General features: G+C 68.1%; 48 protein-coding genes (1 of these 48 only partly in view). 18 read left to right on the forward strand and 30 right to left on the reverse strand.

Annotated features, from left to right (window positions below):
* Positions 1-148: 148 nt before the first annotated feature.
* A complete protein-coding gene (locus tag EV641_RS19020; RefSeq protein WP_132473770.1) occupies positions 149-883 on the reverse strand; it encodes an alpha/beta hydrolase in 735 nt (244 codons plus the stop codon).
* A 258-nt stretch (positions 884-1141) separates the two neighbouring features.
* Here EV641_RS19020 and EV641_RS19025 point away from each other — a divergent pair, with 258 nt between their 5' ends.
* Positions 1142-1492, forward strand: coding sequence for a hypothetical protein (locus tag EV641_RS19025; RefSeq protein ID WP_199233313.1), 351 nt, complete (start codon positions 1142-1144; stop codon positions 1490-1492).
* Positions 1493-1523: 31 nt separating this feature from the next.
* Positions 1524-2135, forward strand: coding sequence for a hypothetical protein (locus tag EV641_RS19030; protein WP_054719780.1), 612 nt, complete (start codon positions 1524-1526; stop codon positions 2133-2135).
* 64 nt (positions 2136-2199) lie between these two features.
* Here EV641_RS19030 and EV641_RS19035 read toward each other — a convergent pair whose 3' ends face one another.
* From EV641_RS19035 to EV641_RS19045, 3 genes are read right to left on the reverse strand one after another with little or no spacing between them, the layout of a single operon-like run.
* Positions 2200-3327, reverse strand: coding sequence for a flotillin family protein (locus tag EV641_RS19035; protein WP_132473772.1), 1128 nt, complete (start codon positions 3325-3327; stop codon positions 2200-2202).
* A 45-nt stretch (positions 3328-3372) separates the two neighbouring features.
* On the reverse strand, positions 3373-3627 hold the full coding sequence (locus EV641_RS19040) for a hypothetical protein (RefSeq protein ID WP_054719772.1): 255 nt from the start codon (positions 3625-3627) through the stop codon (positions 3373-3375).
* Positions 3628-3633: 6 nt separating this feature from the next.
* On the reverse strand, positions 3634-4608 hold the full coding sequence (locus tag EV641_RS19045) for a 5'-3' exonuclease (protein WP_241997350.1): 975 nt from the start codon (positions 4606-4608) through the stop codon (positions 3634-3636).
* Between the two features lie 44 nt (positions 4609-4652).
* On the opposite strand from EV641_RS19045, the gene EV641_RS19050 reads away from it, so the two are divergent.
* Complete coding sequence (locus EV641_RS19050) at positions 4653-5783, forward strand: Xaa-Pro peptidase family protein (RefSeq protein WP_132473776.1); 1131 nt, start codon at positions 4653-4655, stop codon at positions 5781-5783.
* Here the strand turns inward: EV641_RS19050 and EV641_RS19055 are convergent.
* Genes EV641_RS19055 through EV641_RS19075 form a run of 5 tightly spaced genes read right to left on the reverse strand, consistent with a single transcriptional unit; the run spans position 5743 to position 10994 of the window.
* Complete coding sequence (locus EV641_RS19055; RefSeq protein ID WP_132473950.1) at positions 5743-6660, reverse strand: STM4011 family radical SAM protein; 918 nt, start codon at positions 6658-6660, stop codon at positions 5743-5745. The genes EV641_RS19050 and EV641_RS19055 overlap by 41 nt on opposite strands.
* Positions 6657-8012, reverse strand: a complete 1356-nt coding sequence (locus EV641_RS19060; RefSeq protein WP_132473778.1) for an STM4012 family radical SAM protein — start codon at positions 8010-8012, stop codon at positions 6657-6659. The genes EV641_RS19055 and EV641_RS19060 overlap by 4 nt, the downstream gene beginning before the upstream one ends.
* Complete coding sequence (locus EV641_RS19065; RefSeq protein ID WP_132473780.1) at positions 8009-8863, reverse strand: STM4013/SEN3800 family hydrolase; 855 nt, start codon at positions 8861-8863, stop codon at positions 8009-8011. Before EV641_RS19065 ends, EV641_RS19060 begins: the two co-directional genes overlap by 4 nt.
* Positions 8860-10053 carry an STM4014 family protein gene (locus EV641_RS19070; RefSeq protein WP_132473782.1) on the reverse strand — a complete coding sequence of 398 codons (1194 nt, stop codon included), beginning with the start codon at positions 10051-10053 and terminating at the stop codon, positions 8860-8862. The genes EV641_RS19065 and EV641_RS19070 overlap by 4 nt, the downstream gene beginning before the upstream one ends.
* Positions 10050-10994 carry a leucine-rich repeat domain-containing protein gene (locus tag EV641_RS19075; RefSeq protein ID WP_132473784.1) on the reverse strand — a complete coding sequence of 315 codons (945 nt, stop codon included), beginning with the start codon at positions 10992-10994 and terminating at the stop codon, positions 10050-10052. Before EV641_RS19075 ends, EV641_RS19070 begins: the two co-directional genes overlap by 4 nt.
* Positions 10995-11107: 113 nt before the next feature.
* On the opposite strand from EV641_RS19075, the gene EV641_RS19080 reads away from it, so the two are divergent.
* From EV641_RS19080 to EV641_RS19090, 3 genes are all read left to right on the forward strand, one after another.
* Complete coding sequence (locus EV641_RS19080) at positions 11108-11857, forward strand: SDR family NAD(P)-dependent oxidoreductase (protein ID WP_132473786.1); 750 nt, start codon at positions 11108-11110, stop codon at positions 11855-11857.
* A gap of 281 nt (positions 11858-12138) precedes the next feature.
* A complete protein-coding gene (locus EV641_RS29290) occupies positions 12139-12660 on the forward strand; it encodes an NUDIX domain-containing protein (RefSeq protein ID WP_158289192.1) in 522 nt (173 codons plus the stop codon).
* 152 nt (positions 12661-12812) lie between these two features.
* The gene (locus tag EV641_RS19090) at positions 12813-13202 is read left to right on the forward strand and encodes a hypothetical protein (RefSeq protein ID WP_132473790.1); all 390 of its coding nucleotides are present in this window, start codon (positions 12813-12815) and stop codon (positions 13200-13202) included.
* Between the two features lie 270 nt (positions 13203-13472).
* On the opposite strand, the gene EV641_RS19095 is transcribed toward EV641_RS19090, so the two are convergent.
* A complete protein-coding gene (locus EV641_RS19095; RefSeq protein ID WP_132473792.1) occupies positions 13473-14306 on the reverse strand; it encodes a class I SAM-dependent methyltransferase in 834 nt (277 codons plus the stop codon).
* A gap of 202 nt (positions 14307-14508) precedes the next feature.
* Here EV641_RS19095 and EV641_RS19100 point away from each other — a divergent pair, with 202 nt between their 5' ends.
* Positions 14509-15327, forward strand: a complete 819-nt coding sequence (locus tag EV641_RS19100) for an aminoglycoside phosphotransferase family protein (protein WP_054714720.1) — start codon at positions 14509-14511, stop codon at positions 15325-15327.
* Between the two features lie 101 nt (positions 15328-15428).
* Here EV641_RS19100 and EV641_RS19105 read toward each other — a convergent pair whose 3' ends face one another.
* Positions 15429-16271, reverse strand: coding sequence for a zeta toxin family protein (locus EV641_RS19105; protein ID WP_158289193.1), 843 nt, complete (start codon positions 16269-16271; stop codon positions 15429-15431).
* Positions 16268-16741 (reverse strand): winged helix-turn-helix domain-containing protein, encoded by a 474-nt coding sequence (locus tag EV641_RS19110; protein ID WP_132473796.1) that lies wholly within the window; start codon positions 16739-16741, stop codon positions 16268-16270. Before EV641_RS19110 ends, EV641_RS19105 begins: the two co-directional genes overlap by 4 nt.
* A gap of 202 nt (positions 16742-16943) precedes the next feature.
* Here EV641_RS19110 and EV641_RS19115 point away from each other — a divergent pair, with 202 nt between their 5' ends.
* Together EV641_RS19115 and EV641_RS19120 are read left to right on the forward strand one after the other, a co-directional pair.
* The gene (locus tag EV641_RS19115; RefSeq protein ID WP_054714727.1) at positions 16944-17285 is read left to right on the forward strand and encodes an inorganic pyrophosphatase; all 342 of its coding nucleotides are present in this window, start codon (positions 16944-16946) and stop codon (positions 17283-17285) included.
* A gap of 27 nt (positions 17286-17312) precedes the next feature.
* Positions 17313-17927, forward strand: coding sequence for a hypothetical protein (locus EV641_RS19120; RefSeq protein WP_132473798.1), 615 nt, complete (start codon positions 17313-17315; stop codon positions 17925-17927).
* A gap of 52 nt (positions 17928-17979) precedes the next feature.
* On the opposite strand, the gene soxR is transcribed toward EV641_RS19120, so the two are convergent.
* Positions 17980-18429: a redox-sensitive transcriptional activator SoxR gene (gene soxR / locus EV641_RS19125; RefSeq protein ID WP_054714733.1), complete on the reverse strand. Its 450-nt coding sequence runs from the start codon at positions 18427-18429 to the stop codon at positions 17980-17982.
* A gap of 240 nt (positions 18430-18669) precedes the next feature.
* On the opposite strand from soxR, the gene EV641_RS19130 reads away from it, so the two are divergent.
* Positions 18670-19563: an alpha/beta hydrolase gene (locus tag EV641_RS19130; RefSeq protein WP_241997351.1), complete on the forward strand. Its 894-nt coding sequence runs from the start codon at positions 18670-18672 to the stop codon at positions 19561-19563.
* A 117-nt stretch (positions 19564-19680) separates the two neighbouring features.
* Here the strand turns inward: EV641_RS19130 and EV641_RS19135 are convergent, their stop codons facing one another.
* Positions 19681-20325, reverse strand: coding sequence for a TetR/AcrR family transcriptional regulator (locus tag EV641_RS19135; RefSeq protein WP_241997352.1), 645 nt, complete (start codon positions 20323-20325; stop codon positions 19681-19683).
* 129 nt (positions 20326-20454) lie between these two features.
* Here EV641_RS19135 and EV641_RS19140 point away from each other — a divergent pair, with 129 nt between their 5' ends.
* The 3 genes from EV641_RS19140 to EV641_RS19150 are packed head-to-tail and all read left to right on the forward strand — an operon-like array spanning position 20455 to position 24079.
* Positions 20455-22080 carry a bifunctional 3-(3-hydroxy-phenyl)propionate/3-hydroxycinnamic acid hydroxylase gene (locus EV641_RS19140; RefSeq protein WP_132473802.1) on the forward strand — a complete coding sequence of 542 codons (1626 nt, stop codon included), beginning with the start codon at positions 20455-20457 and terminating at the stop codon, positions 22078-22080.
* Positions 22081-22094: 14 nt separating this feature from the next.
* Complete coding sequence (locus tag EV641_RS19145) at positions 22095-23177, forward strand: maleylacetate reductase (protein WP_132473804.1); 1083 nt, start codon at positions 22095-22097, stop codon at positions 23175-23177.
* On the forward strand, positions 23174-24079 hold the full coding sequence (locus EV641_RS19150) for a dioxygenase (RefSeq protein ID WP_054717983.1): 906 nt from the start codon (positions 23174-23176) through the stop codon (positions 24077-24079). The genes EV641_RS19145 and EV641_RS19150 overlap by 4 nt, the downstream gene beginning before the upstream one ends.
* Before the next feature lie 29 nt (positions 24080-24108).
* On the opposite strand, the gene EV641_RS19155 is transcribed toward EV641_RS19150, so the two are convergent.
* On the reverse strand, positions 24109-24621 hold the full coding sequence (locus tag EV641_RS19155) for a hypothetical protein (protein ID WP_054717986.1): 513 nt from the start codon (positions 24619-24621) through the stop codon (positions 24109-24111).
* Positions 24622-25997: 1376 nt separating this feature from the next.
* Positions 25998-27071, reverse strand: a complete 1074-nt coding sequence (locus EV641_RS19160; protein WP_199233314.1) for a methyltransferase domain-containing protein — start codon at positions 27069-27071, stop codon at positions 25998-26000.
* A 197-nt stretch (positions 27072-27268) separates the two neighbouring features.
* Between EV641_RS19160 and EV641_RS19165 the strand changes: the two genes are divergently transcribed.
* The 3 genes from EV641_RS19165 to EV641_RS19175 all read left to right on the forward strand — a co-directional run bounded on the left by EV641_RS19165 (position 27269) and on the right by EV641_RS19175 (position 28679).
* Positions 27269-27622, forward strand: a complete 354-nt coding sequence (locus EV641_RS19165) for a VOC family protein (RefSeq protein WP_132473954.1) — start codon at positions 27269-27271, stop codon at positions 27620-27622.
* A gap of 104 nt (positions 27623-27726) precedes the next feature.
* Positions 27727-28113: a hypothetical protein gene (locus EV641_RS19170; protein WP_132473805.1), complete on the forward strand. Its 387-nt coding sequence runs from the start codon at positions 27727-27729 to the stop codon at positions 28111-28113.
* Complete coding sequence (locus EV641_RS19175) at positions 28110-28679, forward strand: AAA family ATPase (protein WP_132473807.1); 570 nt, start codon at positions 28110-28112, stop codon at positions 28677-28679. The genes EV641_RS19170 and EV641_RS19175 overlap by 4 nt, the downstream gene beginning before the upstream one ends.
* A gap of 41 nt (positions 28680-28720) precedes the next feature.
* On the opposite strand, the gene EV641_RS19180 is transcribed toward EV641_RS19175, so the two are convergent.
* From EV641_RS19180 to EV641_RS19205, 6 genes are read right to left on the reverse strand one after another with little or no spacing between them, the layout of a single operon-like run.
* Positions 28721-30472, reverse strand: coding sequence for a CocE/NonD family hydrolase (locus EV641_RS19180; protein ID WP_054810783.1), 1752 nt, complete (start codon positions 30470-30472; stop codon positions 28721-28723).
* Positions 30469-31446, reverse strand: a complete 978-nt coding sequence (locus EV641_RS19185) for an MBL fold metallo-hydrolase (RefSeq protein ID WP_132473809.1) — start codon at positions 31444-31446, stop codon at positions 30469-30471. The genes EV641_RS19180 and EV641_RS19185 overlap by 4 nt, the downstream gene beginning before the upstream one ends.
* Positions 31443-32369 carry an alpha/beta hydrolase gene (locus EV641_RS19190; RefSeq protein ID WP_132473811.1) on the reverse strand — a complete coding sequence of 309 codons (927 nt, stop codon included), beginning with the start codon at positions 32367-32369 and terminating at the stop codon, positions 31443-31445. The genes EV641_RS19185 and EV641_RS19190 overlap by 4 nt, the downstream gene beginning before the upstream one ends.
* A gap of 3 nt (positions 32370-32372) precedes the next feature.
* Positions 32373-33488, reverse strand: coding sequence for an NAD(P)/FAD-dependent oxidoreductase (locus tag EV641_RS19195; RefSeq protein ID WP_132473813.1), 1116 nt, complete (start codon positions 33486-33488; stop codon positions 32373-32375).
* Positions 33489-33501: 13 nt separating this feature from the next.
* A complete protein-coding gene (locus tag EV641_RS19200) occupies positions 33502-34482 on the reverse strand; it encodes a phosphotriesterase (protein WP_132473815.1) in 981 nt (326 codons plus the stop codon).
* A 43-nt stretch (positions 34483-34525) separates the two neighbouring features.
* Positions 34526-35539, reverse strand: coding sequence for a phosphotriesterase (locus tag EV641_RS19205; protein ID WP_132473817.1), 1014 nt, complete (start codon positions 35537-35539; stop codon positions 34526-34528).
* Positions 35540-35723: 184 nt separating this feature from the next.
* On the opposite strand from EV641_RS19205, the gene EV641_RS19210 reads away from it, so the two are divergent.
* Entirely contained in the window at positions 35724-36311 is a 588-nt protein-coding gene (locus EV641_RS19210; protein ID WP_054720729.1) for a TetR/AcrR family transcriptional regulator, read from the forward strand.
* A 3-nt stretch (positions 36312-36314) separates the two neighbouring features.
* On the opposite strand, the gene EV641_RS19215 is transcribed toward EV641_RS19210, so the two are convergent.
* The 5 genes from EV641_RS19215 to EV641_RS19235 form a co-directional block, all read right to left on the reverse strand.
* Entirely contained in the window at positions 36315-37247 is a 933-nt protein-coding gene (locus EV641_RS19215) for a LysR family transcriptional regulator (RefSeq protein WP_054810940.1), read from the reverse strand.
* Between the two features lie 11 nt (positions 37248-37258).
* On the reverse strand, positions 37259-38416 hold the full coding sequence (locus tag EV641_RS19220) for an FAD-dependent oxidoreductase (protein WP_199233315.1): 1158 nt from the start codon (positions 38414-38416) through the stop codon (positions 37259-37261).
* Positions 38413-38610 carry a ferredoxin gene (locus EV641_RS19225; RefSeq protein ID WP_054807860.1) on the reverse strand — a complete coding sequence of 66 codons (198 nt, stop codon included), beginning with the start codon at positions 38608-38610 and terminating at the stop codon, positions 38413-38415. Before EV641_RS19225 ends, EV641_RS19220 begins: the two co-directional genes overlap by 4 nt.
* Positions 38607-39785 carry a cytochrome P450 gene (locus tag EV641_RS19230; protein ID WP_132473819.1) on the reverse strand — a complete coding sequence of 393 codons (1179 nt, stop codon included), beginning with the start codon at positions 39783-39785 and terminating at the stop codon, positions 38607-38609. Before EV641_RS19230 ends, EV641_RS19225 begins: the two co-directional genes overlap by 4 nt.
* Positions 39786-39872: 87 nt before the next feature.
* Positions 39873-40250, reverse strand: coding sequence for a VOC family protein (locus EV641_RS19235; protein ID WP_054720588.1), 378 nt, complete (start codon positions 40248-40250; stop codon positions 39873-39875).
* Positions 40251-40349: 99 nt separating this feature from the next.
* Between EV641_RS19235 and EV641_RS19240 the strand changes: the two genes are divergently transcribed.
* Positions 40350-41075: a TetR/AcrR family transcriptional regulator gene (locus EV641_RS19240; RefSeq protein WP_132473821.1), complete on the forward strand. Its 726-nt coding sequence runs from the start codon at positions 40350-40352 to the stop codon at positions 41073-41075.
* Between the two features lie 130 nt (positions 41076-41205).
* On the opposite strand, the gene EV641_RS19245 is transcribed toward EV641_RS19240, so the two are convergent.
* From EV641_RS19245 to EV641_RS19255, 3 genes are all read right to left on the reverse strand, one after another.
* Positions 41206-41733, reverse strand: a complete 528-nt coding sequence (locus tag EV641_RS19245; protein WP_132473822.1) for a maleylpyruvate isomerase family mycothiol-dependent enzyme — start codon at positions 41731-41733, stop codon at positions 41206-41208.
* Positions 41730-42533 (reverse strand): metalloregulator ArsR/SmtB family transcription factor, encoded by an 804-nt coding sequence (locus tag EV641_RS19250; protein WP_132473824.1) that lies wholly within the window; start codon positions 42531-42533, stop codon positions 41730-41732. Before EV641_RS19250 ends, EV641_RS19245 begins: the two co-directional genes overlap by 4 nt.
* Positions 42534-42662: 129 nt before the next feature.
* Positions 42663-57671, reverse strand: partial view of a non-ribosomal peptide synthetase gene (locus tag EV641_RS19255; RefSeq protein WP_132473826.1) — the 3' portion only. It continues 7101 nt past the right edge of the window; only the last 15009 of its 22110 coding nucleotides appear in the window; the start codon falls outside the window, past its right edge; the stop codon is at positions 42663-42665.

The following is a 57671-nucleotide window of genomic DNA, read 5'->3' on the forward strand; positions in this document are numbered from 1 at the left end:
TGAAAAACTGTGCACCCCTCGGGGGAGGGCATCGGCGGGCCGCGACCCCCGTCGCCCGCTCATCGAGGAGTGCCGGGCGGGGACTGTCCTCGATGCGGCGCTCTGTTCGACAGCACCTAGGGTGTGCCGTCGGTCCGAGGGCGTGCCCTCACCTCAGGTGCCGGGCGAAGAACCGGTTCGCCTCATCGCCGGCGTGCTGGGGGACGCCGGCGTGCCCGCCCATGTTGGCGTGAAGTGCCTTCTCCCGGGAGCCGAACGCATCGAACAGATCCAACGCCTGGTGCCGGCCGTTTCCTTCGTCGTCCCATTGCAACAGGACATGCAGCGGAATGGTGACCTGCCGGGCCTCCTCGACGATGGTGCGGGGCACGAAACTGCCCGCGAACAGCACCGCGGCAGAGATACGTGGCTCGACCACCGCCAGCCGGACGCCGAGGGCGATCACCCCGCCCGAATACCCCACCGGGCCATTGATCGCGGGCACCGAAAGCAGAGCGTCCAGTGTCGCCCGCCATTCCGGCACAGCCTGATCGACCAGCGGGAGTATCAGCCGGTCGACGAGCTCGGCGCTGACCGGCTCGCCGGCCTGCAGCGCCCGGCGCAGATCTGCTCGGGCCTGATCGGCATCGGCCGAACGGGGCCGGTCACCGCTCCAGGGGTTTTCGATGGTGGCCGCGGCGTATCCCTCTGTTACGGCAGCACGGGCCCTGGCCAGCAGACGCGGGTACATCGTGTGCAGTCCGAGTGGTGGATGGCCGAGCAGGATCAGCGGCACGGGAGCGGATGCGGATGTGGGTGTCCACAGGATGCCGGGAATCTCACCGAGAGTGAATTGGCGTTCGAGGACACTGTCGCCGAGTCGATTTTCGGAAATGAAGTGCATGGTCGTGCCTTTCGGGAGTTGCTCATGAATGGCGCTCCCGGACGACCTATCGTCCGACCGTGGCCCCGGAAGGGAGCACCCATGTCGATACTGCGTTCACGGGTACCACCTCCTTGTTCTCTCGCACGGCCTCCGGAAAGTAGCAGTGGCCGCGGCGGCGGGCAACAGGTTTTCGGCGCACTCCTTTCCCATGAGGGCTGTCGCTGTCCACGTTGCTTCGTAGTGTGGCGTTCCCACCACAGAGAGACGAGAACAGCAATGACTTCCGTGCAGAAAGAAATCATTATCGACGCCGACCCCGCGGACGTCTGGGCGGTGGTCGGCGACTTCACCGACGGGCCCGCGCGAGAACGGCTCATCGGGATCGATGACCGGACTCACCGCCTCGCGTACTCCGTCATCGGCGACACGATGCAGCCGACGCACGATAACGCGTCGATGCAGGTCTTCTCGCACAGGAACGGGCGCAGCCGGTTCGTGTGGATCCATGACGTCCAACCGGACGACCTCGCCGACGCGGATGGGCGCGGCAATGGATCACGGGCTCGATGTCTTCAAGCAGACGATGGAATCACATCGGTAGCAACTCGCGGAGTCCGCCTGTCCTGAGATGGAAGCCTGCCGCCGCTATGCTCACGGCGTGGCACTCCTGTATGCAGCCCAACTATCGCCCACCAAGCCGGAAGTGATCGCCGCCTGGCTGCCGTCCGCCGACTACTACTCGGGAACGACCCCTGTGCTCGAGCAGGTCGGTGCGTACCGCTTCGACGATCCCGACGGTGAAGTCGGGATCGAAATCCATCTGGTGCGCGACGCGGACGGGTCCGTCTACCAGGTGCCGCTGACCTACCGCGGGGCGCCGCTGCCGGCTGCGCGACCGGTGGGGGAGATGGAGCATTCGGTGCTCGGCCACCGCTACATCTACGACGCCACGACCGACCCCGTCTACGTCGGGCAGTTGCTTGCCACCATCGACGGTGCCGGACGTGAAGCCGAGCAGTTCGTGCACGTCGACGGCACGGAACCACGGAAAGTCGAGAACACTGTGCGAGTCCGGGGCACCGGGTCCGGATCGGGGGCTGTTCCGACGGTCACCGAGCTACGGACAACCGCTGCCGGAACCGACACCGTGATCGAGGCGGGAGACACGACGGTGGTGGTGCACCACCGCCCCGTCGACACAGAACCGACCCGCCCCGCGCTACTCGGTGAATGGGACACCCGCCGAGCGCTTCTCGCGCACATCCGATAGGCGAGACGCCGGAACACGGGCGGCAGGAGCCGCGCCGCGTGTCCGAGCGCCGGGGATTACCGGGTCAGCCCGCGATCTCGTGCAGACCCGACTGCTCGTCGTCGTTGTCCCCGCTCAGGATGCCCTTCTGCAGCGCCCCGAACACGGCCAGGCCCTGACCGACCATGCCGGAGATGGTGTCGTTGACACCTTCCTGACCGTTGAGGATGGTCAGGTTGGAGTTGGCCAGGCCCTTCGCTGCGGCCTCCACGATGAGCGGCAACTGCTCGATCAGCGTTTGATCCAGCGCGACACGACCGTTGGAGGCGGCGGCCTCGGCCAGGATCCGGATTTCCTCGGCCTTCGCCTTGGCCAGGATCTCGGTCTCGCGGGCCTTCGCCTCGGCCGGCTTGATGACCTCGCTCTGCAGTTGCTTCTCCCGCAGTTCCGCCTGTTTGATGGCCAGTTCCGACTGCGCCTCGAGGACCTCGCGCTGCGCGGTGGCCTGCGCGAGGGGTCCGGCCTGCGCGGACTCCGCTTTGGCGCGGTCGGTCTCGGCCTGGATCTCCGATTCTTTGATTGCGGTCTCGCGTGTGTACTCGGCCTGCCGGCGACGGGATTCCTGCTGCGCTTCGGCGGAGGCCCGATCTGCTTCTGCCTGCGCGATCTTCGCTTCCCGCTCGACTTGCGCGAGGTGCGGTGCGCGCAACGAGTCGATGTAGCCCGAGCCGCAGTCGTCGATGGACCGGATCTGCATCGAATCCACGATCAGACCCATACGGCCCATCTCCACATTGGAGCTGTCGAGCACCTGTGAGGCGAGGACTTCACGCTGACGGATGATCTGTTCGACCGTCATCGAACCGATGATGGACCGCAGGTGACCGGCGAAGATCTCCCCGACGGTGCCGGCCATCGCGCCTTTCTGCGAGGACAGGAAACGCTGCGCGGCGTTGACGATCGATTCGTTGTCGTTGCCCACCTTGAATGCGACCACCGCACTGACCGACAGTTCCACCCCTTGGGTGGTCACGCAGGTTTCCTTGATGAGGGCCTCGTGCAGGTCCAGCGACAGGATGTCTGCTTTACGCAGGACCGGGATCACGAACGCACCCTGACCGGTGACCACACGGAACGGTGCCCCGTCGCCCCCTCGACTCCCACCGGAAATGAGCAGGGCCTCGTTGGGGGCGGGCACTCGATAGCCGAACATTCGGACTCCTCTGTGTTGGGTACTGCTGTGTTGAGTACTGCTCTGTTATGAACTGCCTCGTTGGGTCTTGCCTGTCTCTCTGTCGAAATTCAGGTCCAGCCACGGCTCGACGTCCAAAGCGCGGCCACCTCGGTCGGCGACCACCAGGACGGTGGACATTGTGGGCAGCGGCTGCGCGGACCACGCGGTGTAGGTCTCGCGGCCACCACGGATCGTCAATTCCACCTGTCCGGGTCCGTCGGCCCCGCGTGTGGCCAGGGTGAGCCGTCCGATCTTCCCGATCGGATTCTGGTCGGTCATGCGGGGTTACTGTCCGGCGAGGGCCGTGGTGAGCGACCCCACGGCCCGGTCGACACCCCACCGCTGCGCGAGCGCGGTCAACGCATCCGGATCCGCCGGCGACGACGGCAACTCGTCGGACTTCGAGCATCGCACCGGCGCGTCGGTGGCCACCCGCACCACCGGCATCGCCACATCGAGATAGTCGGACGCAGCGACGAGCTTGCTGCGCATGCCCTTCGCGAGCGACGTCGACTCGTCGAGCGCCGCCGCGCGCACCGCCGCGAGCGACCCGTACTGCATCAGCAGCCCGGACGCGGTCTTGTCCCCGATGCCTTTGACACCGGGTAACCCGTCCGACGGGTCGCCGCGCAGCACCGCGAGTTCGGCGTAGGCGGCGCCGGCACGGTCCAGGGGCACCCCGTATTTGTCCGCGACCAGCGCCGGGTCGTACAACTCGGCTTTCGCCAGGCCTCGACCCACATACAGCACCCGCACGGGTACGGGGGTGTCGGTGACGACCTGCAGCAGATCACGGTCGCCGCTGACCACCACCACCGGATCGGTACGTTCGGTCGCGGCGAGAGTGCCCATCACGTCGTCGGCTTCGAAACCGTCGGCGCCGCCGGTAGCGATGCCTGCAGCGGCGAGGATGTCGAGGATCACCGGGATCTGCGGACTCAGCGCCGGCGGGACGTCTTCGACGGTGCCGTCGAGAGAGTCGGCAGCGACACGGTGCGCCTTGTAGCTGGGCACCGCCGCGACCCGGAATGCGGGCCTCCAGTCCAGATCCAGGCAGGCGACCATCCGGGTGGGGCGATGGCGGCGAATCAACGTCGCAACCATGTCGACGAACCCGCGGATCGCGTTGACAGGGGTGCCGTCGGGGCCGGTGATGGAATCGGGCACGCCGTAGAACGCGCGGAACCACAGACCAGCGCTGTCGAGCAGCAACAACGACGACGTCCGGGTGTCGAGTGCGGAAATGTCGGGTTCGGTCACGGACCTCATCCTGCCATCTGTGCTCGGGCATTAGGCTCGACGACATGAGCACCGCTGAGTCCCGCTTCCCCGCCGTCCGCTACGGAGCCCGACTGCGCCGCGCCGCCGAACTCGGTGCCGCCGCCGGACTCGATGCGCTCCTGATCACCCCCGGCCCGGACCTGCGCTATCTGATCGGGTCCCGCGCCGAATCGTTCGAACGCCTCACCTGCCTGGTGATACCCACCGACGGGTCGACCGCCGCGGTGGTCGTGCCGCGCCTGGAACTGGCGTCGCTGAACGAGTCCGCCGTCACCGAACTCGCACTGCCGGTACGCGACTGGGTGGACGGGCAGAACCCGTATGCGATCGTCGCGGAATTCGTCCCCGTCGGGGGGAAGGTCGCGGTGGCCGACGCGATGCCGGCTCTGCATCTGGTGCCGCTCGCCGCGACATTCGATCACGTCCCGGTGCTCGCGACGCCGGTGATCCGGGATCTGCGCATGATCAAGGACAGCGACGAGATCGAGGCGCTGCGCCGCGCCGGCGCCGCCATCGACCGCGTGCACGCCCGGATGGGGGAATGGCTGCGCCCGGGCCGCACCGAAGCGCAGGTCGCCGCGGACATCTCCGCCGCGATCATCGCCGAAGGCCACACCGAGGCCGCCTTCGTGATCGTCGGGTCGGGTCCGCACGGCGCCGACCCACACCACGAGGTCTCCGACCGGGTCATCAGCACCGGGGACATCGTGGTCATCGACATCGGCGGTCCGGTCGAACCGGGCTACAACTCCGATTCGACCCGCACCTACAGCATCGGCGAACCGGATTCCGCGGCCGCCGAGAAGATCGCGTTGCTCGAGGCTGCGCAGCAGGCCGCGGTCGATGCCGTGAAGCCGGGGGCGCGCGCCGAGGACATCGACGCCGCAGCCCGCGATCTGCTCGCCGCCGAGGGCCTCGCGGAGGTGTTCGTGCACCGCACCGGGCACGGCATCGGCCTGTCGGTGCACGAAGAGCCGTACATCGTCGGCGGCAACACCGAACCGCTGCGGGCGGGCATGGCGTTCAGCATCGAACCGGGCATCTACTTCCGCGGCGAATGGGGTGCCCGCATCGAGGACATCGTCATCGTCACCGATGACGGCTGCGAGCCGGTCAATCGGCGTCCGCACGGGCTGACGGTATTACCGGGCTGAGCGGCAACCGCAGGCCGGCGGGGATGCGTTCGACGATACCGCCGGCGAACACCTCGTAGAGCGGCAGCGTCTCGAGATGCACATATCCGATGTGGCAGTCACACACCGCATTCGGGCAGGGACGTGGCCGAAGTGCGCGCAGGTACGTGCCGTCGTAGAGGTTGCCGAGCGGCGCCGCGACGAAATGACAGCGTCGTGCCAGCCCGTCACCGTCGACACTGATCACGCTGTCCCCGGTGCGGCACGGCAGACCCGCCGCCGGGTGCGGGTGCGCCGAGTACCCGAACAGTGGATCGAGCGCGGTCCACACCGCTTCCTCGGCCGGGTCGTAACTGCGGCCTTCTTCGGCGTTGACCCACAGATAAGTGTGCTGAGGTAGTGCCGCGCGCAGCGCGCGTGCGGCGTCGAGGTTGTCGGCGAGTCCGACGATCCCCACCGAATGCCGGATCCCGATCGCGTCGAGTTCGGCGGTGCGCGTCACGAATTTCTCGAGGGTGGTTTCACCGGGATGGTAGGTGCACCACAGGGCGAGCCGGGTGGGGTCGGCGGCGGCGAGCCAGCCGGTGCGGCACGACAGGTTGGTCTGCACCGCGACGGTCCCGACGTGCGGGAGGTGCGACAGCGTCACCAGCGCGTCGCGGTACCACGAGCGGGTCAGCGCTTCGCCCCACGGGGTGAACAGGATCGAGAGCTGCCGATGCCCGTGCGGATTGCGGGTGACCCAGTCGACGAATCGCGCGAGTGCGGCCCGGTCGGCGCGCAACGTGGCGGGACTGTCGCGGCGTTTCGCGAACGGGCAGTACGGGCAGTCGTAGTTGCAACTCGCCAACGGACCACGATAGAGAATCGTCAGCTCGGGTGCGGGCGAGCCGGTCATCGGGTTACAGCCGCGGCCATCGCCGCGCGGATCGAGGTCGACACCAGCCACGGCCCGATGACGTCGGAGTGGGCGAGCCCGTCGTCGGTCAACCGGATCTCGGTGCCACCGGCGGGCTCGGGTCGGTGGGTGGCCCAGCCGCGGGCGGACAGCTCGCCGAGTTCGGGGATGTCGATGGTCGGGTCGGTGCCGAAGCGGATGGTGTAGTCGGCGGTGCGCATCCCGTCGGTGCGCAGCAGGGTTTTGATCAGCCAGCGTCGGCGCTGTTCCTGCTCGTCGAGGTGCACGCCGACGGTGGCGCGGGTGAAATCGGTGGTGGTGCTGTACTCGTCGAGGATGGCGCGGACCGCGGGGATCCCGACGGCATAATCGAACGAGTAGTGCAGGGTGTCGGTGTAGGAGCGAGCGCCGCAGCCGAGCCCGATCATGCCGTCGTCCTGGCAGCAGTAGTCGGTGTCGTCGCCGGGCACATCGGCGCGGCGGAACTGCCGCATCGACTGCTGTCGATATCCGGCGGCGGTGAGCGCGGTGACGCCCTGCCGATACAGGTCGAGGCGGTGGACGTCCCACTGTGGATCGCGTCGGTGCTCGTCGCCGGCGCGGCGACCGAGCCCGGTCAGTGGCCGTACATACAGCGGATACAGGTAGATCTCCTCGGGGCGCCGTGCGAGGGCCGTGTCGAGGGAGTACTGCCAGGTGTCGGGGGTCTGCCCGTCGATGCCGTAGATCAGGTCGAGGTTGACGACGGGGAACCGGCCGTCCTGCAACCGGTCGAGGGCGGCGTCGACGTCGGCGCGGTGTTGGGGGCGGCCCGCCGCGTGTGCTTCGGGGTCGAGGAAGCTCTGGACGCCCATGCTGACGCGGTGCACCCCGCGGTCGGCGAGCACTGTGAGCCGGTCTGCGGTGGCGGTGGCCGGGGAGGTCTCCACTCCGATCGGCAGGTGCGGCAGTTCGGGGGCGAAGCCGGTGAGGAGGTCGAAGAGGTCGTCGAGTTCGGCCGGTTCGAGATAGGTGGGGGTGCCGCCCCCGATCGCGGCGGTGGCGAAGTGGGCGTCGCGGCCGGTCGCGTCGAGTTCGGCGCGGATCTGCTGAGCCTGGCGGCGCAGCGCCTGCAGGTAGTCAGCTACCCGGTCTGCAGGTGGGCGGGCGGTGGTGAACAGATTGCAGAAGCCGCAGCGCATCTCGCAGAACGGGATGTGCGCGTAGAGGAACAGTGACGACAGTTCCTGCTCGGCCCACACGTCCCGCAGCCGCGGCGCAGGGTCGAGGGGCCGGTAGGCGCTCTTGTGCGGATACGCGTACAGATATCCCTGATATGGGGACGCGTCCGGATCGATGCCGATCTCGCTCATGCCGGTACCTCCGTCGTGGTCGGCAGGACAGTGTGCGCGTACGGCACCGTCCACACGCAGTCGTGCGCGAGCCGGTGCCCATGCCGGTCGTCGTCGCCGTAGGCGGTGCCGTGATCGGAGCACACGATCAGGAACACCGGCCGGGGACCGACGGTGAGCATTTCGGTCAGCTTCGGGATCCGCGAATCGACGTATCGCAGGGCCGCGGCGTGGCTGGCCAGGGTGTCGGGGCGCCGTGTATCGGGGGTGCTGGCGATGCCGTCGAGATAGAAGTGGTTGGGCTGGTGCAACGCTGCGACGTTGAGGAACACGAACCGGGGGCGCGGATCGTCCACGGCGAGGCGCGTGTCGAGCACGTCGAGTTGGTGATCGAAGCCGGCGGGGTCGGTCACGCCGGTAGCCTCGCTCCAGTGGCTTTCCTCGAACAGGTCGGGCAGCACCGACCCGAGCGCGGTCTGCCGGTTGAAGAATCCGACACCGCCGATACACACGGTGCGGTAACCGGCGGCGGCGAGCGCACCGACGACGGTGGCCTCGTCGAACAGCCAGGTCCCGGACCCGAGGAGATCTTCGGTGTGACCGGGGAACTGTGCAGCGAACAACCGGTCGTGGCCGCCGCCGTCGGCGGGGGTGGGCAGGAACCCGGCGAAGAACGCCTGATGCGCGGGGAAGGTGAAGGTCGCGGGGGTGTGGCGGCGTTCCCACCGTCCACCGGGGAGCAGCGCGGCGAGGTTCGGGGTGCGGCCGGCGGCCAGTTCGGTGTCGGCGACGTCGAAGCGCAATGTGTCGAGGGTGACGAACACGATGTCGTGGGTGCCGACGACGTCGCGGAACGCGGGGATCTGGGTCATACGGTGAAAGCTCCGGTCAGGCTGTGAATTTGGGCGTCGTAGGTGTCGTGGTCGTGGTGGTGCAGGCCGGGCAGGTTCGGCAGCAGATCACCGAAGGCGTTGACCTCGGCGACGGCCACCGGGATGGGATGCGGCCCCGACGATGCGGCTCTCGCCCCGACGAGCACGTCGACGCCGACGGTGTGCATGCCGGGGAAACAGCGGGCGGCAGTCACGGCGACGTCGAGCACCCGTCGCCACCCCGGTTCGCCGATCGCCGCGCGCAGCGACGCGAGGTCGCCGCGTGCATTGCCCAGGTGCAGGTTCGTCACTGGCCCCTGCGATGTGCGGACCACCGCGTGGGTCGCGGCACCGGCCACGACCAGCACCCGCACGTCGGCGGCTCGGTCCTGCAGCACGAGTTTCGGGAACCACTGTTCGATGTGCAGTCGGTGCGGCGCGAGCGCATCGATGAGCGCGCCGACTTCCTTGTCGCCGCGGAAGGTGCCGGGGCGGAGGCTGTTGACCGGCCGCCCGTGGCGCCACCGCACCGGCCCGCGGGCGAGCACGTCCGCACCGGTGGCCTGCCCGCGCAGTTGCAGCGCAAGCACCCCCGACGCGGAGGAGCCATGGGCGGGTTTGACGAACACCCGGGACCAGCCGCGGGTGCGCAGCCTGCCGCGCAGGTCGGCCCAGCCGCGGGCCGAGGTAGAGCCGGGGGCGTCGAGCGCCGCGGGTACCGGGACGCCAGCGGCGGCGAGATGCGCGTGGCAGGCGGCTTTGTCGAACAGCACCGCGAGGTCGTCGGGATCGGCAGTCAGGCGTGCCCCGGCCGCGACGGCAGCAGCAGCGAGGCCGCGGGTGGCGGTGGTGAACCCGGAGTACCAGGCCGGGCCGGCGGTGATCGTCCCGTGCGGCGCGCACTGGGGAGCGCCGCGCAACAACCGGTCGACGACGGGGTCGTCGCCGGGGGAGTCGATCCGCACCAACGTCGGCGCCCCCGGCGCGGCCAGGGCCTCGGCGAGGACCGCGCCCGTGTGGGCGGGTCCGTCTGCGAGGACGGCCCGCCAGCTCAACATTCGCGGCGCCGGACGCCGCGCCCGATGCAACGCCGCGGTGAGCAGGACGGTGCGGCGACTGCCCGGGTTCCCGACCACCAGCAGTTCGGCAGCGGCGCCGCCGTCGGCTCCGCTGCCGCGCTCCGATGTCATTCGGAGACAGCGGTGTACAGGTAGACCTCGTCGTTGTACGTCTCGGGTTCCTGCCGGTCGGCGGCGGAGATCTCGATGTGCGGGTGCGCCGCGCGCAGTCGCGTCAATGTCTCGTCGGAGACGAAATGATGGTCGAGGATCAGGGTGCGCACCGCTCCGAGCCCTGCGGCAGCGAGCGCGTCGGCTCCGGTATCGGTGAGGGTGCCGTTGGACAGGTCGAGTGTGGTGATGCGCTGCAGGACCGGTGCCTGGGCCAGTGCCGCGGCGATGCGGTCGGCGAGGTCGCTGTTGCGTAACCCGAGGTGGGTCATCGCCGGGAACCGGTTGCCGGCGAGCAGGTCGGCGAGCGGCTCGAGGTCGGTGATGGCCCCGTAGTTGTCGACGCCGAGCCAGAGCTCGAGGTCGGTGAGTTCAGGTGCGTCGATGGCGAGCAGCGCCTCGAGATAAGTCTGTTGCAGACCACCGGATTCGACGGTCAGCGACCGCAATAGGGGTAGGGCCGGTGCAGTGAAGGGGACCGGCTCGTTGATCGTCGTGGAGCTGCCTCCACGTAGTTGGAGGGTCTCGAGCCGGGGGAACACATCCAGAACCGCTCCGAGATCACCCCAGTCGATCCACGAGATCTCGGATTCTTCGAAGGTCATATCGCCGACGAACAGGTGCCGCACCGCCGGGAACGCGGCGAGCAGCGGGACCACCGTGTCGGCGGGCAGTGGGTCGCTGGCCTCGGTCCAACATCCGAACACCAGCGTGGTGATCTGCCCGGCCCAGGGCTGACCGGCGAGGGAGAGGAGGTCGTCGACGAATCCGTCGTCGCCGCGTTCCCAGTCGGTGGCGATCTTCCACGCGGTCGCGGCGGGATCCGGGGGCGTGTCGGAACCCGTGGTGTACTGCTGCACGGGTAGTCCAGCGAAGGTGCTGGTAGGCGTCGAGATCGTCACCGGGGTGAGCTCCATTCCGAGGTGCGGGCACGAGGTGGTCGAGCGGTTACCTCGGGGACATTACGACAGGGGTCCGACTCGATCGGTGTCCGAGAACCCGGGACACTGAGGCTATGAGCAAACCCACAACAGGAGCCGTCGTCGTACTCGGGGGACGCAGCGAGATCGGCGTCGAGATCGCCGCCCGGTTGGCGCCGGGTCGCATCGTGGTGCTGGCCGCGCGGCGCGCCGATGACCTCGCGGGGCCGGTGACGCAGGTGCAGAACGCGGGGGCGTCGGCGGTGCACACCGTCGAGTTCGACGCCGACGCCCTCGACACCCACGCCGCCGTGCTCGACTCGATCAGTGCTGCGCACGGCCCCATCGATGTAGCGGTGCTCGCCTTCGGGATTCTCGGGGACCAGGCACGCGCCGAAACCGATCCGGCGCATGCCGTCGCGGTCGTGCACACCGACTATGTCGCCCAGGTCGGGCTGCTCACCGTGCTGGCGCAACGACTGCGGGCGCAGGGCAGCGGCCGCCTCGTGGTGTTCTCCTCGGTCGCCGGGTGGCGGGTGCGTCGCGCGAACTACGTCTACGGGTCGGCGAAGGCGGGCCTGGACGGGTTCGCGTCCGGGCTGGCCGACGCCCTGCACCGTAGCGGCGTGTCGCTGTTGTTGGTGCGGCCCGGGTTCGTGATCGGCCGAATGACCGAAGGGATGAGTCCGGCACCGTTCTCGAGCACCGCGCCGCAGGTGGCGGATGCGACGGTGCGGGCACTGGATCGTGGCCGCGGTGAGGTGTGGGTGCCTGCGGTGCTGCGGCCGGTGTTCTTCGGGATGCGATTGCTGCCGCGCGCGGTGTGGCGGCGGATGCCGCGGTAGGGGCCGGTTGGTTGTGGGCAGCAGCCCACCAGGCCGAGCTCATCGCGTCGTGGTCATGCGGACACGCCCGTGTGCGGACCGTTTCGGATCGGAATCGGGATTGCTCACCGCGTCCGCGACGAACTCCGCGGCGTCTTCATAGGTCTGCTCTGCTCGTGCTGCCGCCTCGGGGGCGACACGCTCACGCGGAGCGGGACCGACTCCTCGGATCGGCTAGGCCTTGCCCCACCAGCGGCCCTCGTCGACATCGGTGGGTACCACGCGGACCTACAGTGGACCCCGTGTCATCGATCAGGAACATCTCGGTAGGGCTGCCCATCCGCTCGGGGCACGTTCTCGTCCTCGAGGGTGTGGACCGGGTGACCGGCAAAGCGTTTCACCGCGCGATCGGCGGCGGTATCGAGTTCGGTGAAACGGCGGAGGTCGCACTGCGACGGGAGTTCACCGAGGAACTGGGCGTCACGCTCGGAGCTGTCGAACTCCTCGACGTTGTCGAGAACATCTTCGAATACGAGGGAAACCCCGGCCACGAGATCGCCCACGTCTTCGCGGTCGAGTCAGCTGAGATCGATGCGATCCCTCTGGGCGCACGGTTGAAGGTGCTCGACGAAGGCAGCCCGATTCGATGGGTCTCAATTCGTGAGGCGACCTGCCCGTTCTACCCGGCCGGTGTTTCGAACATCCTGGATACGTTGTGCAAGGAGCGGTCGACCGAGGATGATCGGACACTCGACAGCGACCGGTCAGGATCTTCCGGTCTCCCTGAGAACGATGAGGTGTCGCTCGACCGGGCGACAAAGTAGGGCGATCTCGCCGAATATGGTAGGCAAGGTTACGAATACGGCCGTTTCGGCCTACCTGCAACCGGACAACCCGCAGTCGGGCCGATCGGCAAGTCAACTTCGAAGGCGGCTGGATTCGGGGGATTGCCGCCACAGGAGCTGGTCATCACCTCATGTCCGACACCACCGCCCGACGAGCCAAGGCAGCCCTCGGTCTTACCGCATTCGTGTCGGGCGCCCTACTCGTCGCGCTCTATCTCTGGGACCATCTCACCCGAAGAACAACGCTGGCGACGCATTGGTGTCGCGACCGTTACGGTCACCCTTCGCAATTCGACTACCTATTACCCGATCGCGCGGAGCGGATCGGAGCTGCCATCACCGATCCGTGGGGCGTGTTTCCGCCTGGGGCGACATGTGTCTTTCGGGACGTGATCACGAAGGAGGCTGTTGTTGTCGGTCCGGAGCCTTGGCGCGGCTATCTCGCCATCATCCTCGTTGTCTGCTTTGTCGTGTCGAGCGCCGCGTACATCACCCTCCGACGCCCTCGAACCACTCGATAGAGGTGAGGCCGTGGCAAGGTAGAGCACTCCTGGCACTGTGTTCGAGTCCCTAGTGACCGTGCCTCATTTCGTCTGTATGCCAATGCCCCGTCCCGCCGCCGCACGCGTGCGACGATCGCCGAGGTGTATCTGGCCGAGAAGGACAGCATCGTCCACGACGGCCGGTGCGCTGGGACCGATTCGCCGCGGCCTGGAGAAGAAGAGTTCTCTGTAAGCGCAGCACCGATCAGGTCGTGGTGCACCCGGGGTTGCTCACCGCCACGGTCGACATCAGTGTTTTCGTGCCGTCAGTGAGAAGGTCAACGGCAGCCGCTCGTCTCCCGACGGGAGTACGAACCCGCGTGGGGTCCGAACCAGATGGGGCAGTGCCGGCCACGGGATGGTGCGGTGTTCGTCGAAGGCGATCACACTCAGGCCGGCTGCGAGGAGAGATCCGAGGATCTCGGCCAAGGAGTGTGGCCATTCGTAGGTGGTGGCGTGCCCGAGGTTGATGTCCGGGTCCGCGTAGGTGGTGCCGTGGTCGTATCGAATGGGTGTGCCGGTGGCGAAGTACGGGTGCCGGAGCACCAGTTCGTCGTCGGTGCGGTCGTAGTCGAGCGCATTGAGGATCGGGTGCGAGTCCCGGATGAAGAAGATCCCACCGGGCCGCAGCAGGTCGACGATCGTGCGCGCCCACCGGTCGAGGTCCGGTAGCCACGGCAACGCTCCGATACCGGTGTACACCACATCGAACTGCTCACCGAGGAGTTCGGCTGCGTGATCGATACTGCTTTCGACGAACCGGCCGCGCAGCTGTGCGCGGCGAGCGATGTCGGTGGCCGCGGCAACCGACTTGGGGGAGAAGTCGACACCGGTCACGTGCGCGCCGAGCCGCGCCCAGCTCAAGGTGTCCAGTCCGACGTGGCATTGCAGATGCACCAAAGACAGCCCAGCCGGTGAACTGTGGGGCAGGTGGGGGCGGATCGTGTCGAGGTCAGCGCGTACGACGCTGGAGAGCCGGGTGGGGTCGGCGACGAATCCGTCGACGTCGTAGGCGAGCAAGTGGCCGTCGACGCGCTCATCCCAGTTGGCGCGGTTGGCGTCGATCTGCGGTTCGAAACTCATCACTGTCCTTCCGGTTCCGGCTCACTGTGCAGTAGGCGGGTGAATGGTTCGGAAACTGTGTGTCGCGCTGCTGCTGTGTTGGTCCACTCGGCGACGCGGTGCGGGACCGACAGCGCGCCGTGCCTGTGGGGTGGAGTCGGTCTGCTTGCCCTGCGTGACTGTGGACAGGACGGATACGGGACTGGGATGCGATCATCGGCTGGTGCCGCTGATACCGACACCGTCCACGGTCGACCTCGAGAACGCTGCAGCTCGACTGGGATTCAAGCTCGCAGGGACGCCTTTTCGGACACAGACGTCCCTGCTCTGCCCCGTCACGTTCGAGGGCCAACGCGGGTTCGTGAAGGTCACCAACGATCCGGAGGAACTCACCGGAGCGCGAGCGCTGGAGAAATGGGCCGGCAACGGGGCGGTACGAGTCCTTGCTCGGCAGGGCAATGCGGTCGTGCTCGAGTATGCAGGCCTACCTGTGCGATCGGTGATTCCCGACGACACTGCGGCAACGACGGTGTTGTGCGCGGTCGCCGAGCGGCTGCACTCGCACACGCCTGAGGGCTTCGACGGGTTCCCCACGTTGCAACGCTGGTTCTCCTCGTTGTTCGCCGACACCGATTCCCGGTTCGATCACATCCGGGAGATCGCCGACCGGCTCCTCGGTCGCAGTGACCGGCCGGTGCTGCTGCACGGGGATCTGCACCATGACAATGTGCTGTACACCCCACGGAGGGGTTGGCTCGCTATCGATCCGAAGGGTCTTGCCGGGCCGCGGGAATTCGATTACTGCAACATTTTCACCAACCCGACACCGCACGTTGCGGTCGGCCGCTTCGACTCACGAGTGAAGGCCATCGCCGACACGGCAGGCATCGATCCCGTTGATCTTCTGCGCTGGATTGCGTGTTGGGGTGCGCTATCGGGTATCTGGCATCTGGAGGACGGTGAGGTGGCGCGTGCGTCGTTGCCGCATGCGATCGCGGCTCTGGCTATGGAGCGACTCGGGCAGTGCCGCATGACTTCCTGAGAACGAGGTCGCGGTCCCGTCTGTCTGCGCGATCTTGTTCGTTGCAGTGGGTATCGAGGTGGACACCTGACGCGTATGGGCGCAGGTGCCTCGGGGTTAGGTTAGGTGATTTCGAGGGCGGGAGCGCCGTCCTCGGTGCGCTGGTAGAGGGTGACGGTGACCTCGAGACCCTCCGAGGCGGGGTATCGGCTGAGTGCTGCGGCGTTGTCGGCGCAGATCGACTGTGCGCCGTCGCCGGTGTAGCAGGAATCGATTGCTGCGGGTGGGGTGTAGCGGCCGCCCAACCCGTGCTGCCCGCGGGTCCACTGCTGGCGGACCGTCCACCAGCGCTGCACTGCTTGTTCGTGGGCGAGTGCGCGCGGCACTTCGACCCCGAGGATGCGCACGCTCGTGTAGTCGGCGGCGGCGAGTTCGGCCAGTAGCCGCCGGCCGTGGTCGGGCCAGCGCAGGGTGCCTTCGATGAGCACGTTTTCTTGCCGATCGGTGCAGATCCGGCGGATCTGATCGATCAACGCGGTCGATTCGTGATGCACCAGCGCGGCGAGTTCGCGCGGTGCGATCGGGTGGCCATCGGCAAGACGGTGTTCAAGCAGGTCGTCGTAGATCCCATCGTCGAGGGCCTGGCGGATCAGATAGTCCTTGACCTCGTCGGCATCGAGGCGCCGATAGTCCTGCAGGTCCGCGATCTGCTGGCTGAGCAAGGTGGATTTACCGGCCCCGGGTGGTCCGGCGGTGATCAGTGCCGAGCGGCCTTCCCTCGGCGGTGTGGGAGCCGAGTCGAGGTAGCGGTCGATGACGGTTTTGCGGAACACCCGCCGGCGGACCGAGGTGGCATACAGCAGGGTGGTGTTGCGCGGTGAGTCGGTGCTGCACGGTGCATCGGGTGCGAACAGGGCGTCGAGTTGTGCGGCGACCGCGTCTCGCCTGGAAGAGGAATCACTCACGCAGAATGCGCCGCTCGTTCGAGTCCGTCCTTGTTCTTGTCCATCAGCCGGCTGAGTTCGTCTTCGGTGAGCTGGCCGCGGTAGAAGGCGCGCTCGACGTCGTCCCAGCTGCCGGGCTCGTATGCGTCGGTGGCGACACCATCGAGGTTCGGGACGGTTCCGAAGGTGAAGGTCCAGCTCAGCAGTTGTTCCATCATGTGCTCTGTGCTGATGTGCCCGGCGGTGCGTCGGTCGATGATCTCGGCCGGTGTCGGCTCGAGTACTCCAGGTGTCTCGGCGCTCTGGCGCAGCAATCGGTACACGGTCGTCTGGGAGATGTCGAGATGCTTTTCGATGGCGCGTTGCCGCATCCCGGCTTTGCGGGCTCGGGCCACGACCCGCAGCAGGTCGCGGTTGTTCAGGCGTAGTCGGGCGGCGACCTCGTCGAGTTCGGCGGCCGCCTGGTCGCGGGTGATGTCCATGGTGCTCATCTGCGCTCACCTCCATTGATTCAGAATGAATCAAATCTAGGATAGCTCACATGCAGCACCCAGGCGACATCCCCGATGGGACACGGCCGGCATCGAAAGCCCATCATGTGGACGGCGTGTCCGATGCGCGCGGAGTTCCGATGGACAGCTCCGTGACGGCCGGGTGCGTGATGGGTGCCGTCGGCACGCGCATACTGACCCGATGCAGTCGTCGTTCTTCGATGCCCTCGACGCGCTCGCCCGCTCGGCGCCGATCCGGATCGACCGCCCCAAAGGCTCTGCGCATCCACGATTCCCAGACGTGACCTATCCGCTGGACTACGGTTTCCTCGACGGCACCACAGCTGTCGACGGTGAGGGAGTGGACGTGTTCGTCGGCACCAACGCAGGTGCCGGTGTCACCGCAGTCGCGCTCACGGTCGATGCCGGCAAACGTGACGTGGAGGTCAAGGTTCTGATGGAGTGCACACCTGGTGAGATCGATGAGGTCTTCACGTTCCTGTCGGGGACGCTCTTGCTCGGGACGACGATCATTCACCGGTGAGCAACCGTCTCCGGGAAGAGAGACACGATGACCTGGTCCACACACCGCGTCGTATCCATGACGCTGGCCGCGTTCGTCAGTGCGGTGATGACAGGATGCGTCACGGTCGATGTCGCCGAATCCGAGCGAGTGGCGTCGGGGTCGTGTGATCGCTTCGACTCGTTCTCCGGACAACTGCGGGTGGGGGATCCGGCATTGACGCGACCCACCGCCGTGCCGGGGGACCGCTCACTCGAACTCGGCGAGAGTGTCCCTCCCGTGATTCACCCGGTGCTGGAGTCGATCGAACTCGGCGACGGCAACACCGTCGTCTTCGCACTCAGCGGTGACGGAGCGATCGGGTGGTCCGCCCGCTTCGTGCAGGAGCCTCGGCTACGGGCCACCGACGCTGTTGTCCCGATCGCGGGTTCGTGCGTCCTGCAGATCGATCTGAGCGGAGTGGAAACCGCCGCCTCGTGGCACGGCAGCGCACTGCCGGTGCGGCGGTCATTCGAGAGAGATGCTGCTGCGGTGGTCGAGGTGCTGAGCTATCCCAGCAGCGCCACCACGGTCCATCGGGCCGGCGTTCGTCCGAACCCGGCCGGAACTTTCCTCCGGTTACACGGCTTTCCGTGGCTCGACGACCTGCGGAAACCCGTGTAAGTCGAGGAAAGTTCCGGAGGTTGACGGGCGGTCGGTGTCCTCGAGTGTCGGCTCAGTCGCCCCGCACCGGAAGCCGCCGCGGACCCGGCCCCTCCTTCGCCAGCACGTCACCCGGGTTCGCCAGCGGACAACTCTTCAAACTCAGGCACCCGCACCCGATGCACCCGGAGAAGTCGTCCCGCAACTCCGTCAACGCCTCGATCCGGCGGGTCAACTCGTCATGCCACAACAGCGACAGACGCGCCCAATCCTCCGCAGTGGGGACCCGACTGTCCGGAAGCGAATCGAGAGCATTCTTGATGTCCTCCAAGGACACACCGACGCCCTGGGCGATCCGGACGAACGCCACCCGACGCAACGTGTCGCGCCGATAGCGACGCTGATTGCCGGACGTACGACGACTGTCGATCAACCCACGCGACTCGTAATAGTGCAGCGTCGACACCGCAACCCCGGAACGCTCCGACAACTGCCCCGGTGTCAGCCACACTCCAGCAGTCATCAGGGCCTTTCCTGCATAGGGGCAACGCACGTGCTGATCCGGTGTGCTGCACAGTACCGAAAGAAACATCGTGCTCGCAGCAGGGCCCGGCCGGCTTTCTCGCGCACAGTCTCGCTCAGGCCATCATGCAGCCCGCTGCTGTCCTCATCGGCTCGTTGTTTCTCCTGCTGCCGGAGATCCACATATTGCACCATGAACAGCGACGGCAAATTCCCGCGCTTCGATAACAAAGGTGAGCAAGTGAAGTCGACCCGATCGGCAGGACTGAGAACCGCTGTATTTCTGGTGGCCGCGGCCGTCGCTGCCGGTTGCTCGGACTCGGCGGGTGACGTTGCCGACGCCGCGCGCGACACCCAACCGGACACGATGCGTGTCTCCTACGGCGAGGACGCCGACAATTACGGGATCTTGCACCTGCCCGATGGTGACGGACCGCATCCGGTGGTGGTCATGGTGCACGGTGGCGGGTGGCTCGAGGACCACGATCTGTCGTATTTCGAACCGCTTTCCCGCTCGCTTGCCGACGACGGCGTCGCAGTCTGGAACATCGAGTATCGCCGTGTCGACGGCACGGGGGGATGGCCGATCACGCTCGCCGATGCCGACGACGCCACCGAGGCGCTTGCGACCTCAGTGCAGGACGCGGCCGGTGGGAGCCTCGATCTGGATCGGGTACACCTTGCGGGGCATTCGGCCGGAGGGCATCTCGCTGCCTGGATCGCGGGACGCCATACTCTTCCTGCGGATGCTCCGGGTGCGCAACCACTGATTCGTCCGCAGAGTGCGACGATCATGGCCGGCGTGTTCGATCTGTCGCTCGCTGCCACCGCAGGACACGACGGATTCGTGCGCGGGTTGCTCGACGGTATGCCCGAGGATCATCCCGACCGTTATGCCATCGCCTCGCCCATCGAGCATCTTCCTGTCGGCCTGGCAGTCACCGCGGTGCACGGGACGGCCGATCAGACAGTGGATCCGGTGCAGTCACGCTCGTATGTCGCGGCGTCGCAGGCCTCCGGTGATCCGGCCGAACTGCACCTGCTCGAGGGATTCGGCCACGGTGACTTCGGGAACGTCGATTCGCCGGCATGGGGTGCCGCGAAACAGATCATTCTGGACCATGTAGGTACTTGAGGACGTCGACGGTCAGCAGGTAACGATCCTCACCGACGTCACGCCGCTACTCCTCGTCGGTGAGGCAGTCCTGCCGATCTCCACGTTATCGAGGTGCACACACCGATTCGGCGTCTGTCAGTGCAGTTCCGGCAGAGGGCGCGTCGCGACTTCCTCCGCTTCCGCGGGGTCCATCCCCACCATGCACAGCATCGCCCGCGCGTAGATCTCGTCGATGTTGTCGGGGGCCTGCGCCGACACCACGTGGTGGAGCGTCGACAGCAGAGAACCGAACACGCACGCGGTCGCAATGTCGATATCGGTGATGGTGAACCGCCCGGCGTCGACGCCGTAGCGCAGGTCACGAGAGGCTCGGGGGCCGAGGATGTCGATGAGGGTCGGGTGGGCGATGCCGAGTCGGACGACGAACCACCCCCACAGCCGATCGCTCATCGCGTGCCGCACCAGATGCCGGAGCGACGCCGCGAATCTCTCCGCCGTATCGGGCATGCTCTCCGTCATCGAATCCATCCGGGCGCCGAGGGATTCGACGGATTCTTCGGCGACGGCTTCGACGATCTCATCGCGGGACGCGAAGTAGTTGTAGAACGTGCCGACGCCGAGGTCGGCGGCTTCGGTGATGTCGGACAGTCCTACCGCGTCCACACCGCGTTCGGCGACCAGCGTGCGCGCGGCCTCGATGAGACGCGCGCGGGTCTTCTCGCGCCGGCGCTGGTGACGCGACGCGGCAGGCGTTGCGGCTTCGTTCGACGTGGGGGACACGTCCGTACCGTACGCCATCCGAACCATCATCTGAGCATGCAATCAAAAGTGAGGGATTGCTCAATATTGAGAACTATGTCAGTGTTGTGGCAGTCGGTATGACGCACATCACCCGAAAGGCCACTCGCCATGACGAACATCCACACCTTCCCCTCGGATGGCATCCGACAGTTCGACACCGATGTCGCCGTCGTCGGATGCGGACCGGTCGGCACCCTGCTGGCAGTTCTGCTGGGTCGGCAGGGACATCGCGTCACCATCGTCGACAAGTGGCCCACCCCCTACGAACAGCCCCGGGCCGTGACGTTCGATCACGAAATCGCCCGCATCCTCGCCGTTCTCGGCATCGATTCGGATGACGATCCGGCGATCGAGTTCCACGACGACCTGTACTACTGGCGCAACGCGGCGGGGGACACTCTGCTCGAGGTGGACTGGAAATCCGTCGCGTCCTCGGGGTGGCGCACGCGCTACTGGTTCTCCCAGCCACAGCTCGAAAAGCGTCTGCGCGAGGTCGCGGCCGAACTGCCCACGGTGACCATCCGTCGAGGCTGGACTGCTGTCGGGCTCGACGAGGACGACAACGGCATCACGGTCCGCGGCACGGTAACGGATGCGGCCGACAGCTCCACCCAGGATCACATCCGCGCCCAGTACGTCGTGGGCGCCGACGGCGCCAACAGCTTCGTCCGCGACGCGCTCGGCCTGGACTTCACCGACCACGGATACTTCTTCGACTGGCTGATCCTCGACATGATCCCGAAGGGCGACCTGCCCGACCTGGGCCCCACCCACTGGCAACTGTGCGACCCGGCACGACCCACGACCATCGTCCCCGGCGGCCCGGGCCGACGACGCTGGGAATACATGGTGCTGCCCGGGGAGGACCCGACCGAACTCGCGTCGCATGAATCCGCCTGGCGACTGCTCGAACCGTGGGGTGTGCACCCGGACAACGCGGAACTCGAACGCTCCGCGGTCTACCGGTTCCAGGCCCGCTGGGCCGAGACATGGCGACGCGGACGGGGACTCATCGCAGGCGACGCTGCACACCTGATGCCACCCTTCGCAGGTGAAGGCATGTGCGCGGGCCTGCGCGACTCCGTCGCCCTGGCGTGGCGCCTCGACCTGGTCCTGTCCGGTAGGGCGGGCGACGCCGTCCTCGACTCGTACGGCACCGAACGCAAGGGACACGTGCGCCACTACATCGACTTCTCGATGCGCCTCGGGCAGGTCATCTGCATCGCCGACGTCAAAGCGGCGGCCGAGCGGGACAGCCGCATGATTGCCGAGGCCGCCTCGTCCGACGGCACCCCGGTCGACACCGACATCGCATCCCTCGGTCCGGGCATCTGGCATTCCGGCACCGCACATGCCGGGGAACTGTCGGTGCAAGGAAACGTGGAGGCGAACGGCCGAACCGGTCGATTCGACGATGTGGTCGGGCGCGGATGGATCATCCTGGGGCGTGGAGATTCACCGGCCGACCTGCTGACGGACGAGCAATCGCAGCTGTGGTCCGATCTCGACGGTCGCTGCGTGCGCATCGGAGCGCCGGGGGTGGGGTGCGACGTGACGGACGTCGACGGTACGTACCGCGCATGGCTCGACGAGATCGGAGCAGAGTTCGTGATCTTGCGTCCCGACTTCTACGTCGCCGCCACCGCGTCGGACGCTGCCGGACTGCAGACTTCGCTCGACGCGATTCTGGCCGGCCTCCACCTGACCGTCGACGTGTCCGCGCCGGCCGCGTGAAAGGAGCATCGACCATGGCTATGGATTTCCATCACGTCACCCTCGGTCAACGCGTGCTGTTCGGGGCAGGCCGAGCGGCCGAGAACGTCGCAGCAGAAGTGTCCCGTCTCGGCGCGACCCGCGTGATGGTCGTGGCCTCACCTGCCGAAGAGGCTGCGGCGCAGCAGGTGTGCGGCGCCATCGACGTCGCCGTATTCCACGACGGCGTCGCCCCGCACGTACCGATCGAAGGCGCCGAAGCTGCGCGCGCCGTCGCCGCAGAATACGCGATCGACCTCATTGTGAGCGTCGGAGGCGGCTCCACCACCGGACTCGCCAAGGCCGTCGCACTCACCTCCGGTATCCCGATCGTCGCAGTGCCCACCACCTACGCCGGATCCGAAGCGACAGACGTGTGGGGACTGACCGAAGCGTCGCGCAAGACCACCGGCGTCGACACCGCAGTGCTGCCCGTCAGCGTCGTCTACGACGCGCACCTGACCTTGTCGCTGCCGATGGAATTGTCGGTGGCATCGGGTCTCAACGCGATCGCACACTGCGTCGACTCCATGTGGGCGCCGCGCGCCGACCCGATCAACCGGGCGCTCGGCGCCGAGGGCATCCGAGCGCTCACCGACGGCCTGCCGGCGATTCAGGCCGACCCTTCGAATCTCGACGGGCGCGAACAGACCCTCTACGGCGCCTACCTCTCGGCGGTAGCGTTCGCCTCTGCCGGTTCGGGTCTGCACCACAAGATCTGTCACGTCCTCGGCGGTGCCTACGACCTGCCGCACGCCCAAACCCACGCCACGGTGCTGCCCTACGTGTTGGCGTTCAATGCGCCCGCGGCGCCCGACGCCGAACGCCGGATGGCCGCGGCCTTCGGCAGCGATACCGCCGTCGCCGGTCTGAACGCGCTGCGCGCGGCGTTGAATGCACCGCGTGCGCTGAAGGATTACGGCTTCGACGAAGCCGCTATCGACGAAGCGGTCGAGCTGATCCTGCCGGTCGTGCCCTCGTCGAATCCTCGTCCCGTCACCGCCGACAACCTGCGCGACCTGCTTCGCAGCGCGTGCTCCGGCAACAACTTCCCGTCAGAGAAAGGACACCGGTCATGACCAGCGAACCCGATATTCGTGTCAACCCCGCCCAGCAGTTACTCGAAGGAGAACTGATCGACCGGGTGCTGGCGTCCTTCGAGAACACCCCCGATCCGCGGCTGAAGCAGATCATGCAATCACTGACCACGCACCTGCACGCCTTCATCCGCGACGTGCGTCTGACCGAAGCGGAGTGGAACACCGCGATCGAGTTCCTCACCGCTGTCGGGCACATCACCGACGACACGCGTCAGGAATTCGTCCTGCTCTCCGACGCGCTCGGCGCGTCGATGCAGACCATCGCAGTGAACAACCAGGCGTACAAGGGCGCGACCGACGCGACCGTCTTCGGTCCGTTCTTCGTCGAGGATGCACCCGAGATCCCGCTCGGCGGCGACATGGCCGGCGGCGCGTCCGGCCAGGCGTGTTGGATCGAGGGCACCGTCACCGACACCGACGGACGCCCTGTGCCCAATGCCCGCATCGAGGTGTGGGAGTGCGACGAGGACGGCTTCTACGACGTGCAGTACCCCGATGGTCGAATCGCGGGTCGCGCACATCTGTTCACCGACGACCGAGGCGCCTATCGCTTCTGGGCACTGACGCCGGTCCCGTATCCGATTCCGCACGACGGCCCGGTCGGGAAGATGCTCGACGCCACCGGCCGCTCACCGGTGCGCGCCGCGCACCTGCATTTCATGGTCAGCGCCGACACGTTGCGCACCCTGGTGACCCACATCTTCGTCGAGGGTGACCCGCAGCTCGAGATCGGTGACAGCGTCTTCGGTGTGAAGGACTCTCTCGTCAAGGAGTTCGCCCAGCAGGTACCGGGAACCCCGACCCCGGACGGACGCGATGTCGGGGACGGTTCCTGGGCGAGGGCCCGGTTCGATATTGTGCTCGCCCCCGACGGCGTCTGAGCCGACCGGCCCATCCCGCCGCCCGTGCCTCAGGGGTGTTCGCCGACCATCTGCAGGCGAGTCTCTTCGAGGTCGAGGCGCCGCTGCGCCGCGCTCAGCGTCTGGGAACTGTAGGTGCCTCGGCTGCGGGCTTCGAGCAGGGCCGCCCGTTCCGCGGCGATGGTGACCAACCGCAGGCGGACGTACTCTTCACTGCGCGTGTCGTGCGCGGGGTCCGGGGATGTACCGATCGCCTCGCGTTTTCCGATCAGACTGTCCGACCGCACCCGTTCGAGGACATCGGGTTCGGTGCCGCCGTCGTCGGCCTCGAGCGCCTTCTCACCCGAATCGGCCAATTCGGACAGGAGGGCGCCGTATTCGGCCCGGAGCCGCTCCGGGTTGTCGCCGGGGATCTTCACCCACCGGATCACCATCGGCAGGGTCAGCCCTTGGAGGAGCAAGGTGGTCACGGCGACGACGAACGCGATCAGAATCAGTTCGGCGCGATACGGGGTGTCGCTCGGCAGGGATTGGGCTGCGGCGAGGGTGATGGCCCCGCGCATGCCCGACCACCGATGATCGCGATCAAGGTCAAGTCCATCCGACTATTTTCCTACGCCCGGCCTGGGACGTCGTCACGACCCTGCGTCGGAAAGGCACGTAGGGGAGTGGTGGTAGCAATCCGGACGGCACGCGGGGTGGAGGAACGGCCGTTCTTCCCCTACGTCGGGCCGCGCGGGGAACGAGAGCCGAGGCGGGGCACGGAAGTATGACGGGGCCGACGTCGGTGAGGCCGGCGTCGTGTTGTGCGGCATCGTGCGGCATGCACGGTCTGGTGACACCGTGAGGCGGAGAGGTTTCCAGTTCTGGTGTCGCACACTCCATTTCATGGATAATGGTGATTATCCATCAAGATCAACTCGGGCGGGGTAGAGCACCGCGCGGGTGGGGGTGGGCCTACCGGTCCGCCACACCGGCTCGCGTCGGTCAGTGTGCTGATCGTTGACGTGTCACCGTGCGACGAATGCCACGATGCGCGACGCATCGTATGCGTCGGCCGACCGGTTCGGCTACACGCTGATGTTGCTCTGCCAGAGCCTGTCGGCTTCGACGCCGAGGCGGGCCGGTGGGCCGGTGGGCCGAAACCCGGACGGGGGGCGACAGCGGAAGGCTGTTCCCGCCGAACGATCGGTGCCGCAGCACAGTGCGCTGCGCACAGTGCGCTGCCCGCGCCGTACGTCACCAACCTTTCATGCTCCGAACCCGCCCCGAACCCCGGTCGGGTAGGCCCGGATTTCCTCTACTTGACATAATGTAGATTATCGGCAAGTTTGGGATGCGGATTCACCTGGGGTTTTACAGGTATCCGGCAACTGCGCCCGCGCATCGACTGTCGACTCACGCTTCGCGCGGTTCGCCGGTTCCACCGACATCGCCGCCGATGACGTCGTTGCATCGGCCAGTCGCTCATCCTGCGATTCGCCGACATTTCACCGGTCCCGGATTCATGGCGGGTCGGTCGTCGGCAGCCGGCCGACTTGCCGTCCCGTCGATGGCCAGCGCCCGTCTCTGATTGATCAACCTTGATCGATATCCCGTCCCCTCACGCACCGGCCGAATTCCGCGAAAGCGTCACTGTGACGTTTTCACCAGCGCGTACTCGGTTGACCCGATTCTGGTTACCTTGGCCGTCACGACCAACCCGGTCCGCCTGGGGGACTTTGCCTCCGACGGCGACCTGATGGTCGGCGCCGCACATCCTCCGGCGAGTGCATCGGTCTTCGTGCGCACAGCATCTCTGCGCTCGCAGCGACGGCGAGCGCGCGGCCTGACTGCCGTCACGATCTCCGTCGTCGCCATTTCTCGGTTGAGCACGCTCGGTGCCGCTCCCCTGGTGACCTGCCATGCAAGACAGAAACGTCACAGTGACGTAATGGGATCAGATCCGTGCCTCCAGAATCAAGTTGAACGGCGTTTCTGTCGCGCGACGGAAGTTACCGAATCCGGCTGCGGCCGCGACCGCAGCGAGTCGCGCCTCTCCGGCCTGCGCGCCGAGACCGAGCGCGACAGGTTGAGCGAGCGACGACGGCGTGCACAGCACCGTCGAGGCCGCGTAGTACATCCGCCCCACCGGATTGAGATTCTCGGCGAGATCGTCGTGCGCATACGGTTCGACGAGCATCACGGTGCCGTCGTCGGTGATCGTGTCGCGTGCGTGCGTCAGCGCACCGACCGGATCGCCCATGTCATGCAGGCAATCGAAATAGCACACCAGGGCGTAGTCGTGGCCCGGATAGTCCGCTGCCGACGCGACAGCGAAGTCCACGTTGTCGATGCCCTGCTCGGCTGCCAGTTCTCGCGCTCGGGTGATTGATCCGTCGTGATAGTCGAAGCCGTGCACCGTCGAGTTCGGGAAGGCCTGCGCGATGAGCGTCGTGGATACACCGTGACCACATCCGATGTCGGCCACCTCGGCGCCTGCTGTGAGTTTGTCGACGACGCCATCGAGTGCGGGGAGCCACGCGTCGACCAGATTGGCTCGGTAGCCCGGCCGGAAGAATTGTTCGGTCCCGGTGAACAACTCGGTGTCGTGTTCGTGCCAGCCGAATCCTTCGCCCTGACGAATTCGTTCGGTAATTTTCTCCCTGTCCTTGAAGACCGCACTGATCAGGTGGTAGCCACCTGCCAGATAGACCGGGCTGTCGATGCGGGCGAATGCCATCGCCTGCTCCGGTGCAAGCGTGAAGGTGTCGGTGCTCGCATCGTGCATGAGATACCCACTTGCGGCTTGCGCCGACAACCATTCCCGCGCGTAGCGTTCACGCACGCCGGTGCGTTCTGCCAGCGCATCGGAAGTTGTCGGACCGTTGCCGTCGAGTGCTTCCCAGAACCCCAGGTCGAGTCCGATCATGACCAGTGCACTGTTCAGTGCGGCGCCCATGTCGGTGACCAGTTGCCCAAGGGCCTGTTCGAGCTTGCCTTGATCGATTCCCTCCATGTCGGGTGTGGTCATCGCACACCTCCTCGAGATAGTGATGTGTATCACATTCCAGGCGTTCGGAGGCTCGGTTCCATCGCCGCTGTCAAGCATCGCTACCGCGCCCCCCGGCGATCGCCGACTGCGTCGGGCTCCGGCAATGGGTGACCATCGACCCTGACCGATCGGTCGCGGATCGGGTTACGCTGAGGCAACTTTCGTCCGAGGAGGCAATCTTGAGCCATGAAGTGAAGATGATCGTGCTGTCCACCGACGATCTCGACGAGTCGATCAAGTTCTACAGCGACACCCTGGGCATGGGTCTCAAATTCCGCGACGGCACACATTTTGCAGCCCTCGACGGCGGTGGTGTCACCCTGGCGCTCGCGACCTCGGTGGACCACCCGATCCACGGCCAGGTTGTCGTCGGCATCAAGACCGACGACGTGGACGGCGCCGCAATGGCCATCGAAGAGGCCGGCGGCGGCATCGTGAAGGGCCCGTACGACGATGCGCACGAACGTCGCGCGGTGGTGTACGACAACAAGGGCAACGGCTTGGTGTTCTACAGCCCCCTTCCTCGCTGACCGATCTCCTCGACGCCCGGCCGATCCATCGTGATGGACCGACCGGGCGCTTTCCGTTGCGCCCCGCTACAATCGGTAGCAGACTGCAACACGAGGAGGTCGCGATGGCTCCGTCCACCGACAAGGTCACCCGTTTCGACGCCGAACTCGTCGACAGCGCCATCGCCGAGGGCGGCCGGCAGAACCGCACCGGCCGTCAGCAACTCGAATACTGGGCGCGGATCGGGCGGGCCATGACCGCACACGAGAGCGCATCGCTGCGCCGTGTGCACGACGCATTGTCCGGGTCGCGCCCGGTCTCCGATCTCACCGATGCCGAGGGGCGTCTGTTCAACGCGGAGACCGACGCTCGGCTCGCCGATCATCTGGCGGATATCGACTATGTCGGCGTGCTTGCCGGGCGCGGTGTCACGACGGTCGTACTCGATGACGAGGGCCGTCTGGTCGAGCGGCATCCGGATGGAACGACGCGCGTGCTCGACGACGCATGAGGCGTCTGGATCTGGTGGTCGGCCCGAACGGTGCCGGCAAGTCGACGTTCGTGGAGTTGTCGCTCGCTCCCCTGCTGCCGCTCAGCGTGTTCGTCAATGCGGATGTGATCGCGCGGCAACGGTGGCCGGATCGGGCCGAGGAGATGTCGTATGAGGCGGCGCAGGTCGCGGCGACGGTGCGGGACCGGTTCATCGCCGAGGGGCGCTCGTTCATCGCGGAGACGGTGTTCTCGCACGAGTCGAAGCTCGAACTGATCGATCGGGCGCAGCGCGCCGGATTCGTGGTGGTGTTGCACGTGATGGTGGTGCCCGAGGCCATGTCGGTCGCGCGTGTGGCGCACCGGGTGTCGGCGGGTGGGCATTCGGTGCCGGACGACAAGATCCGGGCGCGGTATCGACGATTGTGGCCGTTGGTGGTCGAGGCGATCCGTCGTGCGGATCAGGCGACGGTGTACGACACAGCTTCGGGGACTCCGGGGCCGGTGGCGCGGTTCGCTGCGGGTGCGCCGGTCGGGGCGGTGCGGTGGCCGGTGTGGGCACCGGCGGCGCTCGCCGAACTGGGATGACACGGGCCGGTGACGCCAGCGCCACCGGCCCGATCCATGGTCTACTCCCCTGGTTCACCAATACTGAACGGCAGCACCAGCCGCGACGGATGCGCGGCGTCGCGGTAGATCTTGTGGGTCACCGGACGGCCGACCGGGACGTGGAAGGCGTCCGGCGGCAGCAGCGCGTTGTGGTCGTCGAACAGCGGTTCGTCGCAGGACAATTCGGCGACGATCTTGTGTCCGGGCAGGATCGTGGCGGCGAACGGGTAGACCCGCAGCACGTATTCCTCGATGACACCGGGTTCGACCGGCACCTTGCGGGTCAGCGGGTGGACGGGGCTGCCCGATCTCGAACGTTCGAGATCGAGTTCACGCATCGACGCTTTCAGGTAGGCGGTGGTCAGGAGCTGGCGAGTACCGCCGGGACGCTCGTCCCACAGTCGCATGATCCAGTTGGTGTCGTCCTGGTCGATCGCGGCGAACAGGTGGAACGCCCCGGTACCCATGAGCTCGGTCGGCTCCTCGAACACCGAAGTCGACCAGCGGAGGATTTCGACCTTGTCGGTCACCGTCAGCGGCGCCTGGAAGAAACCGTCGGGGGCGGCGTGTTCGACGCCCATGGCTTCGGGCTCGAAGGACAGCTTGCCTCGCGGCCGCAGGAACAGCTCTCGATGTTCCACCGGCTTCGGCGGGAAGGAGTCGCCTTCGGCGTACTCGCGGGTGCCTTCGACGAAGACGGAGACGGCGGGTTCGGTGTCGATGCCGTTGTCGATGCCTTTGAGCCACCTGTCGTACCAGCGGAACATCTTGTCGTGTTCCTCGATGAAGGGGCGCGACTGCATGGGCGGGTAGGGTCCGATGGTGAGCTTCTTGTTCGCCGCGGGTATGCGGTCGAAGCATTCGATGGTGCCGTCCATCGTCCATCCGCGGCCCTGGTCGATCTGCAGCCAGACGGGGATGTCGATGTTCTCGGCGAGGTTGACCGGGTTGCGTTCCTCGTACCAGTCGCCGTCGACGTCGTTCATGACGATGTCGAACCAGGCCTCGTGGTTCGTCGGGTAGTGCAGGGTGTGGACGAGGTTCGGCCAGGCCTGGACGTCCGGGTCCTGCAGTCGTTCCGCGACGAGCCTCTCGATCTCCTCGGCCGAGTGGGTTTCGAGCATGCGGGATTTGACGCGGTCGGTGAACGCCCAACCGGAGTCGCCGCCGCGGCCTTCGCGGGCGGCGCGGGGCATGAGCCACATGATGCCGCCGTGGTAGGTGGTCTCGTAGAAGTCGTAGTGGCCGCCGGAGACGAAGATGGCCTTGAGTGACGGCGGGCGTTCCGCGGCGGCGAGGACCTGCATCGACCCGAAGTAGGAGATGCCGATCATGCCGACGTTGCCGTCGCACCAGGGCTGTGCCGAGACCCATTCGATGAAGTCGTAGGCGTCCTGTCCGAGGGGTACTCCCCCGGCGTTGTAGTTGCCGATGTGCTCGCCTTCGGATCCTCCGGAGCCGCGCAGGTCGCCGATGACGTGGACGTAGTCGTTCGCGACGACGCGCGCGATGTCGCCGGCCTCGATGCAGCCGTCCCACATCGGCGACGGGCGACGCTGCGGGGGCATAGTGAGCGCGAGTGCCTGCAGTTCCTTGCCGTAGGGGCTCAACGCGACGAGAGCCGGGCGCGGCTTGACCGTGTCGGGTTCATCGACGGCGCGGTAGGCATCGGCGACCAGGGCGATGCCGTCGCGCATCGGGATCCGCAGGTTCTTGGTGACGGCGATCTGTTGTTCGCCGGCCTGGATGGTCTGCCAGGTGCTCTCTGTCATCGCTGCTCCTCGGGCTGGTACTGGCTGTCTCGGTACTCGAGGGAGTAGCCGTGCATCGAGGTGAAGAACGGCGACGGTTCGAGGGTCGGATCGTTCGTGTAGCCGACCGCGTCGGCGACCGGTGTGAACGGCGAATAGGGGGAATCGGTGTCGTGAAGACCGGCACACAGGCAGTGGTGGGCGGCCGTGCCCACGCGGCCTTCGATGTCGAGGCTTTCGCGGAGGGCTTCGGCGGCCTGGTCGGCGTCGAGTCGGACACCGTACGGGGTGCCGTCGGTCCGTTGGTAGGGATGGCCCAGGTAGAGGTGGCGTGGCCGGATCTCGTCGCGGAGGTACGCGAGGCTGCGCCGGTAGGCTGCCGGGTCCGTGAATCCGGGGAACCCGTTCGCGGCGCCGTGGACCTGCACGGCGTCACCGACGAAGGCGTCGTTCTGCCCGTCGAGGACGTAGGCGACCGAGCCGGGTGTGTGTCCGGGGATCGCATGGACGGAGACGGTCACCTCACGTCCGTCGACCGAGCCGAGGCGGAGCTGCTCGCCGCCGTGGACCACCATGGTGGGCTCCATCTCGCCGGAGATCACCGCGTTGCCCGCGGCGGCGACCTTCGCGACGCCTTCGGGGTCGTGCAGATATCTGCCGCGGCCGGCGAGGTATTCGTCGATGTGGGTCTGGCGTGAGCGCAGAAACGGTGCGTCGGCGGCACCGATGACGACCTGGGCTCGGCGGCCGGTCATCTCCCACAGGGCGTGTGCGCCACCCATGTGGTCGATGTGGCCGTGTGTGAGCAGGATCCACTTCACGTCTTCGATGCGTCGGCCGAGCTTCTCGAGTGCCGGTTTCATTCCGTCGGCTGGGGAGGACGCGATGCCGGTGTCGACGATCGCCATCTCGGGGGCGTCGATGAGGAAGGTGTAGAGGTGGAACCGGCCCCAGGGCGACTGCAACGGGTGGACGGGTACGGCCGGACCGTTCATTTCCCGCCTCCCTGTACGAACGCTGCGGTCTCCTCGAAGGCTGTGTGGTAGTCCGGGATCCAACCGAAGTGCTGGACGAAGCCGTGGCCTGCGCCTGCGTAGCGGGTGACGGTGGCGTCGACGCCCGCCTCGCGGAGGCGTAGGCCGTACAGTTCGCCCTCGTCGCGCAGCGGGTCGTGTTCGGCGGTCAGGATCAGTGCCGGTGGCAGGCCGGTGAGGTCCCCTCGCTTGATCGGTGAGACGCGGGGGTCGGCCGGGTCGGCACCGCTGTCGAAGTAGAAGGCGTTGAACGGTGCGAGCCCGGCGGTTTCCATGCCGTATCCGACGGCGTTCTCCTTCAGTGACGGGTAGCGGTCCTCGTCGAAGTCCAGGTCGAGCGAGGGGTAGTAGAGGACCTGGTGGGTGATGTGGTCGAAGCCGTCGTCGTGTGCCTGCGCCGCGACGGCAGCGACGAAGGTGCCGCCGGAGCTGTCGCCGGCGATCGCGAGCGTCTTCTCGTCCCAGGCGAGTTCGTCGCCGTGCTCGGCGACCCATCGGACCGCCGCGTAACAGTCGTCGAGTCCGGCCGGGAAGGCATTCTCCGGGGCGAGCCGGTAGTCGACGGCGATGACCTTCAGGCCGGTCTCGTGGGCCAGGGACCGCGCCACGTGGTCGTGGGTGTCGAGGCTGCCGAGGAAGAAGGCGCCGCCGTGGAAGTAGACGAGCACGCCGTAGGTGTCGGCTTCGGTCGGCGTGTAGATCCGTACAGGAACGCTTCCTGACGGGGTGTGGGCGACAGAATCCTCGACCGCGTGCAGCGGGAGGCGTTCGGCGAGGGTGGCCACCTGGGCTTCGTCGCCGGCGCGCATCGCGACCGGGTCGAGGGGCCCCTCCGGGTGGGGCAGGTTCGCGACGATCTCGGCGATCTTCGGGTGCAGTGCCATGGCTCAGGCCTCGATCGTCGATGCGATCTCGCCGGGCTTCTGGCCCGGGAAGACGGTGTTGACCTCGTCTTCGGACCAGCCCAGCCGGGAGAGCCGCTGCAGTTCGTCGGTGATGGGCTTGCGCTTGGCCTGGTAGGCGGCGAGCGCAGCGGGGACGGTGGCGGCGGCGGCGAGGGCATCGGCGAGCGCGCCGGAGTCCAGGATCGCCGAGTTGGCGCCCTGCCCCTGGTGGTGACACATCGCGTGAGCGGCATCGCCGACGAGGACGACGGCGTCGGAGTGCCAGCGCTCGATGGGGTCGATGTCGTAGACGGCGCGGATGTTGACCTGGTCCCAGTCGAGGTCGCGGGCGATCGCGACGAGTCGCTCGTCGAAGCCGTCGAGCGTGGCGAGCAGGTCGTCACGGGTCATCCGCGGCGCCGGGGTGGGGTCGGCGTCGAGTGCGGTGACGTCGTAGGAGACCTGGCCGCGATGCTGCAGCGGAAGCACGTACACCTTGGTGCCGTGACCGAGGTACATGCGCAGCTTGCTGTCCAGCGGTATTCCGTGTGTCTTGTCGTTGTCGACGATGACGCGGTATGCGTGTTCACCGGCGAACACGGGGTCTGCGGTGCTGAACAGTTCGGTGCGCACGCGGGAGCGGATGCCGTCGGCGCCGATGACGAGGTCGGCGGTGACCGTCTCGCCGTTGGTGAAGGTGAGGGTGGCGTGGGTGCCGTTGTCGACGACGGTTTCGAGGCGGTGGCCGAGCTTGACCACACCGTGGGGCAGGACTCCGGTGAGGACGTCGATGAAGTCGGCGCGGTGCACGAACCGGGTGGTGGTGCTGTATTCGTCGGTTTCGGGCCACGTCTCGTCGGCGATGAGGTTGCCGGTGGCGGTGAGAATCTCGAAGGACTCGCTGGGTGAGGTCACCTTCTCGACGTCGCCGAGGATGCCGAGCTTGCGGAACTGGGCGAGCGACGAGGGCCGCAGGCCGATGCCGGCACCGACCTCGCCGACGGCGGAGGCCTGCTCGTAGACGGTGACATTCGCGCCGAGGTTGATCAGGGCCCTGGCGGTGGCGGCACCTGCGTAGCCCGCTCCGACGACGGCGATGTTGAGGTTCTGGACGTCCATGGGGTGCTCTTTCTCAGCTCGTGGTCGCGAAGGTCTTGACGGAGAGGAAGTCCGCGGGGAGTTCGACGAAGATCCGGTGGATCGTGGCCTCGTCGACATCGGCCTCGCGCAGGGCGGGGATGAGGGTGTCGAAGAGGTAGTTGACGGTGTGGCCCTTCACCCCCGGCCAGCCCAGTGGGCTGCAGTTGGCGTCGGCCGAGGCGAGTACCTGGTCGACCAGGCCGTCGCGCAGGTAGCCGAGGAAGTGGTCGAGGCGTTCTCGGCGTGGACGGCCCCAGAACGGGGGGTCGGGCAGTTCGAGGTCGTAGCCGAAGGTGTCGAAGCCGATGCGTCCGCCCTGCTCGGCGATCCAGCGGTCGCGGACCTTACCCTGGCTGACGCCGTCGTCGGCGTGGCCGAACAGGACCCGGTCGAGCGGGAGCCCCTCTTCTCGGAAGATGTCGATGGCCGGTTCGACGTCGACGGCGAGGTGCGTGAAGATCGGTACGCCGGTGGCCAGCGCGGCGCGGGCGGCGGCCCGGTAGATGCGCAGGTCGAGGTCTTTCATCCTGAAGCCGCGGCTCACGCCGACCTTGATGATGCCGGCCTTGCCGCCGGTGTTGCCGATGCCGACGGTGATCTCGTGGATGAACTGGTCGGTGAGGTAGTCGACGCCGGCTCGTTCGAAGAACGGCAGGGCGGTGTCGCCGCCGACGAATCCGGTGGAGGCGACGATGTGGACGCCGGTCTTCTCCGAGAGCGATTGGTAGTAGTTCACGTCGCGGCCGTTGCAGATGCCGGTGGCGTCGACGTAGGTGGCTGCGCCGTACGACAGCGAGTTCTCGTGGAACGTCCGCAGCTTGGGAACGGTCTCCTCGTAGCGTTGCTCCGGGGTCTTCCACCACTGCGTGTCGAGTTCGGAGCCGGGCATGCCGTAGCCGATGTGTTCGTGGACGGCGACGAAGCCGAGTTCGGCGGCCGCGACGGCGCCGAGGACGGTGTTGACGTGGGACATGGGGTTCACCTCAGTGTTCGAGAGAGTCGGGTCCGCGGGGTGCTCAGCGCACCGCGAGCAGCGCCGCCGGGTTGGTGACGACGATCTGCCGGACGGTGTCGTCGTCGACCCCCGCGGCCGTCAGCGCCGGCACGAAGCTGCTCAGAACATGAGCGAAGGCGACATCGGTGGCGGGGTGTCCGAAGGCGGCGCCGGTGGCGCTGCTCGAGAGTAGGACCTTGTCGGCGTGGCCGGTTGTCGCGAGCTCGGCGACGAGCGCGACACGCTCGGCGTCGGTCAGGTATTCGGCGTCGCCGAGGTTGCCCTCGTGGTGGCCTTCGGTGCCGATGTGGTCGATCGCGATGTATGCGCCGCGCTCGGCGAGTTTCTGCGCGAGTCCGTCGGTGCCGGTGCGGTCGACGCCGCCGACCACGATGCGGTCGGCGGCCAGGCCTTCGGCCAGGACGACCTCGAGTTCGCCGAGCGCATCGGAGCCGAAGAGGAACGAGACCGCGACACCGGTCTGCTGCGCGGCGCGGGCGGCGCCGCGCAGGAGTTCGGTGTCGGTGGCGGTCGCGCCGTCGCGGGTCACTGCGGTCGCGATGAGACCGGCGGCGCCGCGGCGTTCGTGGCGTGGCACGACCATGCCTTCGCTGACCTCGGCTGCGAAGAGTGCGGCCCACTTCTCCGCCGGCCACGGGGTCGGTGGGTTGGTCTGCGGGGTGAGGAAGTAACCACCGAGCATGGACTCGGGGCCCTGGCCCGTGGACGCGACGATGTGGACGCCGGTAGTGCGGGAGAGCGCTTCGAGCAGGCGGAGGTCGCGGCCGTGGAATTGGCCGGTTGCGTCGACGAGGGTGCCGCCGCCCGCCGCCTTGAATGCGTTCAGTTTCACTTCGAGCGTGTCGAAGATCTCGGCTCGGTCGAGGGTGATGTCGAACGCGTACTGGGCGCCGGGCAGGACCGACAGGATCGCTTCGTGGATCGAGGTGGCGCCGAGCTGATCGGCGGGTACGGGACCGAGGACCGTGTGGACGGTGGCGGTGGGGGTGTCGATGGGGGTGGGGGCGCCACTCATCGGCATTTCCTTTCGATCGACGGCATGCCGGTTCGGCGTGGTAGCAGTCACAGTAACCATTAGGATTACATGACGTCAAGTGAGTTTTCGTAGTGAACTTTCACTTTACGTTTGGATATGTAACTGGCATCGGCGCTTGTTCTCGGTGGGTGCGCGCCATTCCGGGCCGCTAAGATCAGGGCCCATGTCCCTCCGTGCCGCCCAGAAGCAGATGACCTACGAACTGTTCCTCACGACGGCGCTCGATCTGTTCGGGTCGAAGGGCTACGCGGCGACCACGATCGACGACATCGCCACCGCTGCCGGATCGACACGCACTACCTTCTACCTGCACTTTTCATCCAAGTCTGAAGTGATCAGTGCGCTCTTGACGAAGGCCGACGCGATCTTGACCGCGCCCGACGACCCCCCCTTGACCGAGGTCGTCGCCTCCGGTTCACGCCCGGATATCCGGACCTATCTCGATCGCAAGTTCACCCAGTGGGACGAGATCAAGCCCTATCTCACGGCGTCGTATCAGGCCGCCCACGAACCGGATGTCGCTGCGAGAACCGAACAGTGGTTCGAGGATGCGGTCGGTGAGATGACCGAAGGATTGAACCGAACGAACCGTTTCGCGGAGGATCGTCGCCGGATCCGCTGTGTGCTGGCATTCGGCCAGCTCGAACATCTGTCCCGCCGCTACTTCTCCGTCGGCTGGAACACCCCCCGCGAGATCTGCCTCGACGAACTGACCGACTCCTGGTGTCATCTGCTCGCCTCGGGCGCCTGACGGTCAGCCGCCCGACCCGAATGCGGACGCCTCGACGAGGATCGTGCGCAACCAGTCGATGAACTCCATGTCCGCCAGATGCGGGTTCCACACCATGTCCACGCCCAACGGCGACACCGGCAGGGGAAACTCCTCGACCCGCAGGGCGATCCGCTCCCCCATCGCGGCGGCGACCCGGAAGGTGTGCACCGCGACGCCCCCGGCGGTCGCCACCAGGTGCGGCACGAGAAGGAAGTCGGAGATCAACCGTCCGATGCGGTACTGCACACCCTGCGCGTCCAACGTGGCGTACGGGGGCACCCGATGTTGCGAGTCGTACGCGACATGCGGCAGCGAAGTGAGCAGATCCAGCGCGGAGGCGTCGGGATCGGTGTCGGGGTGGGCGATGACCACCCACCGGTTCTCGTGGAGCCGCTCTCGGGGGTAGGGCGAGGTGAAGGCCTCGGACAGCAGGACGACGTCCACGCCGTCGTCGGTGAAGTCGCCGGCCTGCGGCTCGACGAAGTTGCGGATCCGCAGTGTCGCATGCGGGGCGCGCTCGGCGATCAGCCGCGCCAACGCGGGGCCGAGCACGAACGCGGTGCTGCTGGTCATCGCCACCGTGATGGTGCGGCCGTCACGTGCGGGATCGAAGCCGGGGAAATTCACCACTCTCGCGGTGTGCCGCAGTACCTCCCGCAGCGGAGCGATCAGTTCCAGCGCGCGGGGGGTGAGCGCGAGGCCGCTCCCCTGCCGGGTCACCAGATCGTCTCCGATCAGGCGCCGCATCCGGCTCAGTGCGTGACTCATCGCGGGTTGGGTCATACCCACCCGGGCGGCCGCGCGGGTGACCGACCCTTCCTCGAGCAACGCCAGCAGCGGAACCAGCAGATTGAGGTTGACCGCGGCAAGGCGCGCGAGGTCGGGGTCGGCGCGGTGATCCGTAGGTGGAGTCATCCACGCGGACTCTACGCGGCGGTATTCCCGGGGGCGGCCACCTGTCCGGTCGCCGCGGCACGCCGAAGTTTCGGAATGGAGATGCGGTGATCGACGGCGACCGCGACCCCGTGCCCGTCGGGGTGGCGCCAGTGCATCAGTGCCGATCCGTGCGGATCGTCACCGACCAGGAAGTCGGGGGCACCGGTGACCGGCAGGTGCCCGACCGCCTTGAGGTGGAGCCCGAACTGCTCGGTCCAGAAGTACGGTGCAGCGTCGAATTCGGGTGCGGAGTCGCCGGTGAGCAATGCGACCGCAGCGACCTTGGCCTGGTCGACAGCGCTGCTCCACAGAGGGATCCGGCGGATACTCCCGCGGGTCGGGAGGGCTGCGACGTCCCCGGCCGCGACGATCCCCGGCGCGACCCGGCCCCGCGAGTCCGCGACCAGGCGGCCGTCGGTGAGCAGGCCCGAGCCGGTGAGCCACTCGAGGTTGGGCACATCGCCGATCGCCGCGACGACGAGGTCGGCGTCGATGCGGGTCCCGTCGCCGCAGGTGACACCGGTGGCGTCGATCCCGGTCGCAGTGCCGTGGACGATCGTGGTACCCGTGGCGAGGGTCGCGGTGGTGAACACCCTCGACAGGTACGGGCCGAGTTGGGGGCGCATCGGGGCGGTGTCGGCGACGAGGGTGACGGTGCATCCGGCCTGCATCGCGGCCGAGGCGACCTCCATGCCCAGCGGGCCGGCACCGACGACGACCACCGACGGGCGAGAGGCGAGTCGCTCGCGCAGCAGCAGCGCGTCGTCGAGCGTGCGCAAGGTCAGCGCGCCGCCGTCCGGCCGGCGGGCGCGGGCACCGCTGGCGATGACGAACCCGTCGTAGGGCAGTTCGGTGCCGTCGCCGAGACGGACCCGGCGGGCGGCGACGTCGAGGCCGACGGCGCGCACTCCGAGCAGTTCGGTGGCCCCGTGTGTGGGGGCCGCGAGTGCGTGCGAGCCACCGTCGACGAGCAGCGCCTTCGACAGCGCGGGCCGCGAGTATGCGCCGTGTCTCTCGTCGCCGACGATGGTCAGTTCTCCGTCGAACCCGGTGGTGCGCAAGCGGTCGCAGACGGTCTGTCCGGCGATGCCGTTACCGACCACCACGATGCGGTGCATGTCGCGCCGCATCGACGCGCCTCTGCTCATGACGACAGTGCCAGGGCTGCGACAGGGCACACGCGTACGGCGGCGCCGGCGGCGGCCGCGCGGGGATCGTCGGCGGGGAGTTCGGCGATGTCGAGGACGAGTTCACCGTCGTCGTCGAGGTGCATCAACTGAGGTGCGGCCTCTTCGCACAGTCCGTGGCCTTCACAGCGGGGACGGTCGAGTGTGATCTTCATGCCGGGAGGACCTCCAGGATCTCGAGTCGGTCGATCGAACGGGTGGTGTTGCTGGGTGTGCGGATCGGGTCGTCGGCGACCAGGTGGGACGCGTGGGTGGCCAGGGCGGCGATGACGGCGTGGCCTTCGAGGCGGGCCAGTCCCTGCCCCGCGCATCCGTGCGGGCCGTACCCGAAGGACAGGTGATCGACCGGGTTGCGTTCGATGCGGAAGGTGTCCGGGTCGTCGAAGTGGCGCGGATCGCGGTTGCCGGCACCCAACAGGATCGCTGCCTGTGCCCCGGCGGGGATCACGGTGCCGTCGATGTCCACGTCGCGGGTGACGGCGCGACCCCAGGCGTGGAGCGGAACCCAGTAGCGCAGGACCTCATTGAACGCGGCAGGCACCAGCGTGGGGTCGGCGCGGACGAGGTCGAACTGGTCGGGGTGCGCCGCGAACAGCGCGACGATGTTGCCGATCGACGCGATCGTGGTGTCCACTCCTGCGCCGAGGTACTGGTGGATGATGTGGCCGGCGGCGCCCGGCGGGACGGCGCCGCGTGCCTCGGCGTCGAAGAGTGCGCGGCCGACCGATCCGGGGGTCAGATCGTCGGCCGTGACCTGGGAGCACCATGCGTAGAGTTCCCCTGCGATGGGAAAGTTCTCGACGGTGCGCTGGTTCATCGGGCCGAGGACCTCCATGGCGGCCTGGCCCCAGCGGAGCATGTTCTCGCGGACGGTGCCGGTGAATCCGATCAGGTCGGCGACGATCTCGAGGGGGAAGGCGCGGGCGAGCGCGTCGACGGCCTCGAAGGATCCTTTCTCCACCAGGTCGGCGACGAGTACGTCGGCCTTGGCCACGATGGAGCCTTTCAGTCCACGCAGGGCGCGGGGGGACAGGTTCTCGGTGAGGGTGGCGCGGAGCTCGGTGTGCACGGGCGGGTCCGAGGCGAGGGAGGTGCCCTGCAGTGCGTCGTTCGCCATGGGGTTGAAGCCGACGGTGCGGGAGGAGAAGGTGTCGGTGTCGGCGAGGGCGGCGCGGATGACGTCGTAGCGGGTCAGGGCGTAGACGTTGTTGGTGGGCAGGTATACGACCGGGCCGAGGTCGCGTAGTGCCGCGAACGTCGGGTAGGGGTCGGGCAGGATGTCGTCGGCGAAGAGGTCGAGGTCCGACATCACGGGAGGGCTGCTGGGCATGCCGTCCATTGAAGGGAGTCCCACGTCATAAATCCAACGCATATTCGGTATGCATGAGTATGCGTTGGATTCATGACCTGGGTCATGTCACACCCACTGCACGAGTTGCCACACGATGCCGTTGGGGTCGGAGAACTGGCAGTAGCGCTCCCCCCACGGCTCGGTTTCCGGCGCGGTGATCACCGTGGCGCCCGCGGCGGCGATGCGGGCGTATTCGGCGTCGAGGTCGTCGACGACGAAGGCGATCAACATGCCTTGACCGGCGGGGCCTGCGATGGAGGCGGGTTTGAAGGTGCTCAACCCGGTGCGCAGGAAGACGATGTTCAGTCCTGCGCCGGGGTGCGCGAGGGAGATGAAGCCGTCGTCGGACATGGCTTCGGTGAACCCGAAGTGCGCCTTCGCGAAATCGGCGGAGGCGGTGGTGTCGGCGACGTTGAGGGACAGGGCGGTACCGGTGATGTGGATGGTGACCTCCGGGGAGTAGATAAACCTTATGCAGTGTATACATTATTCAGTGTATAGATTTATTGCGGAGGATGCACCCCGACTTCCAGGAGAGACCCGATGGCCCGCGACCTGATCGACCTGTTGTGGCGTGATCACCCCGATGCGCCGCGTGGCGGCACCCGTGGACCACAAGCGAAAGTCACTACTAAACAGGCAGTTTCGGCCGCCATCACCCTCGCCGACACCGAAGGTCTCGCCGCCGTGACGGTGCGCCGGCTCGCCGCGGACCTCGGCGTCTCCGGGATGGCCCTCTACACCCACGTCGGCTCCCGCGATGACCTACTGGTGCTCATGGTCGACGCCGCGCGCGCCGGCACCCCCCGGACCCCGTATACGAGCGACCATTGGCGCACACGGGTACGGCAGGTCGCCGAAGCCGACCTTGCCCTCTACACCGCGCACTGGTGGCTGCTCGACATCAGTGATCAACGCGTGTCGCTGGGGCCGGGGACGATCGCGGCCTACGACCACGACCTGCACGCCTTCGACCACACCGGGCTCACCGATCTCGACCGCGACGCCGCCTTGACCTTCGTCTCCGATTTCACCCGCGCATCGGCGCGTGCACATCGGCCCGTCCCGCACGCCGCCGACATGGCCGAGGTGTGGTCCTCCTGGCACCGGCGCCTCGCCGCGTATGTCGGCGACGAGTTCCCCCTCGCCCGGCGGGTGGGAGCCGCCGCCGGGGAGGCCATGAACACCTCCTACAGCCCTCAGGCCGCGTGGGCGTTCGGGCTCCACCGTGCTCTCGATGCGTTGGAGTCGCTCATCGACCACCCCTAGGCCGACGACAGTCGGTGCCTGACACCGAACGCGGATCCACCGGCGGAGAGCCGGTTGTGCATGGTGGATTCGACGGACGTGATGATGACAACAGGCGAAGGACGTTCGGGTGCCTTCGATTCCCGACCGGTCAGGGCCCCGGCACCCGGCCGAGGAAGGCCACGAGGCGATCGCTTGCGGCGACAGTGCCGGGGACGTCGATCGGCGCAGCGAAGTTGTGCCGCCGCGCGCTGACGTCGAGGGCTGACGAGACCAGTGCGAGCACGTCCTCGGCCAGCGATTCCGGGATCCGGTGCGCGGAGTGGAGGGTCACGCCGATGTCCCAGCCGTGCGTCGTGAACTCGACCGCGCCGGCTACCGCTGCTTCCTGCACCCTCGTCGCGTCGGCCGCGACGGAGAATGCGTGCGTCAGCTTTGCCAACCGCTCCTCCACCAGAGCCACGGGGTCCGGATCGTTGGTGCGTGGCGGCCGCGGCAGGGCGAGAGCCCCTGTATCGAGCAGCCCGCCGAGACCGTCGATGACGTCGGCGAGGTGCAGGACAACCCTTTCCGCGTCCCAGTCGTCACACGGCGTCGGTCGCCGAAGGTCGTCGTACGTCAGCTCCGAGAGGACGCCACGCGCGTAGACGGTGGCTCGGCCGAACAGTTCGGCGTTCATGCGCCCGACCCCTCCGGCATGTTCCAAGGCGCCGTGGGCAGGACATCGCCGGTTTCCAGCAGGGACTTGAGATTGGCGAGCACGGCAGGCCAACCGCGCGAGATCCCGTTCAGCATCTCGGCGTTGGGGAGGTTCGCGTGGGTCACGGTCAGCCGGACGATGTCGTCGTGGGGCTCGATCAGGAACGTGACGACGGACGGTCCGTTCGGCCGATCGTCTTGGGAGTCCTCGAATGTGATCACGAGCCGGGTGGGCGCCTCGGCCTCGAGCACCTTGCCGGTCACGTCGATGACGCCGGAACCGTCCACCCGTCGATGTTCCCAGGGGGAGCCGGGTTGCCAGTCGGACACGTTGGCGTGTCCCCAGTAGCGCGCGGTCAGGTCGGCGTCGGTCAGGGCCTGCCAGACGTCCTCGCTCGTCGCACGGATGTAGGTGACGTAGACGTACGTCGGCACGGAGGTTCCGGGGTCGGTCATTGCATACTCCTCTGCTCGATGTTTGATGGCGCTGATCGTGGCCAGCCGAGGGGCGTCGTACGCAGCGATCCAGCGCTCGCCTATCTCGTGGATCGGCGCGGGGTTGAGGTAGTGCAGGCGCTCTCGCCCATGCCGCACCACGGTGACGAGGTTGGCCTCGGCGAGGAGATCGAGATGCTGCGTAACCGACTGGCGCGCCATGTCGAGGCTTCCGCAGAGCTCAGTGAGGGTCTGCCCGTTCCGGTGCCGGAGACGATCCAGCAGGAGGCGCCTGGTCGGGTCGGCCAACGCCTTGAAAGCCGGACCCAGCGCCTCGTCGCTCATATCCACATCATGCAGGCAAATACCTGCCTATGCAAGAGTGCGGTTCAGTGGCAGAGCCAGACCGCAGACCTGGCGTTCAGCCCGAGCGAGGTCCCCTGAGCAGAACCCCACCGCACACGCCTGACCCGCTCAACGCGAAATCTCCGTACCGATCCCCCAGCGTCCCTGCCCACGACGGACGGTCGCATCACTGTCCTCGAGTCGTGCGATGAGCACGGCGGCGATGTCCTGTGCGGCGGGCGGCGCCACCATCTCGTGGTGCTCACAGTCGATGCGGAACTGATGGATCTCACCGTCGACGACGTCGTGCCACGCCGCGACGGCGGGCACCGACCCGGCGGAGCGAGTGGCGGTGAAGAACAGCACGTCACCGTGGAAGGTCACCGGCGAATGCCGTCGAGCCGCACGGGCCGCGGCCGCCGATCCGGTGTGCAGTCTCTCGAGATGCTGCGAGGTCAGACCCGACAACTCCCCGAAGGTGACCTCGAGGAGTTCGAGTGCCTCCTCGTAGCTGGGGTCGGGACCGCCGTTGACGGAGACACCGAGGTCGCGGAGCATGTCCTTGACTGCAGGGGCCGCACCGCCGGGCACGTTGAGGTGGGCGTCGAGCAGCGCGAGGGTGTCGACGGCCTCCCCGGCGCGTTGCAGTTCGACGGCGACGGCGTGGGCGACGATCCCGCCGAGCGACCACCCCAGCAGATGGTAGGGCCCGTGCGGCTGCACCCGGCGGATCTCCTCCGCATAGCGCACGGCCAACGACCGGATGCTGTCGACGGTGCCGGAGCCGCTCAAGGTGGGCAGCTGCAGCCCGTACACGGCGCGTTCCCCGTCGAGATGCTGGGTGAGACCGGCATACCCCCAGGCCAGTCCCGCCGCGGGGTGCACGCAGAACAACGCCGGTGCGCTGCCTTCCCTCAGCGGCACCAGCACCCGCAGGGCGTCGTCGACGGTGGCGTTGTCCGCGTCACCGCCGAGATGCTGCGCCAGGTCCGCGACCGTCGGATGAGTGAACAACACCGGCAGCCCGATCCGCCGGTTCAAGCGCTGCGACAGATCCGGGACCAGACGGGTCGCGAGCAGCGACGTGCCACCGAGATCGAAGAAATTGTCGTCGGCGGAGACGGCTGTCAGGCCCAGGTGGGTGGCGAACACCTCCGCGACCAGACGTTCCAGGTCGGTGTCGGGGGCGCGGCCCTCGGCGGCCCGTGCGGTGAAGTCCGGTGCGGGTAGCGCGCGGCGATCGAGTTTCCCGGCCGGGGTCAGCGGGATCGCGTCGAGGACGATGATCACCGTCGGCACCATGTGCCCGGGCAGGTGTTCGGCGACATGCCGGCGCAACGCGACCGGGTCGGGAGCTGCGCCTTCGGCGGCACGCACGTACGAGACGAGCATCGTCTCCCCGGATGGGGCAGTGTGGCCGAGGGTGTGCGCGAACACCACCTGGTCGTGGCCGGTCAGCGCGGTGTCGATCTCGCCGAGTTCGACACGGAACCCGCGGATCTTGACCTGGAAATCGGACCGGCCCACATATTCGAGCTCGAGTCGGCCGGCCGGGTCTCCGACCCACCGCACCACGTCGCCGGTGCGGTACATCCGCTCCCCCGCGGACCCGTACGGGTCGGCGACGAACCGACCCGCCGTCAGATCCGGCCGCGCGTGATAACCGCGCGCCAGGCCTGGTCCGGCCACATACAGTTCGCCGGGCACCCCGACCGGGACGGGACGCATCCGCGCGTCGAGCACCAGGGACCGGAACCCGCGCGACGGGCGGCCGATGGTCACCGGCTGCCCCGCGCGCAGCGGGTCGGTCAGCGAGGTCATGATGGTGGCCTCGGTGGGCCCGTAGGCGTCGATCATGCGGTGTCCGTCGGCCCAGCGGTCGACGAGCTCCGGTGGGCACGCCTCACCGGCGACCAGCAGTACGTGCAGGTCGGGGACCTGCGCCGGGTCGACGGACGCGAGCGCGGTGGGGGTGATGAACGCGTGGTCGACGCGGTGGGCGCGCAGCGCCGCGGCAAGGTCGTCGCCGCCGTACACGCCGGGCGGCACGATCACCAGGCTCGCTCCCGCGGACAGCGCCATCATCATCTCGAAGATCGACGCGTCGAAGCTCGGGGACGCCAGGTGCGAGACCCGGCTGCCGGGTTCGACGAGCAGATGGTCGTGTTCCTCGGCGGCGAGGTCGGCGAGTCCGCAGTGGGTGACGGTCACACCTTTGGGGCGGCCGGTGGAACCGGAGGTGTAGATCAGGTAGGCGCCGTGGTCGGGGCGCAGCGGCATCGGGCGATCCTCATCGGTGATCGCGGTGGTGTCTCGGGTGGTGAGGTCGGCGCGGATCTCGTCGGAGTCGAGCACGATCCAGTCGACGGTGTCGGGGAGGGCGCCGCGGTGCGCGGTGTCGGTGATCCCGACGGTCGCGGCGCTGTCGGTGAGCATGAACTCGATCCGCTCGGGTGGATAGGTGGGGTCGACGGGCACGAACGCCGCGCCGCTGCGGGTGGTCGCCCACACTGCGGTCACCGAATCGATCGACCGGGGCAACGCGAGCGCCACCACGGTGTCGGGGCCGGTGCCGCGGTCGAGGAGCAGCCATGCCAGCGCGGTCGAGGCACGGTCGAGTTCGTGGTAAGCGATGGTTCGGTCTCCGTCGACGACCGCGACGGCGGCGGGGTCGACGGCGACGGCGTCGTCGAGCAGGTCCGGCCACAACCGGGCACCGACACTGTCCGGGCCCCACGCGGGCACCAGGGTGTCGTGTTCGAGGTCGGTGAGCAGGTCGATGTCACCGACCGGAATCTTCGGATCCGCGGTGACGGCGTCGAGCAGCCGGGTCAGGCGCACCGCGAACCCGGCGACGGTGTCGGCGTCGAACAGGTCGGTGGCATACACGAACGCAGCCTCGAGACCACCGTCGCCGGCGCCGGCGTCGAGGGCACCCCCGGCGTCGGCGACGAGCAGTTCGAGGTCGAAGTTGCACACCGTCGGGTCCAGTGACACACCCTGCACCGTCAGATGCGGTAACTCCAGCGCGGCACGTTCGGTGTTCTGGAATTCGAGGGACACCTGGAACAGCGGTGAATGCGCCGTCGAGCGGATCGGGTCGGCGGCCTCGACCACGGTCTCGAACGGAATGTCGGTGTGCGCGAAGGCGTCGAGGTCGCGGTCGGTGACGTCGGTGAGCAGTTCGGTGAAGGTCGCTGCGGCCGACACCGGGGTGCGCAGCACCACGGTATTGACGAACATGCCGACGACGTCGTCGAGGTCGCGGTGCCCGCGGCCGGCGACGGGGCTACCGACGGCGATGTCGTCGGTGCCCGACAACCGGGCGAGCAGCACCGCCAGGGCCGCGTGCATCGTCATGAAGACGGTGGTGCCGTGCTCTGCGGCGAGCTGTGTGAGCCGCTGATGCAGTGCCGTGTCGATCGGGAAGCGGACCACGTCACCGCGGAACGACTGTTGCGGGGGCCGGGGCCTGTCGGTGGGCAGCGGCAACACCTCGGGCAGTTCGGCGAGGGTGTCGCGCCAGAACCGGATCTGGGTGTCGGCGAGCGATTGTGGGTCGGCGGGGTCTCCGAGCCGGTCGTGCTGCCACAGGGCGTAATCGGCGTACTGGACGGGCAGCGGTGTCCAGGAGGGGGTGTCACCACGGGTGCGACTCTGGTAGGCGATCATCAGGTCGCGGGCCAGCGGCGCGAGGGACGAACCGTCGGCGGCGATGTGGTGGACCACGAGCACCGCGATGTGCTCGTCGCGTCCGAGCGCGAACACCCGGGCCCGCAGCGGCACATCGACGGTGACGTCGAAGCCGGCCGACGCGAACTCGGTGACCGCGGCGAGGGCCGTGTCGGCGCCGGCGGGCACCACGTCGAGGGTCAGCGGCACGTCGTCGGCGGCGAGGATGCGCTGGTGGGGTCCGTCCGCGGTGGCGGGGTACACGGTGCGCAGCGCCTCGTGCCGGGCGAGGACGTCGTGCAGGGCAGTGCCGAGCGCCGCGCGTGAGAGGTGTCCGCTCAGCCGGATGGCGAGCGGGATGTTGTAGGCGGCGGAGGTGGTGTCGAACTGGTTGACGAACCACAGGCGCTGCTGGGCCGGGGACAGTGGAATGCGGTCGGGGCGCGGTGCCGCGAGGGGCCCGGTATGCGGCCCGACGTGCTCGGCGCTGCTGTCCGCGGAGTGCAGGTGCGCTGCGAGGTCCCGTACGGTGGGATGTTCGAACAGGGCGCGCACGGGGATGTCGCGGCCCAGGTGTTCGCCGAGGCGGGTGACGGCGCGTGTCGCGATCAGCGAGTTGCCTCCGATGTCGAAGAAGCTGTCGGTGGCGGAGAGGGTGTCGAGTCCGAGCAGTGCACTCAGGTGTTCGGCCAGGACGGTTTCGAGTCCCTCGGCGGGCGGCTGGTGATCGGTGCCGGTGCGGGTCAAATCCGGCACGGCCAGGGCACTGCGGTCGAGTTTCCCGACGGGCGTCAGAGGGATCTCGTCGAGCACGGTGATGAATGTCGGCACCATGTGCGCGGGAAGGTGCTGCGCCACATGATTTTTGACACTGTCGTGGTCGAGGGTTCCGGGTACGGCCGGGTGACAGTGCGCGACCAGCACGGTCTCGCCCGACGGGGCGGTGTGCGCGACGGTCACGGCGAATCCGACGTCGGGGTGGGTGGACAGGGCGGCGTCGATCTCGCCGAGTTCGACACGGAACCCGCGGATCTTGACCTGGAAATCGGACCGGCCCACATATTCGAGCTCGAGTCGGCCGGCCGGGTCTCCAACCCACCGCACCACGTCGCCGGTGCGGTACATCCGCTCCCCCGCGGACCCGTACGGGTCGGCGACGAACCGACCCGCCGTCAGATCCGGCCGCGCGTGATAACCGCGCGCCAGGCCGGTACCGGCGAGGTAGAGCTCACCGGCCACCCCGACGGGGACCGGGCGCAGCAGCTCGTCGAGGATCACGGCGTGCACTCCGCGCAGCGGCGGTCCGAGGGTCAGGGTGCTGTTGCGGTGCAGTGGGTCGCTGATCGCGGCCATGATCGTGGTTTCGGTGGGCCCGTAGGCGTCGACGAGGTGGCGGCCCGGCGCCCAGGCGTCGAGCAGATGCGCCGGCCAGGCTTCGCCGCCGACCGCGAGTTCGACGAACGCGGTCAGGTCGGCGGGATCGAGCGAGGCGAGAGCGGCGGGGGTGATGAAACCGTGGGTGACGGCGTGCTCGGCGAGGAACCGGCCGAGTTCGGTGCCACCGTACAACTCCGGGGGCACCACGACGAGGGTGGCGCCGGAGCCGAATGCCAGGAGGTACTCGAAGATCGACGCGTCGAAGCTAGGTGACGAGAAGTGCATGACGTTCGAACCCGGCCCCGCACCGAACCGCGCGCGCTGGTCGAGCGCGAAATTGTGCAGGCTGCGGTGTGTGGTCACCACGCCCTTGGGGCGGCCGGTGGAACCGGAGGTGTAGATCAGGTAGGCGGCGTGGTCGAGGCGCAGCGGTGTCCGCCGGTCGGTGTCGGTGATCGGCGCGCCGGTCTCGGTGTGGACGTCGATGCTGTGGAGGTCGAGCCATCGGACCGTGTCGGGCAACCCGTCGCGGTGCGCGGCGGTGGTGACCCCCACGGTCGCGCCGCAGTCCGCGAGCATGAACGCGACCCGCTCGGCCGGATAACGCGGATCGATCGGCACGAACGCCGCCCCGGTCTTGGTGATCGCCCACATCGTGAGCACCGACTCGACGGAACGGGCGATACCGAGCGCGACGACGGTGTCCGGTCCGGCGCCGTCGGCGATCAGGCGGCGGGCCACCGCATCCGACCGGGAATCGAGGTCACGGTAGGTGACCGCGACGTCCCCGTCGGTCACTCCGATCGCATCGGGGTGCGCGGCCGCGGTGGCGGTGAACAACTCCGGCAGGGTCAGCGTCGATCCTCCGTCCGGGCCGAGTACCGGCGTCAGCGCGCCACGTTCGGTGGCGGTGAGCACCGAGCGCTGCGCGAGCGGCGTGGCGGGGTCGCCGGTCAAGGTGGTCAGGGCCGCGATGATGCGATCGGCGATGACCGCCACCTCGCTGCCGTCGAACACCTCGGGCAGGTACTTCATCCGCAGATGCATCGCGGTGTCGGTGTGCGCGACGATGCTCAGCGGATAATGCGCCGAGTCGCGGCCGGTGATCCCGGTGATGCGCATACCGGCGATGTCGGTGTCGGCGCTCATCCCGGCCGCGTCGACCGGGTACGACTCGAACACGGTCAACGTGTCGAACCGGACCGCGGCACCGACATGCCGATCGAGGGTGTTCAGATCCAGATGGTGATGATCGAGCAGCGCCGCTTGCTCGGCCTGCACCCGGTCGACGAGCGCCCCCACGGTGTCGCCGGGATGCACCGTGATCCGCACGGGGACGGTGTTGATGAACAATCCGACCATCGTTTCGATCCCCGCCACCTGCGGGGGCCGGCCGGAGACGGTCGCACCGAACACCACATCGTTGCGGCCGGTGAGCGCGCTGAGCACCAACCCCCACGCGACCTGCACCACGGTGTTGACAGTGACCCCGCGCGCGGCGGCGATCGCGTCGATCCGCGCCGACAATTCGGCGCTCACATCGATGTCGAGGTCCTCGGAGATGCCGCCGGTGGTGCCGGTGCGGTACTGCGGGGCGAGCAGCGTCGGCTGATCGATCCCGGCGAGCGCGCGGCGGTACGCGTCGAGCGAGGCGTCGGGGTCGCGGTCGGCGAGCCACGCCAGATACGTGCCGAAACTCTGGGGTCGTTCGAGGATTGAGGTGTCGTTGTCGGTGGCGTACAGCACGAGCAGTTCCCGGATCAGGACCGGGGTGGACCAGCCGTCGAGCAGCAGGTGATGGTTCGTCAGGGCGATACGGTGCCGGTCGGGGGCGATGTGCACGACGGTGGCCCGCAGCAGTGGCGCGGCGGCGGTGTCGAATCGGGTGGTGCGGTCGGTGTCGAGCAGCCGGGTGGCGGCAGCGTCCGGATCCGGATCGTCGCTGGTGTCCGCCACCGTGAACGGCACCTCGGTGTGTGTCGGTACCACCTGCACGTAGCCGTCGGTGCCGTCGCCGGTGAACGCGACCCGCAGGTTCGGGTGCCGCACCAGCAGTAGTTGCAGCGCGCGCCGTAGCCGCGCCGGATCGAGCCGGCCGGTGACGTCGAGCACGAGCTGTACGACGTACGCGTCCGGGTCGTCCCCGGCGAGCAACGCGTGGAACAGCAGACCGGACTGCAGCGGCGCGGTCGGCCACACCGTCTCGAGCGGACCGTGCCGGTCCTCGAGATGTTCGATGGTCGGCTGATCGAGCTGCACCAGCGGCAGATCCGACGGGGTCAGTCCCCCGGCGTGCGGGCTACGCGCATGCCGCGCCAGCGCCGTCGCGGCGGCGGTGAACCGCGCGGCGAGGGCGGTGACGTCGGTGTCGTCGAGCAGCCCGGCCGGGAACGACCAGAACGCGCGTAGCACCGGCCCGTCGGGACCGTCGACCGTCACCGCATTGAGGTCGATCACGGCGGCGGCGGGCATGTCGGGGCTCTGCGTGCCGCCACGCCCGAACTCACCGATGGGCAGCCACGGCACATCGGCGGCGGTGTCGGTGCCGACGGTGGGGCGACCGAGATAGTTGAAGCTGAGTTGTGGGGTGGCCAGCGCCGCCAGTTCGGTGGCGGTGTCGTCGGCGAGATACCGCAACAGACCGAAGCCGACACCGTGATCCGGTACCGCGGCGAGGTGTTCCTTGACGGCCTTGATGGCGCGTCCCGCGGCGGGGCCCCCGGCGAGCGCGTCGTCGAGGTCGAGTCCGGCCAGGTCGAGGCGCAGCGGATGGATGGTGGTGAACCAGCCGACGGTGCCGGACAGGTCGGCGCCGTCGGCGGCGGGCGTCTCCCGGCCGTGTCCTTCGACGTTGAGGAGCACCTCGCGCCGGACTTGTCCGCGGTCGCGGCGCCACGCGGTGACGGCGAGCGCGAAGGCGGTGAGCAGCCCGTGCTCGACCGACCCGTGGAACCGGTCGGGCACCGTCGTGAGCAGCGCCTCGGTCACCGAGGTGGGCAGCACCGCCTCCACCGTCGCGACGGTGTCGTTGACATCGATGACCGGATCGAACGGTCGATCACCCACCGGAGGTTCGACGACATCGACGGTGCGGCGCCAGAACCCGAGTTCGGCGCGGCGCGCCGGATCGCGCGCAGAGTCGGTGAGGGCGTGCGCCCAGCGGCGTACCGACGTCCCCGTCACGGGCGGCAGCGCCGCCGCCGGGGCGTCCGGGCCGAGGCCGGCCGCCCACGCCGCCGCAAGGTCGGGCACCAGGATGCGCCACGACACCCCATCGACCGCGAGATGGTGGATCACCAGCAGCAGCCGCCCTGCGCCGGTCGCCGAGTCGAACCACACCACCTGCATCAGCACCCCGGCGGACGGATCGAGCCGGTCCGCAGCCGCGTCCAGTTCGTGCGAAGCCAGCGTGAAGAACTCGTCGGTGTCGGCGGCGCTGGTGACCGGCACCCGATGGATCACGGTGTCGGCGTGCACCGCACCGGGCGGGTCGACGTGCAGCGCGGCGCCGTGCGGCCCGTCGATACTCGAGTACAGGCGACCGCGGAGCATGTCGTGCCGATCGAGCAGTGTCTGGATGAGGGCGGTGAGCACGGGCCCGGTCAGATCGGTCGGCAGCCGCAGCAGCACCGCCTGCGTGTACCGGTCGTAGCTGCCACCACGCTCGAGCATCCAGTGCACGATCGGGGGCAGCGGCATCTCACCGACACCCCCACCGGGCAGTTCCGGCAGCACGGTCGGCGCGGCGGTGGTGGCGGCGACCGCGGCGAGCCCAGCGGGCGTCTTGTGCTCGAACACGTCCCGCGGGGTCAGTTCGAGCCCGGCGGCCTTGGCGCGCGACACCAACTGGATCGACATGATCGAGTCGCCGCCGAGGGAGAAGAACGAGTCGTCGACCCCGACGGTGTCGAGACCGAGAACCTGCGCGAACAACTCGACGAGCCGCGTCTCGCGGTCCCCGGCCGGGGCGCGGGTCACCGCGGAGCGCGCCGCGAAATCGGGGGCGGGCAGCGCACGGCGGTCCAGTTTGCCGGTGGCCCCCACCGGGAGGGTATCGAGCACCACCAAAGTGGCGGGCACCATGTACGCGGCGAGGTCGGAGGCGACCCGCGCCAGCACGGTGTCGACGTCGAGATCCACCCCGGTTTCCGGCACGAGATAACCGACGAGCCGGTCGGTGGCGGTGCGCTCGTCATGATGCACGACCACCACAGCGCGGGCGACACCGGCAGTCCGCACCAGAGCCGCTTCGATCTCGCCGAGTTCGATGCGGAAACCACGCATCTGGACCTGGAAGTCGCTGCGCCCGACGTATTCGACGTCGCCGCCGCGGGTGCGGCGGGCGAGGTCACCGGTGCGGTAGAGCCGCGCGCCGGAACTGCTGTGCGGGTCCGCGACGAAGCGGGCGGCGGTCAGATCGGGACGGTGCAGATAACCGCGGGTCAATTGCCCACCGGAGACGTACAGTTCGCCGATCGTGCCGGTGGGGACGGGATGCAACCGCGTATCGAGGATGTGCAGCTGCAGCGAGGGCAGCGGTGCACCGATGAGGCTGGCGTTCGCCTCCGCGGCCAGTGCGCGATCCAGCGGCAACGCGGTGACGTGCACGGTGGTTTCGGTGATGCCGTACATGTTCACCAGGGTGGGGGTGGTGTCGTCGTGCCTGCGGTACCAGCGGTCGAGCTGCGCCAGATCGAGGGCTTCGCCACCGAAGATGATCCAGCGCAACGGCAGCGGCGGTCCCCCGGCGGCCCGATCGGCCTCGACGAGTTGTTGGAACGCCGTCGGTGTCTGGTTCAGGACGGTGACCTGTTCGCGACGCAGCAATGCGAGGAACTCGTCGGGGGTGCGGGCGGTGTGATAGTCGACGACGACGATACGGCCGCTGTGCGCGAGGGCACCCCACAGTTCCCACACCGAGAAGTCGAAGGCGTAGGAGTGGAACAGCGTCCACACGTCGTGCTGGTCGAAACCGAACTGTGGGTGCGTGTCGGTCATCAGGGTCACGACGGTGCGGTGCGGCACCACCACCCCCTTGGGGCGGCCGGTGGACCCGGACGTGTAGATCACGTACGCGGTCTGATCCGGGTGCACCGGGCGCCGCTCCCCGTCGGTCAGGGGTGCGATGGGCAGCGCGGCGAGCCGGTCGAGCACGGCCTGTTCGTCGAGCAGCACCGCCTCGGGTGCGCTCTCGGGCATGAACGCGGCGTGCTCGACGGTGGTGAGCACACACACCGGGTGGGCGTCGTCGAACATGAACGCCAGCCGCTCCGGCGGGTACGCCACGTCGATCGGCAGGTAACCGGCGCCGGCGTCGAGGATCGCGAGCAACGCGACGACGAGTTCACAGGTGCGGGGCAGCGCCACCGCGACGAGGGTGTCGGGGCCCGCCCCGTGATCGAGCAGCAGCCGCGCGAGGCGGTGGACACGCTCTTCGAGCTGCCGGTAGGTCAGCTGCCCGTCGTCGGCGGTCACCGCAACCGCGTCGGGGTCCAGAGCGGCGCCGCGGCGGAACAGATCGAGCAGTGTGTCGCTGCTCGCCGCGGCACCGATCGCGGTGGTGTCGAGCACCGCGTGTTCCGGGTCGGTGAGCAGATCGAGATCGCCGACCGCGCGCTGTGGATCGGCGGTGACCGCGGTGAGCACCCGCACGAACCGGTCGGTGATCGCCGCGGCGGTCTCCGCGTCGAACAGGTCGGTGGCGTAGGTGAACGCGCAGCTCAGACCACCACCGGGATTCTCCTGCACCGTGAGCTGCAGATCGAACTTCGCGATGTTCATGTCGGCGTCGAGGGCCTCGACGGTCAACTCCGGCAATTCGAGGTGGGCGCGCTCGGTGTTGCCGAATTCGAGGACCACCTGGAACAGCGGGGAATGATCGGTGGCGCGGGTCGGGGCGAGCGCGTCGACGAGTTTCTCGAATGGCAGTTCGGTGTGCCCGAACGCCGCGAGATCGACCTCGCGGATGCGGTGCAGATGATCACTGAACGACAGCGCCCCGGTGATGGGGGTGCGCAACACCACGGTGTTGACGAACATGCCGACCAGGTCGTCGAGAGCGCGGTGGCCACGGCCGGCGACGGGGCTACCGATGGCGATGTCGTCGGTGCCCGACAACCGGGCGAGCAGCACCGCCAGGGCGGCGTGCACCGTCATGAACACCGTCGCGTTGTGCTCGGCGGCGAGATCGACCAGTGCGGCGTGCACAGCGCGGTCGACATCGAAGCGGTGCACGGCGCCCCGGAACGACTGCTGCGGCGGTCTCGGTCGATCGGTGGGCAGCGGCAGCATTTCCGGCAGACCGGCGAGGGTGTCGCGCCAGAAGTCGAGTTGGGTTGCGGCGGTCGACTCCGGGTCGGTGGGATCACCGAGCAGATCCTGTTGCCACAGGGCGTAATCGACGTACTGCACGGCCAGCGGCGGCAGATCCGGGGTGGTGCCGTGGGCGCGGGCCACATAGGCGGTCATCAGGTCACGGGCCAGCGGCGCCATCGATGCGCCGTCCGCGGCGATGTGATGCACCACCACGACCAGGACGTGCTCGGTGTCGGACAGCGCGAGCAGCGCCGCGCGGACCGGCACCGCGGTCGCCACATCGAAACCGGCGCCGATCAGGTCGGCGACGCGGCCGGGCAGATCGGTCTCCGCGAGGGGTTCCGGGCGCAGTGTGAGCAGGGCCTTCTCGGTGGTCGAGATGAGTTGCCGGGGTCCGTTCTCGTCGCCGGGATACCAGGTGCGCAGCGTCTCGTGCCGGTCCAGCAGATCCGACACGGCACCGTCGAGGGCGGCCGGGTCGAGGCGGCCGGTGAGGCGGATCGCGAGCGGGATGTTGTAGGCGGCGGAGGTGGTGTCGAACTGGTTGACGAACCACATTCGTTGCTGGGCGGGCGCGAGCGGGAGCCGTTCGGGGCGCACCGCGGGCACCAACGGGGTGTTGCCGTGCCCGCCGTGATCGTCGAGGACGCGCGCAGCGAGGCTCCGCACGGTGGGGGCCTCGAACAGTGCTCGCACCCCGGCGTCGGTGCCCAGTGCAGTGTTCACGCGGGCCACGACGCGGGTGGCGATCAGGGAGTTGCCGCCGATGTCGAAGAAGTTGTCCTCCACCGACACCCGCTCGTGGCCGAGGATGTCGGCGAGGATGTCGGCGATGACGCGTTCGAGGTCCGTGGCCGGCGGCTGGTAGTCACCGCCCGTGGCGGTCAGATCCGGGACGGGCAGCGCCCGGTGGTCGAGTTTCCCGACGGGGGTCAGGGGGATCTCGTCGAGCACCACCACGGTTGCGGGCACCATGTGGGCGGGCAGGCGCGCGGCGACATGCGCGCGGACCGCGGTGGGGTCGACGTCGGTGCCGGTCTCGGGAAGCACGTAGGCGATCAGCACGGTGTCGCCGGAGGGTGCGGTGTGTCCGGCGGTGTGCGCGAACACCACGTGGTCGTGGCCGGTGAGGGCAGCGTCGATCTCGCCGAGTTCGATGCGGAAGCCGCGGACCTTGACCTGGAAATCGGAGCGGCCGAGGTATTCGACGGTGTGGTCGGCGCGCCAGCGCACGACGTCGCCGGTGCGGTACATCCGTTCCCCGTCGTGGCCGTAGGGGTCGGCAACGAACCGGGCCGCGGTCAGGTCGGGGCGCCGGTGGTAGCCGCGCGCGACGCCGGGTCCACCGATGTACAGTTCGCCGGCCACCCCGACGGGCACGGGCCGCAACCGGTCGTCGAGGACCACCTGGTGGAAGCCGACGGCGGGTCCGCCGACGGTGACGACCTCGTCGGGATGCAGGGCCGGGCTGACGCTGGTTTCGATGGTGGCCTCGGACGGGCCGTAGCCGTTGAACATCTGGCGGCCGGGTGCCCAGCGGGCGACGAGTTCCGGCGGGCAGGCTTCACCGGCGACGACGAGGACGCGCAGGGTGTCGAGGTCGTGCGGGTCGAGGGACGCCAGGGCGGTGGGGGTGATGAACGCGTGGGTGACCTGCTGGTCGCGCAGGAGCCGGGCGAGTTCGTCGCCGCCGTACACGTCGGGCGGCACGATCACCAGGGTTGCGCCGGCGCAGAACGCCTTGGTGTATTCGAAGATCGACGCGTCGAAGCTCGGGGACGCCAGGTGCGAGACGCGGGCGTGGTGGGTGATCGCGAAGTGGGCGCGGACCTCGGCGTTGAGGTTGGTCAGGCCCCGGTGGGTGACGACGACACCCTTCGGTCGGCCGGTCGATCCGGAAGTGTAGATCAGGTAGGCGGGATGGTCGAACAGCAGCGGGGTGGTGCGGTCGGTGTCGGTGATCGGGTCGGTGGACGCCGCGGCGATGCGTTCGCGCTGGTCGGGGTCGTCGAGGACGAGCCACGGCACGGTCCCGGGCAGCCGGTCGCGGTGCTCGCGGGTGGTCAACCCGAGAGCGGCGGCGCAGTCGGTGAGCATGTAGGCGATGCGCTCGGACGGGTAGGTGGGGTCGACGGGCACGAACGCCGCGCCGGTCTTGGTGACCGCCCACACCGCCGCGACCGACTCGATGGACCGTGAAATCCCCAGCGCCACGACACTTTCCGGTCCTGCACCGGTCTCGATGAGGAGGCGGGCAACGCGGGTGGACCAGTCGTCGAGTTCCCGATAGGTCACCTGGCGGCCGCGGAACGACAACGCCACCGCGTCGGGCACGATCGCGGCGATGCCGGTGAGCATCTCCGGCCACTGCTGCGGCGAGACCGGGGGTCTGCCGCGGGCCGGGGCGAGGGCGGCCAGTTCGACACCGGTGACGATGTCGATGTCACCGACCGGGATATCGGCCCCCGGCTCAGCGGCCGGGTCGGCGCTGACCGCGTCGACGATGCGGGTGAACCGATCCGCGAACGAGACCACCGTGTCGCTGCCGAACAGATCGGTGGCGTAGGTGAAGTACGCCGCGATCCCCGCCGGGCCGTCGTCGTCGACGGTTTCGGCGACCGACAACTGCAGATCGAACAGCGACAACGGCGCCGCGAGATCGAGGACCCCGACGGTCAGATCCGGCAACGCCACCTCGGGACGTTCGGTGTCCTGGAATTCGAGCATCACCTGGAACAGCGGTGAATACGCCGTCGACCGGGGGGGATCGAGGACCTCCACGAGACGCTCGAACGGAATGTCCGCGTGATCGAACGCTGCGAGGTCGTCGTCGCGGACGCGCTGCAGCAACGCCGTGAACGGTTCGGTGTCGTCGACGCGGGTGCGCAACACGACGGTGTTGACGAACATGCCGATCAGGTCGTCGAGGTTGCGGTGTCCGCGACCCGCCACCGGGGTGCCGATCGCGATGTCGGAGGTCGACGACAACCGGGCGAGCAACACCGCCAGCGCCGCGTGCATCACCATGAACACCGACGTGTCGTACCGGCGCGCCAACGCCACCAGCCGGCGATGGGTCGCGGCATCGAGAGTGAACGGCACCCGGGCGCCACGGCGGCTCTGCTGCACCGGGCGGGCCCGGTCGAGGGGCAGTTCGAGCAGTTCCGGGACCCCGTCGAGCTGCTCGCGCCAGAACGACAACTGCCGCGCGGCGAGGGAGTCGGGGTCGGTCTCGTCGCCGAGCGCTGCACGCTGCCACATCGTGTAGTCGGCGTACTGGATCGGCAGCGGCGCCCAGCCGGGGGCGCGCCCGGCGGCGCGGGCGGTGTAGGCGGTGATGACGTCGCGGGCCAGCGGGCCGAGGGAGAATCCGTCGCCGGTGATGTGATGCAGCACCATCACGAGCACGTGCTCGGTCTCGGAGAGCGCGAGCAGCCGGATGCGGGCGGGGATTTCGGTGGCGACGTCGAAGCCGGTGGCGGCGATCTTGTCGAGGTGCGGTTCCAGGGTGTCGGCGTCGATCGCGGTGACGGTGAAGTCGGGTAGTGACGCCGCTGCGGCCGGGACGATCACCTGCACGGGTTCGGTGTCGGCGAACGGGTAGCGGGTGCGCAGTGATTCGTGGCGGGTGACGACGTCGGTGACCGCGGCGCGCAGCGTGTCCAGTTCCAAGTGTCCGGTCAAACGCAGCGCCACGGCGATGTTGTACGCCGGGGAGGTGGTGTCGAACTGGTTGATGAACCACATCCGTTGTTGCGCCGGGGACAGCGGCAG

It is taken from the genome of Rhodococcus sp. SMB37, from assembly GCF_004345605.1.
Lineage (GTDB): Bacteria > Actinomycetota > Actinomycetes > Mycobacteriales > Mycobacteriaceae > Rhodococcus.

Bases quoted from the DNA above. Each gene is read 5' to 3' on its own strand.
- EV641_RS19040 (WP_054719772.1), bottom strand. From the start codon at position 3,627: ATGACCGACCAGAATCCGATCGGGAAGATCGGACGGCTCACCCTGGCC.
- EV641_RS19145 (WP_132473804.1), top strand. From the start codon at position 22,095: ATGGCTATGGATTTCCATCACGTCACCCTCGGTCAACGCGTGCTGTTC.
- EV641_RS19090 (WP_132473790.1), top strand. From the start codon at position 12,813: ATGTCCGACACCACCGCCCGACGAGCCAAGGCAGCCCTCGGTCTTACC.
- EV641_RS19150 (WP_054717983.1), top strand. From the start codon at position 23,174: ATGACCAGCGAACCCGATATTCGTGTCAACCCCGCCCAGCAGTTACTC.
- EV641_RS19230 (WP_132473819.1), bottom strand. From the start codon at position 39,785: ATGCCCAGCAGCCCTCCCGTGATGTCGGACCTCGACCTCTTCGCCGAC.
- EV641_RS19180 (WP_054810783.1), bottom strand. From the start codon at position 30,472: ATGACAGAGAGCACCTGGCAGACCATCCAGGCCGGCGAACAACAGATC.
- EV641_RS19070 (WP_132473782.1), bottom strand. From the start codon at position 10,053: ATGACATCGGAGCGCGGCAGCGGAGCCGACGGCGGCGCCGCTGCCGAA.
- EV641_RS19170 (WP_132473805.1), top strand. From the start codon at position 27,727: ATGGCTCCGTCCACCGACAAGGTCACCCGTTTCGACGCCGAACTCGTC.
- EV641_RS19205 (WP_132473817.1), bottom strand. From the start codon at position 35,539: ATGAGTGGCGCCCCCACCCCCATCGACACCCCCACCGCCACCGTCCAC.
- EV641_RS19220 (WP_199233315.1), bottom strand. From the start codon at position 38,416: ATGAGCAGAGGCGCGTCGATGCGGCGCGACATGCACCGCATCGTGGTG.
- EV641_RS19110 (WP_132473796.1), bottom strand. From the start codon at position 16,741: ATGAGCACCATGGACATCACCCGCGACCAGGCGGCCGCCGAACTCGAC.
- EV641_RS19175 (WP_132473807.1), top strand. From the start codon at position 28,110: ATGAGGCGTCTGGATCTGGTGGTCGGCCCGAACGGTGCCGGCAAGTCG.
- EV641_RS19195 (WP_132473813.1), bottom strand. From the start codon at position 33,488: ATGGACGTCCAGAACCTCAACATCGCCGTCGTCGGAGCGGGCTACGCA.
- EV641_RS19160 (WP_199233314.1), bottom strand. From the start codon at position 27,071: ATGACCACACCCGACATGGAGGGAATCGATCAAGGCAAGCTCGAACAG.
- EV641_RS19120 (WP_132473798.1), top strand. From the start codon at position 17,313: ATGACCTGGTCCACACACCGCGTCGTATCCATGACGCTGGCCGCGTTC.
- EV641_RS19035 (WP_132473772.1), bottom strand. From the start codon at position 3,327: ATGTTCGGCTATCGAGTGCCCGCCCCCAACGAGGCCCTGCTCATTTCC.
- EV641_RS19250 (WP_132473824.1), bottom strand. From the start codon at position 42,533: ATGAGCGACGAGGCGCTGGGTCCGGCTTTCAAGGCGTTGGCCGACCCG.
- EV641_RS19020 (WP_132473770.1), bottom strand. From the start codon at position 883: ATGCACTTCATTTCCGAAAATCGACTCGGCGACAGTGTCCTCGAACGC.
- EV641_RS19065 (WP_132473780.1), bottom strand. From the start codon at position 8,863: ATGACCCAGATCCCCGCGTTCCGCGACGTCGTCGGCACCCACGACATC.
- soxR (WP_054714733.1), bottom strand. From the start codon at position 18,429: ATGACTGCTGGAGTGTGGCTGACACCGGGGCAGTTGTCGGAGCGTTCC.
- EV641_RS19185 (WP_132473809.1), bottom strand. From the start codon at position 31,446: ATGAACGGTCCGGCCGTACCCGTCCACCCGTTGCAGTCGCCCTGGGGC.
- EV641_RS19080 (WP_132473786.1), top strand. From the start codon at position 11,108: ATGAGCAAACCCACAACAGGAGCCGTCGTCGTACTCGGGGGACGCAGC.
- EV641_RS19200 (WP_132473815.1), bottom strand. From the start codon at position 34,482: ATGTCCCACGTCAACACCGTCCTCGGCGCCGTCGCGGCCGCCGAACTC.
- EV641_RS19025 (WP_199233313.1), top strand. From the start codon at position 1,142: ATGACTTCCGTGCAGAAAGAAATCATTATCGACGCCGACCCCGCGGAC.
- EV641_RS19060 (WP_132473778.1), bottom strand. From the start codon at position 8,012: ATGAGCGAGATCGGCATCGATCCGGACGCGTCCCCATATCAGGGATAT.
- EV641_RS19140 (WP_132473802.1), top strand. From the start codon at position 20,455: ATGACGAACATCCACACCTTCCCCTCGGATGGCATCCGACAGTTCGAC.
- EV641_RS19190 (WP_132473811.1), bottom strand. From the start codon at position 32,369: ATGGCACTGCACCCGAAGATCGCCGAGATCGTCGCGAACCTGCCCCAC.
- EV641_RS19245 (WP_132473822.1), bottom strand. From the start codon at position 41,733: ATGAACGCCGAACTGTTCGGCCGAGCCACCGTCTACGCGCGTGGCGTC.
- EV641_RS19225 (WP_054807860.1), bottom strand. From the start codon at position 38,610: ATGAAGATCACACTCGACCGTCCCCGCTGTGAAGGCCACGGACTGTGC.
- EV641_RS19155 (WP_054717986.1), bottom strand. From the start codon at position 24,621: ATGCGCGGGGCCATCACCCTCGCCGCAGCCCAATCCCTGCCGAGCGAC.
- EV641_RS19210 (WP_054720729.1), top strand. From the start codon at position 35,724: ATGTCCCTCCGTGCCGCCCAGAAGCAGATGACCTACGAACTGTTCCTC.
- EV641_RS19050 (WP_132473776.1), top strand. From the start codon at position 4,653: ATGAGCACCGCTGAGTCCCGCTTCCCCGCCGTCCGCTACGGAGCCCGA.
- EV641_RS19055 (WP_132473950.1), bottom strand. From the start codon at position 6,660: ATGACCGGCTCGCCCGCACCCGAGCTGACGATTCTCTATCGTGGTCCG.
- EV641_RS19095 (WP_132473792.1), bottom strand. From the start codon at position 14,306: ATGAGTTTCGAACCGCAGATCGACGCCAACCGCGCCAACTGGGATGAG.
- EV641_RS19215 (WP_054810940.1), bottom strand. From the start codon at position 37,247: ATGACTCCACCTACGGATCACCGCGCCGACCCCGACCTCGCGCGCCTT.
- EV641_RS19115 (WP_054714727.1), top strand. From the start codon at position 16,944: ATGCAGTCGTCGTTCTTCGATGCCCTCGACGCGCTCGCCCGCTCGGCG.
- EV641_RS19240 (WP_132473821.1), top strand. From the start codon at position 40,350: ATGGCCCGCGACCTGATCGACCTGTTGTGGCGTGATCACCCCGATGCG.